Below are 56,272 nucleotides of genomic sequence, written 5' to 3'. Positions count from 1 at the left end.
TCGATCGGCGCCAGCTGCGGCCGAACCTGTTGCTGGCGGTGGTGATCGATCAGCAGATTGCGGGCGATGCGGTAGAGGAAGGCGCGCACGTTGCCGATCTCCTCGGCACGCCGTCCCTGCAGGCGCAGCCAGGTCTCCTGACGCAAGTCGGCAGCCAGCTCGCTGCAGCGGGTCTGGCGGACGAAGAAGCGCAGCAATTCACCGGAATGACGCCGGAACAACTCTTCCGAAGGTGATGGATCGCGAGGCGGGGACACGAAGAAGACTCGGCACCGAAAAGGCCGAGAAAATATTACACCTGAAAATGATTTTCAAATGTATCGCCAGCAATCCGACCGGAGGCCCAGTGCTTCAGCTTGGCGTGCCCAAACCCGCTGCACTCATGAACAAGCGCAACAACCAGGCCACCACACCCAGCGCGCTGACGCTGCAGGCCCAGATCAGCAGCAGCCAGCCCAGGCGCTGCCACAAGGGTTTCTTCTCTGCGGTTTCAGCCATACCAGTCTCCTCAGAACCTGAATCGAAGGCTCGCGCCAGAGCCAACTGTCAACGCAGCAGGCCCTGGCCAGGTTCTCAGTGATAACCATCGTCCACCGTCACCTTGCCGCGGAACACGTAGTAGCTCCAGGCGGTGTACATGAGGATGAAGGGAATGATGAACAGCGCGCCCACCAGCATGAAGCCCTGGCTCTGCGGCGGTGCAGCTGCCTGCCAGATGCTGATCGACGGCGGGATGACGTTCGGCCACAGGCTGATGCCCAGGCCGCTGTAGCCGAGAAAAATCAGCACCAGGGTGAGCACGAACGGCGAGTAGTGGGCATTTTCCGCAACCGACTTGAGTAGCGCCCAGGTGCACAGCAGAACCAGCACCGGTACCGGCATGAACCAGAACAGGTTGGGCAGGCTGAACCAGCGCTCGGCGATGGCCGGGTGAGCGAAGGGCGTCCACAGGCTGACGATGGCCGTCACGCCGAGCAGCACCAGCACCAACGGCCGCGCCATATCGTGCATCTGCTGCTGCAGGCGGCCATCGGTCTTCATGATCAGCCAGGTGCAGCCGAGCAGTGCATAGGCGCAGATCAACGCCAGTCCGCAGAACACCGAGAACGGCGTCAACCAGTCGAAGGCGCCGCCAGCGAAGGTTCGGTCGACCACTTCGAAACCGTCGATGTAGGCGCCCAGCGCCACGCCCTGGCAGAAGGTCGCAGTCAGCGAGCCGCCGATGAAGGCCTTGTCCCACAGATGACGCTTGGCAGCCTTGGCCTTGAAGCGAAACTCGAAGGCTACACCACGGAAGATCAGCCCCAGCAGCATCAGGATCAGCGGCAGGTACAGCGCATCCAGCACCACCGCATAAGCCAGCGGGAAAGCGCCGAACAGCGCGGCACCACCGAGCACCAGCCAGGTTTCGTTGCCGTCCCACACCGGCGCGACGGTGTTCATCATTACATCGCGCTCACCCTCGTCCCGCACGAAAGGAAAGAGGATGCCGATACCCAGATCGAAACCATCCATCACCACGTACATCATCACGCCAAAAGCGATGATCACTGCCCAGATCAGCGAAAGATCGATACCCATGTTCAGATCCTCTCCGGCAAAGTGTCGGTTTCGCCGTCTTCCAGCCCTTCTTCGGCAGCCGAAAGCGGACGCGCCGGGGTGCGGGGCTGCCCAGGGCCGCCGTCCGACGGTGCGTTACCCTCATCGATCTTCGGCCCTTTGCGCACCAAGCGCAGCATGTAACCGATGCCGGCGCCGAACAGGACGAAATACACGATGACGAACAACGCCAGCGTCACGCCAAGTTGCGTCGCACTGTGCCCGGACGAGGCATCGGCGGTGCGCATCAGGCCATGAATGATCCACGGCTGGCGGCCGATTTCGGTGGTGTACCAGCCGGCGAGAATCGCGATGATCCCCGAGGGCCCCATCCATACCGCCAGGTGCAGGAACGGACGCGACTGGAACAGGCGCCCGCCACGGCGCAGCCAGGTACCCCAGAGCCCGACCAGGATCATCAGCAGGCCCATGGAGACCATGATGCGGAAGGTCCAGAAGACGATGGTGGAGTTGGCCCTGTCTTCCGGCGCAAACTCCTTCAGGGCCGGCACCTGCTTGTCCAGGCTGTGGGTCAGGATCAGGCTGCCGAGTGCCGGAATTTCCACTTTGAAGCGGGTTTCCTCACGCTCCATATCGGGCCAGCCGAAGAGAATCAGCGGCGTCGGTTCGTCACCGACATTCTCCCAGTGCCCTTCGATCGCGGCGATCTTCGCCGGCTGGTACTTCAGCGTGTTAAGGCCGTGGAGATCACCGATGAAGGCCTGCACCGGCGCCACCAGCAGCGCCATCCACACCGCCATCGACAGCATCTTGCGGATCGCCGGATTGTCGCGCCCGCGCAGCAAGTGCCAGGCCGCCGAGGAACCGACGAAGAAGGCAGTAGCGAGGAAGGCCGCCGTGGCCATGTGCGCCAGGCGATAGGGGAACGACGGGTTGAATACCACGGCGAACCAGTCTACCGGGATCACCCGCCAGTCGACGATCTCGAAACCCTGCGGCGTGTGCATCCAGCTGTTGGAGGCGAGAATCCAGAAGGTCGAGATCAGCGTGCCGATGGCCACCATCACCGTGGAAAAGAAGTGCAACCCCGGCCCGACGCGGTGCCAGCCAAACAGCATGACGCCGAGGAAGCCCGCCTCAAGGAAGAATGCGGTGAGCACTTCGTAAGTCAGCAGCGGCCCGGTGACCGCGCCGGCAAAGTCGGAGAACGCACTCCAGTTGGTGCCGAACTGATAGGCCATGACCAGGCCGGAGACCACGCCCATACCGAAGTTGACCGCGAAGATCTTCGACCAGAAGTGGTAGAGATCACGATAAACCGTATTGCCGGTTTTCAGCCACAGGCCTTCGAGCACGGCCAGGTAGCTGGCCAGACCGATGGTGATGGCGGGAAAGATGATGTGGAAGGAGATGGTGAAGGCAAACTGGATTCGGGCGAGATCGAGCGCCTCTAGGCCGAACATGTTACGTCCTCATTCAGGGTTATCTCGGCCCCGGCACGCAAAGCCGAGCCATAGACTCCAGGTCTTGGAGTCGAACCAGCTGGAATTGTTCTTATGAAGTGGGCAACGGCCTTGAAAGCCGCCGAAGGTAGCGCGCGAAAACGCTGCATTGATCTGGATCAATGCGCAATGAAAGACTAGCTGCTAATCGCCCGACTTGCTCTGTGGTCGTTTGCCGCGCGACAGAGCACCACAGCGCTGAGCAGAAAAGCTTCGCCCCGGGGCGAGGCTCCCACGAAAGCGGCGGTGTCTGATCGTAGGAGCGGCGCCCCGCCGCGAACCCGCAAGCGAAAAAAAGGCGGCCACGCGCTGCGCGGGCCGCCCGAATCACGGAGTTGCTTACATCGCGTGACCACGATGACGAGTGGCCACGCCTATTGGATTACCGTTCGAGGATCGCGGTCACACCCTGACCGCCTGCGGCACAGATGGAGATCAGCCCGCGTCCTTCGCCAGCCGCCGCCAGCAACTTGGCCAGGTTGGCGACGATACGCCCGCCAGTCGCCGCGAACGGATGGCCGGCGGCGAGCGAACTGCCCTTGACGTTCATCTTGCTGCGCTCGATGGAACCCAGCGCCGCGTCCAGGCCCAGGCGTTCCTTGCAGTACTCGGTGTCTTCCCAGGCCTTGAGCGTACACAGCACCTGAGCGGCGAACGCCTCGTGAATCTCGTAGTAGTCAAAGTCCTGCAACGTCAGGCCGTTGCGCGCCAGCAGGCGCGGCACGGCGTAGACCGGCGCCATCAGCAGCCCTTCCTTGCCCTTGACGAAGTCCACAGCTGCCGCCTCGCCGTCGCGCAGGTAGGCCAGCACCGGCAGGCCACGGGCCTTGGCCCACTCCTCGCTAGCCAGCAGAACCACCGAGGCGCCATCGGTCAGCGGCGTGGAATTGGCCGGTGTCAGGGTGCCGCGCGGGCCACGTTCGAAGCAGGGTTTGAGCGTGGCAAGCTTCTCCGCGCTGATGTCCGGGCGCAGATTCTGGTCACGGGTCAGGCCCAGGAATGGTGTCATCAAATCATCCTGCCAGCCCTCGGCGTAAGCCGCCGCCAGCTTCTGATGGCTGGCCAGGGCCAGTTGATCCTGTTCGTCACGCGGGATAGCCCAGCGCTGCGCCATCAGCTCGCAGTGCTCGCCCATCGACAAGCCGGTACGCGGCTCGCCATTGCGCGGGATGTGCGGCGCCAGATGGCGCGGGCGAATCTTCAGCAAGCTCTTGACCTTGTCGCCGGTGCTCTTGCCACGATTGGCTTCCAGCAGGATCTGGCGCAGCCCCTCGTTGACGCCAATCGGTGCGTCCGAGGTGGTGTCGACACCACCGGCGATGCCGCAGTCAATCTGCCCGAGGGCGATCTTGTTGGCCACCAGGATCGCTGCTTCCAGACCAGTGCCGCAGGCCTGCTGCAAGTCATAGGCTGGGGTTTCCGGCGCTAGACGCGAGCCCAGCACGCACTCGCGGGTCAGGTTGAAATCACGCGAATGCTTGAGCACCGCACCGGCGACCACCTCGCCGAGACGCTCACCGTGCAGATTGAAACGCTCCACCAGTCCCTCGAGGGCACTGGTCAGCATCTCCTGGTTACTCGCCCGGGCGTAGACGGTGTTGGAACGGGCGAACGGAATACGGTTGCCGCCTACGATGGCGACCCGGCGCAACTGGACCATGAGGACTCCTTGCTGGTCGAGAGAGCGAAGAAACGATGACGAACTACTGTGCGTCATCCGACTCATAAGAGCCTGTTCACGATCTGCTGCGCGTCGGCTAAACGGCGTTGAAAGCGGCCTCAGAATGCTCATTTACAGCGCGTAAACTCCGCTTCTTCGGTCGTTTTCGCCACCGTTTATCTCTAGCTCGCAAGATCGTGAACAGGCTCTAAGAATGTCAGGTTTACACTGTAGCCTTCTGGCTGCACAGGCTAAACCTCGCGCCGACGCGAACATTGGCCGCCTTGCCGGCATATGAGGCAACAGAGTCAATTGCGCATTGCCGACCACCACGTACAGTGACAGCATTTCCGATTCGTCCGCAGGAGCCCTCCATGTCCGACCGTTACCTCGCCTTCGCCAACTCTTCCACTGGCCGTCGTCTGGTCGGCGCACTTGGCCTGCCGGCCCCGGTACGCCTGGAACGCTGGATGGGCGGCCGGGTCAGACCGGTAGACGGTGCCCTGCTGCTCGGAGGCGAAGGCGATCTGCTCAAGGCCGTGACGCCATTCGCCAACAAACTCACCGATCAGCTGTTCGCGGCACGCGAAGGCCAGCTGGAATTGCCGCGCTGGACCGCCGAGCATGGTCCCAGGCTCAAGGCCCTAGTGTTCGACGCCAGCCACCTGACCCGTTTCGAGCAACTGATCGAGCTGCGTGATTTCTTCCAGCCGACCTTCAAGGGCCTGGCCAACAGCCCACGCGTGGTGGTGCTGGGGCGCGCGCCGGAGTCGATCAAGGATCCCATCGCCGCCAGCGTGCAGCGCTCGCTGGAAGGCTTTACCCGTTCCCTGGGCAAGGAAATCCGCCGCGGAGGCAGCGTGCAGCTGCTGTATGTCGGTAAGGGTGGCGAGGCGCAACTGGAAGGCGCGCTGCGCTTTTTCCTGTCGCCGAAAAGCGCCTATGTATCCGGCCAGGTGCTGCGCCTTGGCGCCTGCGGTGAACAGGTCAAGGACTGGACGCGCCCACTGGCCGGCAAGAAGGCACTGGTCACCGGCGCCTCACGTGGTATCGGCGCCGCCATCGCCGAAGTGCTTGCCCGCGACGGTGCCGAGGTCGTGCTGCTCGACGTCCCGCAGGCGGCCGATGCCCTGCAGGCGCTGGCCGCACGCCTGGGTGGCCAGGCCGTGACCCTGGACATCTGCGCCGAGGACGCGCCACAGCGCCTGGTCGAGGCACTGCCTGATGGCCTGGATATCGTCGTGCACAACGCCGGCATCACCCGCGACAAGACCCTGGCGAAGATGAGCGATGCGTTCTGGAACTCGGTCATCGACGTCAACCTCAAGGCCCCGCAGGTGCTGACCCAGGCGCTGCTGGACGCCGACAAACTGCACGACAACGGCCGCGTGGTACTGATCGCCTCGATCAGCGGCATCGCCGGCAACATGGGCCAGACCAACTACGCAGTGAGCAAGGCCGGCGTAATTGGCCTCGCTCAGGCCTGGGCGCCAGCACTGGCCAAGAAAGGCATCAGCATCAATGCCGTAGCCCCCGGTTTCATCGAAACCCAGATGACCGCCGCCATTCCGCTGGGCATCCGCGAAGCCGGGCGACGCATGAATTCCATGAGCCAGGGCGGCCTGCCGCAGGATGTCGCCGAAGCCGTGGCCTGGTTCGCCCAGCCCGGTTCAGGCGCGGTCACCGCGCAGGTGCTGCGCGTGTGCGGACAAAGCCTGTTGGGGGCTTAAGACCGTAGGGTGCGCTGTGCGCACCGGGCTCATCACCTTTATCCGCTGTGCTGGCATCTCGCGATCTGTGCAAGGTGCTTGAGCGGCGACGGTCGCGGCTAAAGCCCCTCCCACAAGGTGGCATCAAGCCTTGCCGCGCTTACGGAACTCCACCGGTGTCTCCCCGACCCAGCGCTTGAATGCGCGGTAGAAGGTGCTCGGTTCGGAGAACCCGGTGCGCTCGACGATCACCTCGATACGTTCGTCGGTCTTGAGCAACAGGTCCTTGGCCAGACGGCAGCGGTAGTCCGTGATCAGGTCGTTGAAGCGCACCCCGGCCACCGCCAGGCGTTCACGCAAGCGCCGCGCCGGCATGTCGAGGCGGCCGGCCACCTGCTCCAGCGTGGCGCCACCGTCGACCAGCAACTCGGCGATCAGCTCACGTACCTGACGCACCAGATCCAGACGCTCCACCTCGGCCAATTGCCGCCGCGCCAGCGACTCATGCATGCGCAGCAGCTCGGGAGCGGCGTGACGCGATACCTTGTCCAGCACCGCTGCATCGAACACCAACGCACAATCCTCGGCACCCAGCTGCACCGGGCAACCGTAGACGGCGTGGTAGCGATCGGCCGGTGCGCCGTCGACGTGCATAAAACGCACTTCACGTGGGCGAAAGTCGTTCTCGGTCAATGCCGCGAACAGACGAATCACCGCCCCCGCGAGCATTTCCGGAAAATGTCGCGGCGTATCGGCCTCTACCCCGAGCATCAGCACGGCCGTATCGCCCTCGACTTCAAGGCGGGCATTGAGGGTATCGGAGAGCAGACGCACATAGCGCAGTGCATGGCGCAGACCTGCGCCGAAGGTTTCACTGGAGAGAAACAGGTATTCCAGCAGCAAGCCGTGGAAAGCCGGCAGGTGCTCGGCCAGGAACAACCCGACGTGCTCCTCACCGCATTCTTCACTGGCCGCTTTCCAGAACGCGGCCTGCGCGGCATGAGGGAAACGGTCAGCCGGTAGCCCGCCGGGAGGCAGGCCGACGCGCACCAGCACGCGGTCGGGATCAGTTCCACTGGCCCGCAGGGCATCGATTACCGGGCGCATCAGCGCCACATCGTCGGTCAGATCACGCATGATTTCTGCTGTTCTTTTTATTCATGAGCGGCGCCATCTTAGCAGGCAGTTGCAGAACTACCTATGCTGACCAGTCCTCGTCAGGAACGACTTCAGATCGCCGCTCTTCCGGGCGTTACGACGGCTTTCGAGGCCAACCTGGCCTTTTTCTCGCCACCCCCTGACCGCTTTATCGCCAGCATCCATGCGGCCAGCGGCGTTGCTCGAAAAGGCCTGCCAAAGGTCACGAGCTACCGCGCGCAAAGCGCACAAGCGACGAATTGACTGCCCTGCCTGCACCTCAGGCAGAACAGCCAATGCCAGCGGGGGTCTGAGGGTTAAGCTGCTGCCATCCATTGTCCAAGGAGTTCGCCAATGGCCATAGACTGGCTCGATCTCGATAACCCGCCGGCCCTGCCCGGTCTGTTCCTGCGTGCAGCCCTGAGGCGCAAGGTGACCGGCCGCCAGTTGCCCGCTCTCGGCCTGCGCTGCAGCGTAACAGTGGACCCGCAGCACCTGACGCGCTACCGCCGGATCTGTGGACTTGCCGACAGCGCCTACCTGCCGCCGGTTTATCCGCACATCCTTGCCTTCGCGCTGCAAATGCAACTGCTCACCGACCGCCGTTTTCCTTTCCCGCTGCTGGGCCTGGTGCATCTGGAAAATCGCATCCGTGTGTTGCGACCATTGGGCGGGCTCGGGCCGTTCCAGGTCAGCGTACAGGTGGTCGATCTGCAGCCACATGACAAAGGCGCCACCTTCAGCCTGATCACCCGCTTGGAGGACCAGCTCGGCCTGCTTTGGGAAGGCGATAGTCGTATTCTCTGTCGCGCCCTGCGCCTCGATGGCCAGTCACCGCCACACCCCGAGCACGAACCCTTGCCACTGCAGCCTCTGGCCGACTGGGCCGCACCTGCCGATACCGGGCGCCGCTACGCTCGCGTGGCCGGCGACTACAACCCGATTCACCTGTTCGCCGTGACGGCGAAGCTGTTCGGCTTCCCCCGCGCCATCGCCCATGGCCTGTGGAACAAGGCACGCAGCCTGGGCGCGCTGCAGGCGCACCTGCCGCTGGCCGGCTATGAGGTGCAGGTGCGCTTCCAGAAACCGGTATTGCTGCCTACCCACGTCGCCCTGCAAGCCAGCGAACCGGCCACCAGCGGTCAGTTCCGCCTGATCGGCGAGAACGATACGCCGCATATGGCCGGTAGCTGGCAGGTGTTAGGAGCTGAAGTGGAACCGTGAGGCTTGCACGACCGAACCCTCTCCCCCGCAAGCGGGAGAGGAGAAACAACCCGCGCTCCTGTAGCCCGGATGAAATCCGGGGCGCCCGTCGCCTGCTGGATGGACCGCAGCGGAATGACACATAGGCCCTGAGACCCGCACGATCTGCTCCCTCTCCCATTTATGGGAGAGGGCTGGGGAGAGGGCAACTCAATGCGTAGCCCGGATGCAATCCGGGGCTTTCGAAGTGCAAGCCCTGCCTTTCGCGCACCACACCTTGCAGCGCGTAGCGTTCGAGCCGAAGCTATGCGGCTCGAAAGGAGCCGCTACATGAATCTGTCCGAACTCACCGCGCGCATGCACGCCATTCGCGATCACAACGACTGGCGTCGCTACCAGAGCCCGAAGAATCTGGTCATGGCCGCCAGCGTGGAAATGGCCGAGCTGGTGGAAATCTTCCAGTGGCTGAGCGAAGAGCAATCGCGCCAGTTGCCCGCCGAACAACTGGCCCATGCCGGCCAGGAAGTGGCCGACGTGGTGCTCTATCTCCTGCAACTGTGCAGCGAACTAGGCCTCGACATGAACCAGGCGGTGCTCGACAAACTGGCCGACAACGAACGGCGTTTCCTCAAATGAGCGACCGCCACTTCGACGAACTCGCCACCCGCTTCGCCGAAAAGATCTACGGCGGCGCCAAGGGTGCCATCCGCCTCGCCGTGCTCCAGGCCGACCTCAGCGAAGCACTGCCGGAACGCCCGCTGCGTGTGCTCGACGTCGGCGCCGGCCTCGGCCATATGAGCCTGTGGCTGGCCCAGCGCGGCCATCAGGTCACCCTGGCCGAACCCGCCGAACCAATGCTCATCGGGGCCCGCCAGCGCTTCAGCGACGCCGGGCAAAGCGCCACCTTCATCCAGGCGCCCTGGCAGGACTTGCTCGGCCAACTGCAAGAACCCTATGACCTGGTGCTGTGCCACGCCGTGCTGGAATGGCTTGCAGAGCCAGCCGCCATCCTTCCTGTATTGCACCAGTTGACCGCCCGCGACGGCTGGCTGTCGCTGGCCTTCTACAACAAGGATGCGTTGATCTATCGCAACCTGCTCAAGGGCCATTTCCGCAAACTGCGCAAGGAGCGTTTCGCCGGTGAAGGTCAGAGCCTGACCCCACAGCGCCCGCTCGACCCACGTGAACTGGCGACGCAACTCGAAGGAGACTGGCAGGTCGAAAGCCGTAGTGGCGTGCGCGTGTTCCACGATTACATGCCACAGGAATTCCAGGCCAAGGCCGAGCTGGTCGACCTGCTGGAAATGGAGCTGGCGCATCGTCGCCATCCCAGTTTTGCCGGCCTGGGCCGCTACCTGCACTGGATCTGCCGACCACGCTGAGCACGCCGCTGAGAGGTTGGACGAAGCCTGCAGTCCGGCGTAGCCTGAGCCCATCGGGATGTCGCGCGCGACCACGGAGACGACTATGCGCACCGTCACAGCCTTACTCATCCTGCCGATACTGGTGGCCTGCCAGAGCCAGAACCCCTACCAGGCCGAGTCCCGGTCGATGCCACCAGCGCCACCCGCAGCCGCCAATACGTTCGACCACAGTGCGTATCCGGCGGCCCAGCGCGACTACGGCCGCTACCGCAGCTGGAGCTGGCTGGACGGCCGCGCTCCGGGCGGCGAGCAACTGGCCGAGAGCGTCAGCGCCGGCCTCGACCAGTACGGCCTGCGCCCGTCCTTGAACGGCCCCGGCGACCTGCTGGTCAGCGCCCGTATCAGCCAGGAAACCCGGCAACGCCAGTACTACGACGATGTCGGCGGCTATTACGGCGCCGGCAGTCACTGGGACCGCCGCTACGGCGCCTGGGGCAGCGTGCCCATCGTCCGCACCTATGAACAGAAGGTCGCCGTAGTGCGTATCGAACTGATCGACCCGCGCGACCGCCAGGTGGTCTGGTCCGGCAGCGGTGAAGCCGTCGCCGGCAAGGATCAGAGCGCCCAGGCCGAAGCCGTGCGCGTGGCCATCCGCGCGGCGTTGGACGGCTATCCTCCCTATTGATCAACTGCCCTGGAGCCCACCATGCGGACCCTGCCCTGCTTGTTTCTCGCCCTGCTGCTGAGCGGTTGCGCCAGCGTCAGCCTCGAGCGTGACTTCGACCCCAGCCGCGACTTCGCGGCCTACCGCAGTTGGAGCTGGATGGACGCCAAACTGCTCTACCAGCCAGACGACGCCCGCCTCAAAAGCGACCTCACCGAACAGCGCATCAGCCAGGCAGTGAATGAACAACTCGAACAACGCGGTCTGCGCCAGGCCAGCGATGGCCAGGGCGACCTCAAGGTACAGAGCGTGCTGATCGTCGACGATCGCCAGGACCAGATCACCACCCAGTACGGTGGCGGCTGGGGCGGTTATTGGGGAGGCTACTGGGGCGGCCCGGCCTTCACTGAAACCCGTCGTGTCGACTACAAGGTCGCTACGCTGCAGATCGACCTGTACGACGCCAAAGACGGCAAGCTGGTCTGGCGTGGCAGCGGCGAACAGATCATGCGCAGCCAGCCGCCAAGCCCGGCTGAACGCGAACGGGCGATCCGCGAAACCGTGACGCAGGTGCTCTCGCAATATCCGCCACGCTGAACGAGGCCCGCATCGTTTGAACGCGCCCCTGCAGCACCGCGCCGCCACGGCTGCCGACCTGAGCAGCGTGGTCGGCTTCCCGCAGAACGTCGATGAACTGTTCTTCTGCTACCCCAAAGCCATTTGGCCACTGGACGTCGGCCAACTCGCCGCCGCCATCGCCGAACGCCGCGACAGCACCGTGGTGGAACTCGATGACAAGGTCGCCGGCTTCGCCAACTTCTACCAGTGGCAGCACGGCGAATTCTGCGCCCTGGGCAACCTCATGGTGGCGCCCTGGGCGCGCAGCCGCGGCGTAGCGCAGTACCTGGTACAGGTAATGGAGACGCTCGCCCGCGAGCGCTACAAAGTGCCGCTGATGAAAGTCTCCTGCTTCAACGCCAACGCCGGTGGCCTGCTGCTCTACAGCCGCCTGGGCTACCGCACCGTCGGTATCGTCGAGCGCTGTGCACCGGACGGCAGCCGCGTCGCCCTGGTGCAACTGGAGAAAACCTTGTGAGCGGCGTACGGCGCGTGCTGATCATCGTCAGCAGCGGGCCGAGCACCCCGGCGCGCTGCGCCGCGCCCTTTCACACCGCCACCCTGCTGGCCTGCATGGACGCCGAAGTCACCCTGTTTCTCAGCGGCGAGGCGGCGCAACTCGCGCAGCAGTCGGTCGCCGACAGCCTGCGCGCCACGGCTCAGGGTGAGCCGATTCGCCACTTCATCCAACAGGCCAAACTGGCCGGCGCGCGCCTGTTGATGTGTCGCGCGCCGGGCATCGTCATCGATGAAAGCGCGCTGATCCCGGAACTGGACGAAATCGCCAGCGGCGGTGAACTGGCGCAGATGATCCTCGAATTCGACCGCGTGCTGACCCTCTGAGAGGCGCCATGAACCTCTACGGCTTGCCCTTCCCCGATGAGCTGCTCTACGCCCCCGAGCACAACCTGTGGCTACGCGAAGAAGCGGACGGCAGCCTCACCCTCGGCCTTACCGCGTACGGCTGCGCGCTGTACGGGCAGATATTTGCCTTCACCCCCAAACGCGACGGCCAGCGCATCGAACAGGAGCGTAGCTTCGGCGTGGTCGAATTCGCCAAGGCCGCCGCCTCAGCGCGCAGCCCACTGAGCGGCGTGCTGCACAGCAGCAACGGCGACGTGGTCCGCCGCCCGGCCTTGATCAACCAGGACTGCTACGGCATAGGCTGGCTGGTGCGGCTGCTGCCGGATGATCTGGAGCAGGCGAAACGCCAACTGCTGACAGGGGCCGCAGCGCTGACGGCATTTACCGCACGCATGCAGCGGGAAGGGTTTGATCCGCAGGCTGATGGCGTACAGGTGCTTGGGGATTAGGGGCGGTGGTTGAAATGGCGGAAGGCAGTGAGAGTCGAACCCGTTTGAACCGCTGCCCGTTACTGCCCTTCCCTGCCCAACGCTAGCAAAGTCGGGGCTTTCGTCCCTCCCCTCCTGCCCACTGCGGCACTCTGTCTCCCGTTGATTTCGACACTTTTTCGACACGCCAGCTAGACAGGTCCGGCGGCTATGGCTAGCTTCTGGCCATCACGCCCATATTCTGAAGGTCTTCTGTGTCGCTTTTCCAACCTAAGAGTGTCGCGTTTCTCACCTTTGATACGTGATAAATCAAAGGCTTGCGCCGAGTTATGGTTGATTATCAGACATTACTGGGGATGTTATGCGACAGCAATGTCGCCTAATTTATAGTTATGCATACTTAAAATGAAAAAAATCATAGCATTCTCAAAATACGCAGCAGTATTTGCTCTTGGATTTATCACAAACTTCAGCGGAGCACTAAACAACATAGCGAGCATCCCAAGCTCTTACAAAGAACTGAAAAGGGTTTATTTTTACAACGGAAATTCAATATCGGGAAAATGGTCAAATAATACCGAGTACCTTTTAGGTGCTGGGGAGCTTGGGCTCGCACATGACCAACCAAAAATAATAATGCAAGTAGTCGCGAATGAGCACGATGAAATAAGCGGAGAAATACTTAGTGCAGATCTGTGCGAAGCGCTTCCAATAACATGGGTGGTTTCAATTGAAAGCCCAGAGCCCGGAATTTTCAGCTTATTCTCAAATAGAAAACTTTATATAAAACAGCTTAGAAACGACCTTATGGAAACTGTAGCCATCATGGAGATAACATCTCTAGATGATAGAAAAGGAACTATCAGCCTACAAAGAGTAGCAGACCCTCTCGAAATTCTTCCTGAAAAAGTAAGCCTTGCTAAAGACCTGCCTGCATTTGATGACGACTTTAAAGAGATCTCTGAGTTCTGCGCAGACTCCCCCAAAAGATTCAGAGAAAAACTAAAATCCATGAAACTTGGTAAAGATGCATAACAACTGGTTCAAACCGTTCGCTTCGCTCACTGGGACGAGCTAAAACCCGCCCCTTAACAAAACGTTAGAAATCATGCCATCCAACGCAAACACAAAACTAAAAAAACGACTCCAAGAGATTGATGAAGTGATCTCTGCCCGCAACGCCATATGTCCAGCTGGCGCGGGAAAGCCCGCCCAGAGGAAAGGCGCAGCAGTTATCAAAGCCGGAACAACACTCCTCGCTGCTGTATTTGAGGGCTTTGTTGAGGAATTGTACGAGAAAACACTAGATCTTTTGCACCCAACGTTAACAGTGCAAGTAAAGGAGCTAAAAAAGCATACAAGCGAGAAAAACCACAATGCCAACAACCACCAAGTTAACAACCTATTCTTTTATGCCGGCATACCATGGGTAATGCACTCAAACAAAATTCGCTGGCAAAAATTTTCAAATGCACAAGTAAGAAAAACTCTTGGCGCATTGTCTAACGCTCGCAACAGAATTGCACACGGCGGCAGCCACACTGTAACAAAAATCCAACTTGTATCTTGGCGAAATTTTATAGAGCGTTTATCCGACAAGCTTGATCTAGTCGTTGCTGATCATATCGAGACTCAAACAGGAACTCGCCCGTGGTAAATTTCTAACAACCGGTTCAAGTCGTTCGCTTCGCTCACTCGGGACCGGCTAAAGCTGGCCCCTTAACCAAACCTTGTGCCCATGAAAAAATCCCGATGATTGGGAAAAGGGGGCGGGAAAAGGTGGCAGATTTATTTATGGTGCAGAGACCGCTGGTCTAAAAATAAATCTGCCCCCCTTTTTTCTAGCTAAACCGGGGCTTATGCATTGTGCCCATTGCGGCACTCTGTCGCCCGTTGTTTTCGACATTAATTCGGTGCATCTTCGCTATTTTATGTTGCGTGTATTTAGGTCTGCCCTCATTCTGCAGTTTCGGCGTTCTATGCTTCCTTTAGGCCAGGGGCAATAGTCTTTTAGGCGTTTTTGCTCGCCTACTACCACGATTTCTTGTGGCTGCTTTCTTGTTTCTTTCGCTGGCACGTACTCGCCCCATTCTCTCGCGTCGACAAGGTTTATCGCGCCCTTCGGGGTGTAGTTCAGATCATTGAATACGGTTTGCTTGGGCACTGGAGTCGTTAGGCCAGTCTCTGGTTCTGGTTGTTGCTGCCGAGACATTGCGTCTCGCCTTGCCTGCTCTTCCACGATCTTGTCCCAGTCGTTCCTGGGCGTTGGCTCTGATCGGGTGATTTCTGCAACCGGTTTAGGCTTCGTCTGCTGACTGTTCGCAGCCAGGTTCTTTACGGTGTTCTTCATGAACGCCTGGCCGCCCAGTGTGAGCGCCCCAAGGGTGACGACCATGCCTATCACCCCTGCTATTACTGCGCCCATGTTGCCGCTTTTACGCGGTTTGCTGGTCAGCCATTCCGGTGCGTCGTCTCTGTCAGCCTTCATCCTTGAATCTCCCTTCCTTGCGGGCATACCAGCGCTTGGCTACTTCCTGGGTGATCGCTATCCCGCGTCTTGATCGATCAAGTTTCGGTTGGCCTCGTCGTAATCGGGGCTTCTGTGGCCACCCTCTGGCTCAACTCTGCCGCTGACAAGCCAAAGCGCGTACTCCGGAAAGGCTTCCGCCAGGATGCCTATTTCCTCTGTACCGATACGAATCTTCTCGCTGCTGATGTTCCGCCAGCGGTCGTAATTCTTCCCGCCCTTCTCGCTTAGGCGTTTTGGCCCTACGGCCTTAATCAATTGAAGCGCTCTATCTCGAACGGAGTCCATATAGACACAAATCATTATGCGTAACCTTTACGCAGCATGAGTTGCCGTGTAACTTTTACGCGAGAGTAAATTTTACGCAAAGCAGCGCTTTGCCAACAAAGACCAACATAGTGCAACAAAGGCCACTCCGATGGAAGGAATCCCCCTGACGCTGAAAGACCTTGTGAGCCCGCCCCCGCTGATGCCGTGGCGCGAGTTCGCAAACTGGATTCGCATGAGTGAAGACCACGACACCGTTCGCGGCTGGATGCGCAACGGCTACCTGCCGCACCTCAAGGTAGGCCGCCACGTCATGGTCAATGTCGCCCTGCTGACCAAGAAGCTTATGGAAGAGGAGTGGGTTGAATGATGGACTACCAAAACTTCCTCTGGCGTCTTCTCGGTGCGCTCACTGCGGTTCGTCTCTCCAATGACCCGCGTGGCACAGACGGTGACTCGCTGACGGAAGCCTCCTCGCTGATCAATCGCGGGCTGACCGAAGGCTACATTTCTGCACCTGAGTTTCTTCGACTAAATCGTCTTCTTGGAAGTGCGGCGCGGTACTCTTCGAACCTGGGCTTTCCTGATGTTCGCAACGCTGGCCCTTATATGCCGACCTCGGTGTGGTTCAAGCGCCACAATGCTGAAGCTGGGGCGATTGTCGTAAAGCTCGGTGCGCGGGACTCGGCCAATGAAAAGCCTGAGCCAGTACCTGCGCCAACCACACCCCGCGAACTGCGACTGCTCTGTGTGCTGGTCCCGTCGCGCAATGGCTCAACCCGCACCCTGCCCGTCCACACCCTGCACCGAGTGCCGCCCCGTGTCGGTCCAAAAGGTCGATGGTCGCTGGAGGCTGACGCCTGCCTTCATCTGCGCGAAACACACCCCCAGCGACCGACCGCCCAAGTACTGGCACGTTGTGCACGACACCGGCAAACCCACGCCCTTCGTGCCGCTGCGCGAACCGTTCGAACTGGTGGGGTGAGCGTATGACCTCTTTCGAAGCGCTCCTCTTCTTCGGCTGGTTGTTCACTCTCTGCTCTCTATTCCTGCTTGATGTCTATCGCATCTTCGGTGCCGGCCAGAAGCCTTTAGAGCAATCGCCTCCGGCGTCCGTGACTGGCCACCCCGGTCTCCCTGATCGAACTGCGCAATCTCCGCCAGTCGCGGGCGACGGTGGCGAAACGGGATGACAAGGGCGCGGCCCTTGGTGTTAACGAACTAACAAGCTGCACAAGCGACAACTGAAACCCCGGCAAGTTGAGAACCCCACTCTCGGGCAAAAACGAAAGTTTACCCGCGTGGACTCGCTCGGCCTGCTGAAAGGTAAATCCGCGCAATAAGGCGCAACTAAGCGAGGTAACACAACATGGCACGCACCACTATGGAACTGGCATTTATCAGCGCTGAGCGCGTCCAGTTTGATGACGTAAAGCTGGTCAAATTGTTCGTCGGTGACGAACCCGACGGCGAAAAGGACCTCGGCATTTCCCTTATGTCGATGGGTGTGTCCGAAGACGCCCTGGATGAAGTGTGGGAAGCCTGCAAAGGCTTCGATGTCCTTGAACCCCTCCGCGTAACTGTGGAAATCGAACGCGGCTCCAAGAACGCAGGCAAGTTCATCGTCCTGCACGTCGAGTCGGCCAAGCCTGCCCAGGCTGGCAAACCTGCCCCGCAAGCCGCCCAACAACAGCCCAAGGCTTAACCCAGGCCACCGCCATGCTGATTAACGGCCGCGTCCTCTGTGACCTGTGCTTGGCCTACATGGGCCACGTCTACGGCCAGCCCGCTGACTCCAGCGGCTGGGCGGCTGAGTTCCGCATGGCTCCCGACTACGCCGTCTGCCCTGACTGCAAGGCCCTGGCTGAGCAAGAAGAAGACGGCGCAGCGCTCACGGACACAACGCAATAGGTGCCGGTATGGGATCGCTCGAAAGCTACCTCGCCAACGTCACCCTGGGTGATCTGTGGGCCCTGCAATTCCTTCAAGGGCTGGTCTATCTGGCCGCTCTTGGCCTCATTCACGGGCACCAGAGGTAACGGGCAATGGCATTCACCTGGGGGCAATACCTCGTTATCGCTGGGCTCTTTATCGGCTCTCTCGGGATCGGCGTCGCCTGGGGTGCTTTCCGGCTCGGCTGGAAAGAAATCATTGACGCATCAACCAACTGAGGAAACTCACCATGAAACAAACCCAACTCGCTGTGGCCATCGGCCACGCTCACTCCAGCGAAGACACCCGTGTCGGTAAAGCACGGGGCGCCAAGCTGGGCGCAATGTTCACCGTTGCCGCTGCGGGCATGACTGCCGGTGCTGCCAATGCGGCCATCACCGTTCCGCCTGAAATTCTCGAGGTCTTCACCGACCTGGCCACCGCCTTTGGCACCCTGATGGCTGCCGGTGCCGTGCTGTTCGGCGTCATCCGTGGTGGCGTTGCCCTGTTCAAGCTGGCAGGTCGTCTGTTCAGCGCTGCGGGCGCCTAAACCGATGGCGGCCAGGATTCGCGGCCTTGGTCGCCTATTGGTTGCCCTCACTCTTATGGGGTGGGGGCATTTGGCGTTTGCTGAGGATTACTACTGGTCGTTTAGCGGTGTTTCAGGATGGCGCGGGTCATCTCCATCTGCTGTTTGCTCTCAATACGCGTCACAAACATCTAAGCCTGCTAGTCACTATAGCTTTGAGTCATCTCGCGGTTATTTCCATACTGCGACTCAGTACAACTGCATTGTTAAGTGGTCTTATACCTCTGATCAGGGCCAGTATGGTTTCGCTGAAAGAACCTATCATATCCTTCGCTCTGGTTCCGGCTGTACCTTGCCTGCTGTTCTCAATCCTGTAACTGGGGCATGTGAAACCCCTAAAGACTGCGCCTCCACATCCGGCAAGCAGATCACCAAAGCGCAAACCTGCACTTACAACGCCAGTCTCAAAACCTACATCTGTGAAGACCAAGTTGAGTTCGAAGGCTGCCTCTACACAGGCGGCGGTGGTCGCAAATGTGTAGCCAATCTCTCCACCGGCCAGGGTGTTTGCACGGGCGATTTCTACGGTTCCGGCCAACCTGCAGGCGAAGGCCCTGAATCCTGTACCGAAGAATCCTGCACCCCGCCTCGTGACCCGAATGTGCCGCCTGCCGAAGAGCAATGCATCACCAACGGCGATCTGACCATTTGCCACGCCCCCCAGGATGAAGGGTGCGGCACCGTCAACGGTCAAGAAGGCTGTTTTCAGGAGGAACCGGGCTGCGGTTACTTCAACGGCACCTATCAATGCGTCGATGCCGACAAGCCCAAGAAAAACTGCGGCTACTTCAACGGCAAACTCACCTGCATGGACCCGGATGATCCCACCAAGGTCATTGATGAAAACTCGCCTGATCATCCAAACAACGGCGGTAATGCCGATGGCAATCCCAACAACGACCCCAAAGCACCGGGCGACACCAGCGACAGCCCTCAAGGCTCTGACGAAGGCGCCACCAATGAAGCCATTGGCAAACTGGGCGACGAACTCGGTGACAAGATTGGAGAAGGCAACGACCTGCTTGGCGCTATCAAGGGCGTGCTTGAAGGCATTGCCGATGGGATCGAAGAGCTAACCGAAGGCCTGTTAGGCGACGAATACGACGGCTCCGGCGATGGTGACGGCGATAGCCTCGAAGGGATCGGCTCCGGTCTCGGCGAAGACTTGGCCGGTATGCTCGGTGAACAGCTCGGCGATGCACAAGAAGAACAACTAGCCGCCGATGAACTTAGCCTTGATCAGATCGTTGATGAAGTCGACGGCGATGAATGGTTCGGTGACAACTCTCAAATTGCCGGCTTGCTGGATTTCGCCAAGGACCTGCTACCTGCTGCCACCAGCTGCAGCGATGTGGCGGTGACCTTCAACCTCGATCACTACAGCACCCGCCTTATTTTGCCTGTCTGCGATCTGGCGCCACTCAAGCCGCTGCTGGAGTGGGTCATCTATGTCGTGACCGCTATCGGCCTGTGGAATATCACCTATTCCACCCTGCGCATGGAAAACGCCAAAGCGTCTAAGGGAGGCTTCTGATGGGCTGGCTCCTGGGCTTTTTCAAGAAGTTCTTCCCTAACCTGTTCAGTGGGCTGGCCAAGTTCATCCTGGGCTTTCTCGGCCCGCTGATTGGCCCCTTCATCCAGTTCTTCACCAGTTTTCTGCGCAAGGTTGGACTGTTCTTCCTCGTGCTGGCCGCCATCTCTACGGCCATCTTCGTATTCGCCACCATCATGGAAGCCTTGGTGGGCGAAGTCGTCCGGGCAACTGCGCCCGAGTGGATCGACATTGGCCGCATGCTCCTGCCAACCAACCTCAGCTACTGCCTGAGCTTGCTGATCTTCGCTCGCCTCAAGTCGCTGGTGTTCATGTGGGTGACCCGGCTCTCTGAAAAATTCCTGCACACCTGAGTCGCAGCCATGGCCGTCTATATCGTCACCGGCAAGCTCGGTTCCGGCAAAACCCTACTGCTGGTCATGCGCATTCTCGACTACCTAAAGAAGAAGCGCCGGGTAGCCGTGAACATCGATGTCAAAATGGACAAGCTGTGCAAGCGCGATAACCAATACTCGCGCCTTGTCCGTCTCCCTGACCTGCCCAGCGCCGATGACCTGATCGGCCTCGGCATGGGCTGCGAAACCTACGATGAAGAACAGTTCGGCGGCATCTTCCTGGATGAAGCTGGGGTGTGGCTCAACTCCCGCGACTGGAACCAAGGTGGCCGCTCCGACCTGCTCAAGTTCTTCCTGTTTCTGCGCAAACGCCGTTGGGACCTCTGGCTGTGCGTCCAGAACGTCAACGTCATCGACAAGCAAGTCCGCGAATCCATCGCTGAGCATGTCGTTTACATCAACCGCTGGGACCGCATAAAGCTGCCCTTCCCGGTCGGCCCGCTGCTGCGTATCGCCTCGCTCGGCCTCTTCAAAGGGCGCCTGCCAAAGATGCATCAGGCCATCGTCAAATACGGGGCCAAATTCAACTCGCCCAAGGTCGATGACTGGTTCTACCGCGGCGAAGAGTTCTACGACTACTACGACACCACCCAGGAATACGACAAGGGCTACGACAAAGGCTCGTACTCCATGTTGCCGCCCGGTTACTGGCGTCGTCCGCTTCCACCAGCCCAGCGCAACGCGGGGTTCTTCATGCGTACCACCAAGATCTTCTTCCGCCGTACCCGCGTGCTCAACGCCTTTGCCCTGGGTGCTCTCTGCGCCCTGGTTATCAGCGTGCCCGTGTTTGCCGGTATCGCCTACAGCCGTCTGCCTGCCGCTCAGGTAACCGTCGCCCCGAAACCCATGGCGCAAGCCGAAAGCGCCTTGGCCGACGACTTCCGCGACTACCGCATTGCCACTTACGGCCTGTTGGCCGGCCAGACCTTCTACGTCTTCACCAGCCCCAACGGCGACCGTATCAGCTCAGCTGACCTGATGGCCCGCGATGTAGTGGTGAAAGACCGAGGCCCCCGCGAAGCCTTGCTTGTTCGCGGCGATGACTACATTTCCCTTTACAGGTGACCCCATGAGCTCACGTGAACAAACCGCCTTTCAGATTTACTGCATGACCCTGCTCGCGGGCTTTCTGCTGATTTCCTCGTTCTTCTCAACCGAGGCCAAATGCGCAGAGCGAATCGAGCTCTATGACGCCACCCTGCAGGATTTCGTTGAATGGTCATCGCAGATGCTCAACAAGTCCGTGGTGGTCGGCTCCGATATCCGCAATGCCCCTATCAGCATCTTCGCCACCTACAGCGACAACGCCGAACTCGAAACCCTGATCGGCAACGCCGTTGCATCCTCCGGCTTTCACCTCACCGCACGCGGCAACACGCTGCTTATCAGCGCACAGCCCATCCCTGAACCGCTCGACCTCAAAACCCGCGTGTTTCAGCTCCAGCACCTGCAGGCCGACTTCGCCTATCAATCCATTCTCGACGTACTCCGTGCACGCACCGAACGCAGCGATGAAGGCATGCCGTCACTGATGGCCACCCCGTCGCCCACTTCAAACGCCGTCATCGTCACCGCCACACAGCAGCAGCTCGATACCGTGCAAAGCCTGCTCGGGGAAATCGACAAACCACGCCGCCAAGTCGTCATCACCGCCGTGGTGGCCGAACTGGCCGACAACGACTTCGAAGCCCTCGGCCTCAACATTGGAGCCAGCAACGAGCGAACCGACCTGGGTGGTATCAGCCTTCGCAGCTCCGACAAATCCGATCTCGGATTCAGCCTCACCTTCAACGGGCCAACCCTCTCGGCCTTCCTTCAGGCGGTCAAAGTCACCGGCAACAACCGCATTCTCTCAACGCCCCAGCTGCTCACCCTCAACCGAGAATCGGCGTCCATCGTCGTCGGCCAGAACGTCCCCTTCATCACCGGGCAAACCACCAGCGGATCAACGCCAGCGGCTGACCCCTTCCAAACCATCGTTCGCCAGGATGTCGGCGTCTCACTGGAGGTAACGCCCTTCATTACGCCATCCGGGGCCATCGAACTGAGCGTCAACCAATCCGCCTCTACCGTCTCCGATGACCGAAGTGCTGCCGACATCATCACCAATACCCGGCGCATCACCACCAAGGTTCAGCTACCCGATGGCGGGGGCGTGCTGCTGGGTGGCCTTCGATCTGAGCAAACGGACGAATCTGTCTCTCGTGTGCCCTTCCTCTCCGATATCCCGCTGATTGGTCCCGTCTTCCGCTCGACCTCTGTGCGTACCCGTGGAACCAACCTAGTTGTTCTGCTCACTGCTGCCATCCACACAGAAGACAGAGGGATAGCTGTACCCGATGCAGTAAGTCCGCTGGTTCCGCAGGCGGTCGAGCAGGCGCGCGGGCACTTCGGCGCAGCCGGTGGGACCGCGCGCCTAGCCGACCGCTAGGCGCGCTGACGTCCCTGTAGCACGTCAGATAAAACCATTTCGAAATGGCAAGTAATGGCCAGTAAGGAAACCCAAACATGAAAGTTAAAGACTTTGCCCGGCTCGACCTGAACGGTGAGCACAACCCATTGGGCCGAATCTTCGTCGATCCGGGTACCGCTGAAATCGTTGATCTGTCGAAGGCCAAGACTCTGGCCTGCAGCGTCGATACTGTCCGCCAGTTGTATCGTGGCCTGATCCGCCCGGAAATCATGTGCCTGTTCGACAAGCCCGGCACCATCGTCGATTTCGCTGGCCAGCGCTGGCACTCGGGTCGCGTCAGCAAGGATTCTGGCTACCAGTACAAGCTCCAGAATGCCGACCTCGGGTTCATCCTGCTGGTGAAGAACTTCAACGCCAAAATCGAGAACATCGGGCCACACCTGAAAATCGAAGTGTCGCCCCATGCCATCGACACCTTTTCACCCGAGCGCCTGCAAGAGCGCCTGGACTACTACGCCAGCCACGTCCTGACTAACATCGAGCGCAATCAATGCGCCGTCCACCTCGCGCTAGACCTGCAGGGCTGGCAACCGCCTGCTGATCTGGTCGCGCGTATGCACTGTCGCGCACGCGCTGCCCGTGATATCTCCGGCATCAAGGAAATCCAATGGACGCTGGAGTCAGCCACCTACGGCAAGGGGCAGTCTTACCTGTTCGGCTCCGCTGGTGGCGTCCAGCTCGGGATCTACAACAAGACCGAACAGGCCCGCTCCATCGACAAGCTCGACTATTGGGAAGGCGTCTGGAAACGTCGCGATAGCTTCGACGAAGCCGACCCGGATAACTACAACCCGGAACAAGACGTGTGGCGTGTCGAGCTGCGTTATCACCACTCCATCATCCAGCAATTCGCCTCTGGCTCGTTCGACCTGCACAGCGGCGAAACCATCGAAACCAATAGCTACGCAGCATTTGCCCCACACCTGGACGGCCTGTGGCGCTATGGCCTGCGCCAGTTCAAGTTGCTGGCTCGCCCTGGCTACTTCGAACCGATTTGGACCCTGATCCGCGAAGACGTTCGCGTCGATCTGCCGGTCGATTCCCTGGTCGATGAAACCGAGTACAAGCGCCAATACAAGACGTCTCGGGGCTTCTCCGGGAAGAACGTCGAGCTATTCCTGGGAAACTTCGTCAGCCTCCTGGCTAGGGAGCGTGTCCCTCCAAAAAAGGCTTTCGACCGGCTGCGAGAGTGGGAGTGCTGGCCGGTTATACGGGACCATTACGCCGCAAAAGACATGTCAGAGCGCGATATCTATAAACACATCAAGGCGCTTGTAGAGGAACGCCACGTTAGGTGGGGTCGGGCTGTCTGATGGCTATCGAGCAACTGCCTGACGGGCGCTGGAAAGTCGATATAGAGCCCATCAAGGGCAAGCGCTTCCGCAAGACGTTCAAGACCAAGGGCGAAGCTCAACGCTTCGAAGCAACCTGCCGCACCAAGCTGATACAGACGCCGCATTGGTCTCCCAAGCCCAAGGACAAACGTCGCCTGCTGGAGCTGATCGAACGCTGGCGTTTACTGCACGGCCACACCCTGGTTGATGTAGAACGGACCGATCTGGTCCTACGCCGCATGGCCGAAGCGATGGGCAACCCGATAGCCGCTCAAATGACCGGGGCCACCTATACCGCCTATCGGGCGTCTCGGCTCGCTGCTGGCATCAGTGGCAAGACGGTTAACACCCAGTTCGGGCACCTCTGCTCAGTGTTCAACGCCCTGCTCCGCCTGCAGGAAATCGACTATGAAAATCCGCTGGCCTCGGTGAAGCCGCTCAAGCTCCAGGAACGCGAACTGTCGTACCTGAGCAACCCGCAAATAGACCAACTGTTTGACGCCATCCGCACCTACTGCAAGACGCCGCACACCTACATGGTCTCCACCATCTGCCTTGCCACTGGTTGCCGCTGGGGAGAAGCCCAAGCCCTGACACCTGAGCGAGTTCGGGACGGCCAAGTGTTGTTCGTGAACACCAAGGGCAAGCGTCGTCGATCGGTGCCGATTGATCAGGCGTTACATGACCGAATCCATGCCCACTTTCGCCAGCACGGCCTGTTCAGCAACTGCCGCGATAGCTTTGACTTCGCTGTGAAAATGTCCGGCCTCAAGTTACCGGCTGGCCAGAAATCCCATGTACTGCGGCACACCTTCGCCTCTCACTTCATGATGAACGGCGGGAATATCCTCACCCTGCAAAAGGTGCTCGGCCATGCCTCCCTGGTAATGACTATGCGCTATGCCCACTTGGCGCCGGACTACCTCAAGGAAGCCATGGTGCTCGGACCTATCAGGGGTTTTCGACACTTATTCGACACTGACGCCGAAAGCGAAAAAGAGGAACGCTAGAACCCGCGTCATTCGGGGCTTCTAGAGGGGTGATTGGCGGAAGGCAGTGAGAGTCGAACTCACCCAGGAACGGATGCCGTCCCCCACCGGGTTTGAAGCCCGGCCACGCCACCGGGCGTGATTGCCTTCCTTTTCGTTGCTGCTCTTGCGCAGGGTAGCCCATGGCTGCCATGGCGCGTCAATCGATGCGGGCGGTTGTGCGGCCCTCCTCTGCTGGATGGCTCGCCAGTTGAATGGCCAGTGCCGAGTCGCTGCGGATGCGCCGCTCGCTGGCCAGGCGGCGGGTGAAGCCGATGCGGTCGAAGTATTCCAGCAACTGGATGCTGCGTTTGCGGCCGATGGCGATGCAGTCGCGCCAGTCGGTCACGCGCAGGCAGCCCTGTTGCTGCACCAGTGCCAGGGCATGCCGCGCCAGGCTGTGCAGGGTCGGTTCGGGGTAGAACAGGTCTTTCACGACTTGATGCAGCAGGCCCAGGCGCGCCAGTTTGCGCAGCAGCAGGCGCACGCTGGCTTCGTCCTGCTGCACCGCACCGGCCAAGTCGCGCACCCAGGGTGGGTCGAAGCCGCCAGCGAGCAGCAACGGCCAGAGCCGTTCACGTAGCGCTTCGTCCTCCGCGCCCAGTTGCACGCGGTGATCCGGCAAGTGCAGCCAGGGCCCGCTGCTGGCGATGCGGCCATCGCCCAGCGCTTCGTCCAGCAGGGCGATGAATACCGGGCGCTCCAGCTCGCTCAAGGCATAGCGGCGCAGACGGTCGCGGTCGGGGCCGAGTTCGTCTGGCGACTCAGCATGAAAGCGTCGCAGTCCTTCGACCAACGCCTCACGCAGCGCCTGCAGTTGCGCCGCGTCGAACAACCGCGTGCCCTGACGCGTGCTCAGTTTGCAAAGGCCTGTGGGTAACTGCCAGCTGCCAGGCTGACGGTTGAACTGGCGCGCCAGCAGGCCGGGATCGAGGCCGTTGCCGGCGCTTTGCAGTAGTGCCGGCAGCGCCTGTTCCAGGCTGGCATTACGCAGCGCCTGCAGTTGCGCCAGACGCTGTTCGGCGCGGCGGCCACGGGCCGGGGCAAAGGGATCGAGCACGCTGCCGCCGCCCAGGGTGCGCTGCGCCGATTGATCGCGCAGCACCAGGCGGTCGCCATGCACGGCATGCGCCGGGGCGTTGAGCACGAGTTGCGCCAGGCAGCTTTGCCCGGGCGCCAGGCTGAACGTATCGAGCAGGGCAACGCGGCCGCTGACATCCTGCGCGGCCAGGTGCACGTGCACGGGCGTCCAGTGCGCCAGCGCGCGCGTTTCCGTGGTCAGCAGGTGCAGTTCGATATCCACACGGGTACTCGGCGCCAGCAACTCCGGGGCCAGCAGCCAGTCGCCGCGATGCAGTTGCTCGACGGTCAAACGCTCGCCGGCCAGGTTCAGCGCCACTCGCTGGCCGGCGACGGCACGTTCGGCCTGGCGGTTCTGCGCATGCAGGCCGCGCACGCGCACACGGCGCCCGGAGGGGCTGAGCAGCAATTCGTCGGCCAGCGCCACTTGCCCGGCGAAGGCGGTGCCGGTGACCACCACGCCGGCGCCGTCGACACTGAAGGCACGGTCGATGGGCAGGCGGAAATAACCCTGCGCGCTACGCGCCGCCTGCGCAGCCGCCAATCCCTGCAGACGCTGGCGCAGGGTGTCGATGCCCTGGCCGCTGAGGCTGTCCACGGCCAGTATTGGCGCGCCAGCCAGCGGGCCGGGGGCGAGCAAGGCGCGCACCTGCTCGCTCACTTGCTGCACGCGCGCGGCCGCCACGCGGTCGATCTTGCTCAGCACCACCAGCGCCTGGCCAATGCCCAGCAGTTCGGCGATGGCCAAGTGTTCGCGGGTCTGCGGCATCACCCCGTCGTCGGCGGCGACCACCAGCAACAGCAGGTCGATGCCGCTGGCGCCGGCGAGCATGTTGTGGACGAAGCGTTCGTGGCCGGGCACGTCGATAAAGCCGGTGAGCTGGCCGTCGCCGAGGTCGGCATAGAGGTAGCCGAGGTCGATGGTGATGCCGCGCGCACGCTCGGCCGGGCGGCGGTCGCCCTGCTGGCCGGTGAGCGACTGCAGCAGCGCAGTCTTGCCATGGTCGATGTGGCCGGCGGTACCGACGATCACACCAATGCCTCGCGCAGCGTGGCGAGTTGCGCGACGAAGACGGCTTCGTCGTCGAGCTGGCGCAGGTCGAGCCACAGGGCGTCATCATCGACCCGACCGATCACCGGGATCGGCAGTTCGCGCAGTTGCCCTTCCAGCTCGCGCAGCGCCCGTCCGCGCAGGCGCTTGGAGGTTTGCGGACGGATGCACAGGGCAGCGCTGGGCAGGCGCGCCACCGGCTGGGCGCCGCTGCCGATCATGCCCAGGGCGTCGACCACGGCGACCTGCCAGGCCTCGCCAAGGCTGCTCGCTAGCGCCGGGGCGACGCGCTCGGCCTGGGCGCGAATGTCCATCTGCGGGCGACTGAGCAGACGCAGGCTGGTCAAGCGTTCGCCCAGGCGGTCGGGGTCGCGATACAGGCCGAGCACCGCCTCCAGCGCGGCCAGGGTCAGTTTGTCCACGCGCAGGGCGCGCTTGAGCGGATTTTTCTTGATTCGCCCGATCAGCGCCTGGCTGCCGAGAATGATCCCGGCCTGCGGGCCGCCGAGCAGTTTGTCGCCGCTGAAGGTGACGATATCGGCGCCGTCGCGCAGCGCTTCCTGCACGGTCGGCTCCTTGGGCAGGCCCCAGCGCGTGAGGTCGATCAGGCTGCCGCTACCAAGGTCTTCCAGCAGCGGCAGGCCATGGCTGTGGGCGATGGCGGCCAGGTCACGGGTGGCGACGCTGGCGGTAAAGCCCTGCACGCTGTAGTTGCTGGTGTGCACGCGCATGAGCAGGCCCGAACGCGGGCCGATGGCGGCCTCGTAGTCCTTGGCGTGGGTGCGGTTGGTGGTGCCGACTTCCACCAGCTTCACCCCGGCGCGCGCCATGATGTCGGGGATGCGAAAGGCGCCGCCGATCTCGATCAGCTCGCCACGGGAGATGATGCCTTCCTTTCGCGCGCCCAGGCTGTTGAGTGCCAGCAGCACGGCGGCGGCGTTGTTGTTGACCACGGTGACGGCCTCGGCGCCGGTCAGCTCGCGGATCAGGCCGATGATCAGGTCGTCGCGGTCGCCACGCTTGCCGCTGGCCAGGTCGAACTCCAGGTTGAGCGGGTAGCGTGCGGCCAGGGTGATGGCGTCGATGGCTTCTTCGGGCAACAGGGCACGGCCAAGGTTGGTGTGCAGCACGGTGCCGGTGAGGTTGAACACGCGGCGCACGCGGCTGGCATGCCGCGCGGCCAGGCGCTCACCGGCGCGGCCGGCGAGCACGGCCTCGCTCAGTTCAACGGCGGTGAGCTGGCCGGCGCGTGCCGGCTCGCGCAGTTCGTCGAGCAGGTCACGCAGGGTGGCTAGCAGGGCATCGCGACCATAGCGGCGCTGCAGCGGGGCGACGCTGTCGCAGCGCAGCAGGCGGTCGATGGACGGCAGGCGAGCGGCGTTCATGCGCAGGCCTCGTCAGTCGGCATTGCCGGGGGCCAGCAGCAGGTTCGGAGCGCGGCGCAGATGGCCGTCCTCACTCAGGCGCATGTCCAGGTCGAGGCTGGCCAGATCATCGGCGACGGCGTCGGCCTGGTCGTCGAATTCCAGGTAGTACTGCTTGAGATAGCCCTGGCAACTCGGGCAGACCTCGGCGCGAATCGCCGCCCGTTCGGCGGCCACGCCCTCGCGTTGCAAGGACAGATAGCCGAGGTGTTTGGACGACTCGCAGTGGCTGCATTTGACCCGCACGAAGTGCCACTCGCAGGCGCACAGCGAACAGCTCAGGTAGCGCAGCCCGCCGTACTTGCCACGATGGCGCAGCATGCCGGCCACCGGCGGCGAGCCGCACGCCGGGCACAGCGTCTGACTGCTGGCCTCATGCAGGCGCTCGCTGGGTAGCGCCAGCAGCCAGTGACTGAAGGCGACCTGCAGCGCGGCGCCGAGAAAGGGCGCCAGCGCGGCGGGCAGCAAATCGAACTGGCCACCGAGCAAGGCGATAGCCCAGGCCTTGCGCTGGCCGCTGTCGGCCTCACGCAGGGCGGCCAGAGCCGCACTGACGGAGGGGTTACCGGGAATGTGCAAGGTGCTCAGCAGCGCATCGAGTGCCGCCTGCCAGGCATCGCCACGCACCAGGGTATCGAAGCCCAGCGGCGGCATCTGGTGTTGCAGACAGTGGTTCACTGCGTCCACCGAGGGGCCGGGCAATGCGGGCGGCGCATCCAGCACGCGCTGCTGGGCGTCGCACAATTCGGCCATCAGCAGCAGGTAGGCGGCCAGCGGATGGCCCATGGCGAGATGGCGCAAGCGCTCGGCGCGACGGCGGAACAGATCGGGCTCGGGCAGGTGGAGAAAGGGCGGGATATTGGCCGCGGCTTCGATCTGCCCCGGCTCGAGAATCTGGCCTGTCACGCAGGACTCCTTGGGGACTGCTCCCGTGGAATTGGCTGTGATCAGCCTAGACCAGGCTGGTGGGGTTTGCTGGTTGGAGGGTGGTGTTTGACCGGGCGTGCCCCCGGATTTCGTCCGGGCTACGGACGTGATTGTGGTGATGTGGGAGGCGCTTTAGCGGCGTGCTTTTATCGCGGCTAAAGCCGCTCCTACAGGTTCAGCGCATCCCGTAGGAGCGGCTTTAGCCGCGATACAGCCTCTATCGAAAAATATTCAGTGGCGCTTGTGGTGGTCTTTGCTGACTTCCTCGTACCAGGCGCCGTGGTGTTTGCGCGCCCAGCCTTTGCTGACCCAGCCGCTGACCATCGCACCAATCGAGCCCTTGACCCAGATGCCGGCGTAGACGTGGACGATGATGCAGATGATCAGCCCCCAGGCCGCTGCCGCGTGCAGCAGCGAGGCGAGGCGAATCAGGTCGATGCCGAACAGGTGGCTGAAGTACTGCCGCCACATGACGATGCCGGTGGCCAGCAGCACCAGCATGCACAGCAGCAGCACCCAGAACAGCAGCTTCTGCCCGGCGTTGTAGCGCCCCACTGGCGGCAGGTTTTCCTCACGGTTGGCGACCACATCGCGCCACTGCGCCAGCCATTGACGATCACGTGCCTCCATGCGGTTGTGCCCGGCGAAGCGCATCACCAGCCAGAGAAAGAACAGGAACATGGCGACGCCGAGGAAGGGATGCAGGATGCGCGTCCACACGCCGCCGCCGAACAGGTTGCTGAGCCAGAACAGCGCCGGGTGGAACAGCGCCAGGCCGGACAGGCCGGCGAGGACGAAGAGGATCGCCACCACCCAGTGGTTGCTGCGTTCGCCGGCCGTGTAGCGTTGGATATCGTGTTTCATGCTGGTCTCCTACGGCCGCTGGTTCGGATCATAGGTGTGCACGGCCGGGTCGACCTGATGCACGGCAGAGTCGCCGGTGACGGGCTCGTCTTCCTCCACGCGGTTGCGTCCGACGCGAATGTAGTGGAAGAACCCAAGCAGCGCCGTGGCGCCCATGGCCAGCAGGCCGAGCGGTTTGCTCACGCCCTTCCACAGCGCCACCATCGGGCTGATGGCCGGATCGTCCGGCAGCCCGGCGTACAGCGACGGTTTGTCGGCGTGGTGCAGCACGTACATCACGTGGGTGCCGCCCACCCCAGGCGGATCGTAGAGGCCGGCATTGTCGTAGCCGCGCGACTTGAGGTCTGCGATGCGCCCGTCGGCGTGCTCCTTCATGGCGTCCTTGGTGCCGAAGACGATGGCGCCGGTCGGGCAGGTTTTCACGCAGGCCGGCTCCATGCCGACGGACACACGGTCGGAACACAGGCTGCACTTGTAGGCCTTGTGGTCCTTCTGCGAGATGCGCGGGATGTTGAACGGGCATCCGGTGATGCAGTAGCCACAACCGATGCATTTGTCCTGGTTGAAGTCGACGATGCCGTTGGCGTACTGGATGATCGCCCCCGGGCTCGGGCAGGCCGCCAGGCAGCCCGGCTCGGCGCAGTGCATGCAGCCGTCCTTGCGGATCAGCCACTCCAGCTTGCCGCTTTCCTCCTCGTGCTCGGTGAAACGCATCAGCGTCCAGGATCTGGCCGTGAGATCGGCCGGGTTGTCGTAGGTGCCGTGGTTGTGGCCGACCTCGTCACGCAGGTCGTTCCACTCCGAGCACGCCACCTGGCAGGCCTTGCAACCGATGCACTTGGAAACGTCGATGAGTTTGGCCACCTCGCCGAGCTCGCGCACGGAGGGCATCGGCGTGGTGGTGGCGGAGCGGGCAATGATGTCTTGTGAGGCCATGGCGCTGCTCCTATGCCTTTTCCACGTTGACCAGGAACGACTTGAATTCCGGGGTCTGCGTGTTGCCGTCACCGACGAAAGGCGTGAGGGTGTTGGTCAGGTAACCGTTGCGCGCCACGCCGGCGAAGCCCCAGTGCAGGGGTATGCCGATCTGGTGCACGGTCTTGCCGTCCACGGTGAGCGGTTTGATGCGCTTGGTCACCACCGCCAGCGCCTTGATGTAGCCACGGTTGGACGACACCTTGACTCGCTCGCCGGCGACGATGCCAAGCTCCCTGGCCAGCGCCTCGCCGATCTCGACGAACTGCTCGGGCTGGGTAATGGCGTTGAGGCGGCAGTGCTTGGTCCAGAAGTGGAAGTGCTCGGTGAGACGGTAGGTGGTCGCCGCATAGGGGAACTCGTCCGCCTTGCCGAACAGTTCCATGTCGCCCTGGAACACCCGCGCCGCCGGGTTGCTGATGGCCACCGGGTTGTCCGGGTGCATCGGGTTGCGCCCGATGGGCGTCTCGAACGGCTCGTAGTGCTCGGGGAACGGCCCTTCGGCCATCTTATCCACGGCGAACAGGCGCGCCACCCCTTCGGGGTTCATGATGAAGGGGTTCATGCCGGCATCCGGCGGCGAGTCGGGCTTGAAGTCGGGCACATCGGTGCCGCCCCAGGCTTTGCCGTTCCACCACACCAGGCGCTTCTTCTCGACGTCCCAAGGCTTGCCGCTGACATCGGCCGAGGCACGGTTGTAGAGAATCCGCCGGTTGGCCGGCCACGACCAGGCCCAGCCGAGGGTCTGGCCCATGCCGTAAGGGTCGGCGTTGTCGCGCCGCGCCATCTGGTTGCCCTGCGGCGTCCACGAACCGCAGAACAGCCAGCAGCCACTGGCGGTGCTGCCGTCGGCGCGCAGCTGAGCGAAGCCGGACAACTGCTCACCGCCCTTGACCAGCAGCGCGCCGCTGGCCGGGTCGGTCAGGTCGCTCAGGGCCTTGCCGTTGAACTCGCGGGCCAGCTCGTCCGGGCCGGGCTCGTCGGGTTTCAGGTAGGACCAGTCAAGATTGAGGATGGGCGCGGGGAAGGCACCACCCTCCTTGGCGTAGAGCCCGCGCAGGCGATGATAGAGGCCGGCCATGATGGCGATGTCGGTGCGCGCCTGGCCAGGTGGTTCGGCGCCCTTCCAGTGCCACTGCAGCCAGCGCCCGCTGTTGACCAGCGAGCCGTCCTCCTCGGCGAAGCAGGTGGTGGGCAGGCGGAACACCTCGGTCTGGATGCTGGCGCTGTCGACATCGTTGAACTCGTCGACGTGCTTCCAGAACTCCGAGGTCTCGGTGGCCAGCGGATCCATGATCACCAGGTACTTGAGCTTGCCCAGCGCCGCGCCGACCTTGGCCTTGTTGGGAAACGAGGCGATCGGGTTGAAGCCCTGGCAGAAGTAACCGTTGACCTTGCCCTGGTACATCATGTCGAAGACCTTGAGCACGTCGTAGCCGGGAATATCCAGCTTCGGCAACCAGTCGTAGCCCCAGTTGTTCTCGGCCGTGGCGTTCTTGCCGTACCAAGCCTTCATCAGGCTGACGTGGAATTTCTCGTAGTTCTGCCAGTAGGACAGTTGCCCAGGCCGCAGCGGCTTGGGCGCACGCTTGGCAATGTACGCGGCGTAGCCCTGCTCGGCATCGAGCGGCAGGCTGAGGTAGCCTGGCAACAGGTTGGAGAGCAGCCCCAGGTCGGTCAGACCCTGAATATTGGAGTGGCCGCGCAGGGCGTTCATGCCGCCACCGGGCATGCCGATGTTGCCCAACAGCAGTTGCAGCATGGCGCCGGTGCGGATCATCTGCGAGCCCACCGAGTGCTGCGTCCAGCCCAGGGCGTACATGATGGTCATGACCTTGCCCGGCGCCGAGCACTCGGCAATGGTTTCCCAAACCTGCAGCATCTGCGCCTTGGGTGTGCCGCAGATGCTGCTGACCAGGTCCTGGGTGTAACGGCTGTAGTGCTTCTTCAGCAGGTTGAACACGCAGCGCGGGTGGCTCAGGGTCGGGTCGACCACGGCATAGCCGTCCTCACCGATCTCGTAGCCCCAGCTGGCCTTGTCATAGCGCCGCTTCTCGGCGTCGTAGCCGCTGAACATGCCATCGTCGAAGGCGAAGTCTTCACGCACCACGAAGCTGACGTCGGTGTAGTTACGCACGTACTCGTGCTGGATCTTGTCGTTTTCCAGCAGGTAATTGATCAACCCGCCGAGGAAGGCGATATCGGTACCGGTGCGGATGGGCGCATACAGGTCGGCCACCGAGGCCGAACGGGTGAAGCGCGGATCGACCACCACCAACTTGGCCTGATTGTGCGCCTTGGCCTCGGTCACCCACTTGAAGCCACAAGGGTGGGCCTCGGCGGCATTGCCGCCCATGATCAGTACCAGATCGGCATTCTTGATGTCGACCCAGTGGTTGGTCATGGCGCCACGGCCAAACGTCGGGGCAAGACTTGCCACCGTCGGGCCGTGTCAGACACGTGCTTGGTTATCGAACCCCAGTATGCCGAGAGAGCGCACCACCTTGTGGGTGATGTAGCCGGCCTCGTTGCTCGACGCAGAGGCAGCCAGGAAGCCCGTGCTGAGCCAGCGGTTGACCGTCTGCCCCTGCTCGTTCTTCTCGATGAAATTGGCGTCGCGGTCGGCCTTCATGTGCCGGGCGATGCGGTCCAGCGCCTGGTCCCAGTCGAGGCGCTTCCACTCGCTGGAGCCGGCCTCGCGCACTTGCGGGTACTTGAGGCGGTTGGGGCTGTGGACGAAGTCCAGCAGGCCGGCGCCTTTCGGGCAGAGGGTGCCGCGGTTGACCGGATGGTCGGCGTCGCCTTCGATGTGGATGATGTTCTGCGCCACGTTCTTTGCCGCGTCGCCCTGGCTGTACATGATCAGGCCACAGCCGACCGAGCAGTAGGGGCAGGTGTTGCGGGTTTCGGTGGTGCTGGTCAGTTTGAAATGCCGCACCTGGTCGGCGAAAGCATCCGGGGGCGCGACCCCCAGAGCCGCCAGGCTCGATGCTCCAAGGCCTACGCCGCAGACCTTGAAGAACTGTCGACGGTTCATGTCCATCGTGGGTTCTCCGAATCAGGCAGACGCCCGGTACATTGCCGGACGCATCGACAACAAGCCTAGATCATCGCCCCACCTTGGCCAGGCGCTTCGTCGGATCACCAGGGCAGCGCATAATGGCGGGCTTTTTCTGCCTTGGAGTCCCCCCATGAACCACATCAGCGGATGGCTGCTCGCCCTGCCCTTTCTCGCCGGTGCCGTGCTGCCGCTGCAGGCCGGCATCAACGGCCAGCTCGCCCGTCACCTGTCCAGCGTGCTCGCCGCCGCGCTGGTCTCCTTCGCCGTCGGCAGCCTGGCGCTGCTGCTGATGACCCTGAGCCAGCGCGAGCTGCCCGGCTTTGCCACGCTCAAGGAGCTGACCTGGTGGCACTGGAGCGGCGGCCTGCTCGGCGCCTTCTTCATTGCCACCGCTGCCTTCGCCGGGCCACGTGTCGGCGCCCTGCTGTTCATGGTACTGGTGATCGCCGGGCAGCTGGCCATGGCCATGACCCTCGATCACTTCGGCTGGGCCGGCTTTCGCGAGTCGCCGATCACGGCCGGCAAGGTCGCCGGTTTGCTGTTGATCGTCGCCGGCATCTGGCTGATCCGGCGCGGCTGAGTCAGCGCCGTTGCAGGCGATAGAACAGGTTCGGTTCGCTGGCTATGTACAGGTTGCCCTGGCCATCGAAGGTCACGCCTTCGGCCTGCGGCACGCTATTTTGCAACCCGGCGAAACCACCCAATAGCGAGCGGTAGCTGATCAGACGGCCATCGCGGCCGAGCTCGATCAGCGACTGCGACTCGTCGCTGAGCAGCACCAGGTGGCCGGTGCGCTCATCGAAGTGCACCGATGACAGGTCGCTGGCCAGAATCTTCTGCTCGATCCAGTCCTGGCGGTCGATCACTTCCAGGTTGAAATCCCCTTGCAGGCTGCTTTTCAGCCCACGGATTTCATACAGCTTGCGCGGCGAATGCTCCTTGACCACGAACAGGCGGTCGCCGGCGCGGTCGTAGCCGAGCCCCTCGAAGCCCTGATTGCCAGCGAGATCGATGCCCAGCGTCAGCGCCCGGTGCTGCTCGCGGCGAATCGCCCCGGCGTGTTTCGGCACGGCCACGGCGACCAACGCGTGCTTGCGCTCCTCGGCCAGCAGCAACAGGTCGTCACCCAGGTAGGTGACGCCCTCCACGTCCTGAAAACCCTCCAGCGAATAACGCTCGATCAACTCGCCGTCCGGGGTCAGGCGCAGCAGTTGTTCCGGGTTGTTGAGCACCGCCCAGATCTGCTGGCGGTCATCGTCGTAGCTGAGCCCGGAGAAGTTGTTGCTGACCCCGGCGACCGGCTTGGCGTCGATCGTCACGCGATACTCGGGCAACCACAGGCTGCGATGCTCCCAGGAGTCTTCATGCCCGGCAGTCTTGACCCAGAAATACAGCCGCTCATCCAGATGCAGCAGTTGTATGGAGTAGGCCGCCAGCAGCACGGCCAGCAGCAGCGCCCATTTCCATGGGCTGAGTACAGGAAGCTTTCCAAGCATCCCCTTGGTCGCGGACAGCATCGCAGAGCGCTCGCATGAAGGTGGATGAACGACAGTGTCCGAGGGTTTTGTTGCAATCGTGCGCGGGTATCGAACGGAGGCTCTGACCACAGCGGGGAAACGCGGGTTCTTTGCCGCTGAGCAGGCAAAGGTAACAGGACATTTGCGCAGCCGACCTGGAAGCGACGGGCAGGATCAAGTAGTGGCAATTAGACACTAATCTTAAAGACAAAAAGCGCTATGCTCAGGTGAAATGGCTTCTGTGATCACAAAAACATCCCGAGAGGCGGTGCCATCGCCTCGCGCGGAGCCAGAGCAAAGAAATGACCGACGCCGAAGTACCGCGCCAGCCCAACACCTTCGCCCTGTGGCGTGAAGTGGACGACACCCGCATCCGTACCCGCCTGGGTGGCTTCTTCTATCTGCTCGCCTGGCTGCTGACCTGGATTTTCAGTTCATCGCCAATGGATATCCTCGTCAGCGGCGTACTGGGATGCTGCATCTTCGCTGCGCTGCTGGCCGCACGGCTGCTGCACCGCCCCGATGAAGTCGATAACCCACAACGCCTGCAGCGATGGCTCGACCGTCATTGGGGCCTGATTCTGCTGACTGCGCTCTGTTGGGGGCAGGCGCATGCGCTGGTGCTCTACAGCCCGGCTTATGACGGCTCGGAGCTGATCGCCACGCTGTCCACGATGGCTTTCAGCACCGCGATGACCTTCAACTTCGCCATGCGCCGCGGCCGTTCGCTGCTGGGGCTGGTGCTGCTGTACCTGCCAGGGCTGGTCGTGATGGCGATGAACTGGCAGGCGCAGCACGCCATGTTGATCACGCTGACGTTCTACCTGGGCTACCTGGTGCTGGTGCTAGGCCGCAATCATCGCGAGTACCGCGCCACGCTGGCACTGGAGCTGAAGTTGCTGGAGCAGCAAAGCCAGCTCGACCTGCTCAGCCGTACCGACAGCCTGACCCAGCTAGGCAATCGCTATCAATTCAACAACCTCTTCCCCGCCCTGGTGGCCAATGCCATCCGCCAGGGCGAACCATTGTCGCTGGTGCTGATGGATATCGACTTCTTCAAGAAGGTCAACGACGAGCACGGTCATGCCGGTGGCGATGCCTGCCTGAGCGCCTTTGCCGAGCGCATGCGCCGAGTGTTCCGCCGTGACGCCGATGCGTTGTTGCGCCTGGGAGGCGAAGAATTCGGCGTCCTGCTGCCCGGCACTACCCTGGCACAGGCCTGGGACCTGGCGGAGCTGTTTCGCCGAGAGCTGGAAGCGGAAGGTCTGGAGATGTCCGGGCAAAACCTGTTACTGACCACCAGCCTCGGCGTCGGCTGCTTCAGCAGCCGCCATGACGGTGACGCCGATGCCTTCTTCCGTCGCGTCGACAGCGCGTTGTATCGGGCCAAGCGCGAAGGCCGCAACCGTCTGGTCTCGGCCGATCACTGAGGCTCCGCTGACTCGAGATCGCGTGCGGGGCTTGGGTAGGGCGCGCTACGCGCACCAGCAAATCTGCGGCGACAAGCTGTGCTCACGGCGCGCCCTACCAAGACAGCATCCCGACTAGAGACGGAACTTGCCCATCTGCCCCGCCAGGTCATCGGCCAGACGGCTGAGGGTCTGACAATTCTCGCGGCATGCATGAACTTCACCGGCGGTGTCATGCGCCAGGTCGGCGATGCCCTGCACGTTGCGGTTGATCTCCTCAGTCACCGAGCTCTGCTCCTCAGTCGCGGCCGCTACCTGGGTGTTCATGTCGCTGATGCGCTCGACCTGCTCGGTGATCGCCCCCAGTGACTGCCCGGTACGCTGGCTGGACTCGACACCGGTGCCGGTCGCCGACTGCCCGGCATGCATGGAGCTGACTGCCGTCTCTGCGCCCTGCTTGAGGCGCTGGATCATCTGCTGGATTTCATCGGTCGAGGCCTGGGTACGGCTGGCCAGGGTACGCACCTCATCGGCGACCACAGCGAAGCCACGTCCCATCTCGCCAGCCCGTGCGGCCTCGATGGCGGCGTTGAGCGCGAGCAGGTTGGTCTGCTCGGAAATCCCGCGAATCACCGCCAGCACCTGATCGATGGAGGCCACCTGGTCAGCCAGTTCGGTAACCGCCTCGGCAGCGCTGCCGATGTCCGCCGACATCCGCTCGATATGGGCAATGGACTGCCCGACCACCTGACGGGCCGTTTGCGCTTCATCACGCGCCGTATGCGAGGACTGCGCGGCGTTGCTGGCATTGCGGGCGATCTCCTGCACGGTCAGCCCCATTTCGTGCACGGCCGTGGCCACCATGTCGGTCATTTCCTGCTGCTGGCCGGCGCGGCCGGCGGTGTTCTCCACCACGCGCGCCACCTGACCGACCGCCGTGCGCAGGCGCTCGCTGGTTGCCAGCACGTCACCAATCAACTCTCGCTGGCTGGCAAGAAAACGGTTGAAGCCCCGCGCCAGATCACCCAGTTCATCGGCTCTGGATTCATCGAGACGACGGGTCAGATCGCCTCCTCCGCCGCCGATTTCCACCAGAGCCTGAGTCACCTGCCGAATCGGTCGCACCAGCCCACGTGCCAGCAGTACGACCAGAACGAGGAACAGCAGCGCCACCGCGACGCCGATCAGGCTGGTCATCAACAGCGCCTGACGAGCCTCGGCGTAGATTTCAGCCTCAGGTACCTCACTGACCAGCAGCCAATCTAGGCTGGCGAATTTCTGCGCCACGACGAGAAACGTCTCGCCGTCACGCTGGAAACGTACGGCATGACTGCCACCGGCCAGAACCTGGCGGGCGGCGTCGGCACCGAAGAGCTCACTCAGCTTGCCGCTGCCGCTGAGCTCCGAGCGCGGATGCACTTTGACGTTGCCCTGGCTGTCGACCAGAAACACCTGGCCGCGCTCGCCGAAGCGAAACTCGCTGATCATCTTCGACATATCGGCCAGGTCATAGCCCAGCCCCGAAACGCCAAGGGTCTTGCCGTCACGCCTGATTCGCTGATTGATGAAAAGCGTGGGCAGGCGCGTGGTCTTGTCGATGTCGATTTCCAGCACACGGTCGCGGTCGCTGTCGACCAGGCGATAGAACCACTGGTTCTCCGTCTGACTGCGGTCGAGGGTGCGCATCAGCCCTTCACCGGTTGTGTAGTTGCCACTGGCCAGCGAGACGATGGACGTGGTCATGGCGTTCTGCTGGGCGCGCACGCCTTCCAGGTAACGGGCGAACTCGTCGCGTCGCGCCCCATCTTCACCGGCGGCCAGCCAGTCTTGCACCAGGCTGTTCTCGGCGATCGAGGCATTGGCGGTAATCGGTGCGGTCAGCACCCGCTCCAAATCATTGCGTATCGCCAGTACACGCGCAGGCAGCGCTTCTTCGATCAGGTAGCGCTCGGTGAGGCGATCGACCACTGCCGAGTAGATGCCGACGACAATCAGAATGCTGGCCAACAGGGCGGCGCCCATGCTGAGGATCAACTGCCACTGAATACTACGTTGCCAGAGGCGCATGGGGTTCTCCCGGAGGTGGTTCAAAGCTGGACCCGGCAATTGGATACAAAAATGTACACAAATTGCAAATTGGTTACCGACAGGTTTCCTATCGGCGGTTCCGGCTTGGACTTTACGCAGCTCATCCGGGAAGTCAGGCGGGGCGCCTGCGCAGAGCGGTCGGCAGCGCAGAGTGCGACGCCGGCAAGATTCAGGGAGCGACGCTGAACTCCAGACGAGCGGTCTGGCCGCCCTCGTCGAGCACGCTGAGCTGATGCCGACCGCTGTCGAATATCTGACTGAAGGTTGCGTCCATCGCGCTGTCGCCAAGCGGCTGGCCATCGAGGAACCACCAGCGCCGACCGCTGCCGCCGAGTGCCGAAAGGCTCAGGCGCAGCGGTTCGTGATGACCCTGCGGCCTGCTCAGCCGATCACCATCGCGCACACCGACGATGGTCAGCGGCGCCGCCTGGTTGCTTGGCGGTGGCGGGCAGTTCGGGTCGATGTCGGGCAGCCGTGCAGCGCGCTGCTCGCGCCGCGGCAGCCAAGGCTCAAGCGGCGCCGGCCACAGATCCAGCTCCCGCCCCTCGGCGCCGGCACAACCGGGGCCAACACGCTTGCCCTGAGCGTTGACCCAGTAACGTTCGCGCAGGCCGCTGCCCAGCGGCTGATCCGCCGCCAGCAGAGTTGGCGGCGTGGTGCCCTCCAGTGTCCAGGCGAAACGCAGGCGGCGGCAGTTGGGTTCCTCCTTGCTCATCTGCTGGCCCAGCGGCCAGCAGATGGCGGCCACACCCACTTCCGCCGGTTGCGGATCGGCAGGTGCGGCGATGCCACGCTGACTGTCACGGTTGACCAGCAGATCATGCACCTGCAGCAGCAGCGGCGCGGCCGAGGCCAGGCCGAACTGGCCGGGCACCGGCGTGCCGTCGGGACGGCCGATCCACACCCCGATCAGATGCCGTGGGCCGACACCGATGGCCCAGGCATCGCGAAAACCGTAACTGGTGCCAGTCTTCCAGGCCAGCGTCGGGCGCTGCGCCAGGTAGGCGCGCGGGTCGCGGTCGGGGCGCGCCTGACCGCTGAGAATACGGCGGATGATCCAGGCCGAGCCCGGTGACAGCAGGCGTCGCTCGCGCAACACAGCGTCAGGCTGCAAACGCGGCTTGGCGGCCATGCCCTGCCTGGCGAAAGCACTGTAGCCGGCCACCAGCGACTCCAGCCGCGCCCCGCCGCCACCGAGGATCAGCGCCAGGTTGGGCTCGGCCAATGCCGGCAAGCGGATCGGCACGCCAGCGCCACGCAACTCGCCGGCAAAACGCTTCGGCCCATAGGCTTCGAGCAATTGCACGGCCGGCAGATTGAGCGAAGTGGCCAGCGCCTCGCTGGCCGACACCGGGCCGATAAAGCCGGCGGCGAAGTTGCCGGGGCGGTAGTCGCCGTAATGGCGCGGCACATCCTGCAGCAGCGACTCGGAATGGATCAGCCCGGCATCCAGGGTCATGCCGTAGAGGAAGGGCTTGAGCGTCGATCCCGGCGAGCGTAGCGCGCGGACCATGTCGACATGGCCGAAGCGCGCGCTGTCGCCGATATCCACCGACCCGAGATAGGCACGCACCGCCATGCTTTCGTGCTCGACCACCAGAATCGCTGCCGAGGTACGCTGCGGCAAACGCGCGCGCCAGCCCAGCAGCAGGTCTTCCAGGCGCAGCTGCAAGCTGGCGTCGAGGGTGGTGCGAATCAACGGAGGGCTACCGGCGCGGTTCAGCCGCCGCGCCAGCAAGGGGGCCAGGCTCGGCTCGCGACGCGGGGCGAGAAACACCGGCTCCTCCAGCGCTTCGTCGACCTGCTGCTGTGGCCACACCTGGAACTCACCGAGGCGGCGCAGCACCTTGTCGCGCGCGGCCTGAGCGCGCTCGGGGTGACGATCCGGACGCAGGCGGCTGGGCGCCTGCGGCAGCACCGCAAGCAAGGCCGCCTCGGCGCGCGTCATTTGGCTCGGCGGTTTGCCCAGGTAACTCCAACTGGCTGCTGCCACGCCCTGCAAGGTCCCGCCGAACGGCGCGCGGTTCAGATAGAGGGTGAGGATTTCGTCCTTGGACAGGTGCCATTCGAGCTGTGCGGTACGCCACAACTGCTTCAGCTTGCCGGGCAGGTCGCGACTGTGCGGGTCGAGCAGGCGCGCCACCTGCATCGACAGCGTGCTGCCGCCGGACACCACGCGCCCTCCGCTGAAGTTCTGCCAAGCCGCCCGCGCCAGCGCCAGCGGGTTCACTCCTGGGTGCTGGCGAAACCAGCGGTCCTCATAGGTCAGCAGAGCCTCAAGGTAATAGGGCGAAACCTCGTCCACCGCCACCGGGTAGCGCCACACACCATCATGATCGGCGAAGCGCCACAGCGGCGTCCCATCCTCGGCCAACACCACACGGGCCAGATCATCGTCGGGCAGGGGCAGCGGGAAGAGCTGGTCAGCGAGCCAGAGCAGGGCTAGGGGGAGTAGAAGGATGAGGAGCGCTCGCGGCCCTCTCCCCCAGCCCCCAACGGAGCCGCACCTATTCGTCAGGACGAGCAACTTGGCGAATCTGTTCAAGTACAGCCTCCGTTTCAGTCAATACCTGATGATTCCAGAAGCGCAGCACACGATAGCCTCGACTCTCCAGATAATGCTCACGTTGCTGGTCGTATTCCGTCTGCTGCTGGTGTTGGCCACCGTCCAGTTCGATGACCAGCCAACATTCGGTGCAGATGAAGTCGACGATATAGGGACCAATGGGTTTCTGCCGTTTGAATTTGAGGCTGAGGAAACGATGGCCGCGCAGGTAGTGCCAAAGCCGCTGTTCAGCGTCGGTCATCTCGCGGCGCAGGCGTTTGGCGTTGTCGAGCAAGGCCATGGTTCCTCCTTGAACCGTTTGCCCTCTCCCCCAGCCCCTCTCCCGCAAGCGGGAGAGGGGAGCGATATGAGGTACGCCTGATATTGAGTACGTCCTACCTTAGAAGCGGTGCGACGCGTATCTGACAGCTGGCACGATCAGCCCCCTCTCCCATTTATGGGAGAGGGTTGGGGAGAGGGCCGCTTCTAGCGCTCCCTCACCACCAGCGACGACGGCGCACTACCCAGCGCCTGCCAGCTCGGCCGGTACATCGACTCCACCTGAGGCGGTGGCACGCGGTAGCTGCCGGGGGTCACGGCGCGGGCCAGATAGAGCAGATGGGTGGTGCCGTAGCCATCGATATCCACGGCGGCCACGTAGCGGTCGCCGCGGTATTCCTGGTGCTTGATCCGCGCGTTCTGCATCGAGTTGCGCCATTCCTTGACGTTGCTGCCGGCGTCGTCGAGGCTCGCGGCGCTTTGTGCCAGGTTCTGGTTCTCCAGCTCCAGGCCGGCGGGCAGCAGGTCGACCACCAGCGCATCGGGCACGCGCTCCTTGGCGCGCACGGCCAGATGCACCAGCACCAGCTCGCCACTGTCCAGGCGCTGCAGGTCAAGCGGGCGGCCGTCCATGCCGAGGTATTCGCGCTCGATGCTGAGGTTCTCGCCGCCTGCACGCGGCGCCTGGGTCGGGTAGCCGGACAGGGTCAGTTGCTGGTACAGCGTGGCGCTGCCGGCGTTGCTGACGCTCAGCGGCTCGGCCAGTTCGGCGCGTTCGAGCTTGATGCCCGGCTGCTGGTCGCTCAGTTCGAACTGGAAGGCGCCGCTGGCGAGCGCGGCGCGCCAGCTCTGCTCCGGCTTGCTGAGGATGCCGCGGCCGGCGAGGAACAGCGAGTTGCGCTCCTGAGTCGACAGCCAGCGCTTGCCGGCCAGCTCATCGGCCAGGTCGAACAGGCGCTGCTCGCTGTGCTCTGCGGCCAGGTCGTTTTCCTCGAGTACCGCGAGGATCAGCGCCTGGTCACGCAGCGGGCTGCCGTAGTCGGCCATCCAGCGCTCGCCATCACGCTTGCGACCCAGGCCAGTCGCCAAGGCCTGGCCGGCGCGCGGGCCGTCGCCCATCAGTTTCAGCGCCGCCGCCAGTTGCACCAGCGGCAGGCCAGAACGGGCGTCGTTACGGCGGTCGAACAGGCTGCGCAGCGCGCCCAGCGGCGCCTGCTGGCTGCGCGCCAACACGTAACCGGCATAGGCCTGCACGGCGAAGCGGGTGTGAGCGAAATCCTGGCTGTAGCTGGCCTCGATCAGGCTGCTCTGTTGCAGGTAGCGCAGCAGGCGGTCGCTGGCCTTCTTCAGCGCCTCGGCCGGTACGCCGAAGCCCTGCTCACGGGCGCGCAGGAGGAAGTCGGTGACGTAGGCAGTCAGCCAGTACTCCTCCTCGCTCTCGGCGCTCCACAGGCCGAAGCCGCCGTTATGACGCTGCATGCCGAGCAGGCGCTCGATGCCCAGCTCGATGCTCTTGCGTCGCTGCTCGTCCGGCTCGCCTTCCAGGCCGAGGCGCTTGAGGCTGGCGGCATCGGCGTACAACGAGGGGTACAGGCCGCTGGTTGTCTGTTCCAGGCAACCATAGGGATAGGCCTTGAGCGCGCGGATCTGCTCGCCGAGGTTCAGCGGCGGCCGGCTCGACAGCGCCAGCACCGCCTCCAGCCCGGCCGGCTCGAACTGATTGAGCGTGCCAGCCGGCATGCTCCACGGCTCGCCCTCGCCCAGTACGGCGCGGAAGTGTTGCAGCTGCGCCGGATAGGCCGGACGAATGCCCAGCGTCCACTCACGGGTGAAATCACCCGATGCCTCGCCCGGCAGGGTAAGCCCCTGCACCTCGACATGGATGCGCCCCTGACCCAGGCCACCTTCGGCGCGCACCGGGATGCGTAGCGTGGTGCGTTCGCCATCCTTGAGGGTGATCGGCGACTCGCCCTTGCCGAGCAGACGCAGCTGGCCCTCCACGTCCAGCTGCACGTCGAGCTTCTGCTCGCTGCCGGAGAGGTTGGTCAAATCCAGCGCCAGGGTGGTTTCGTCACCGCCGGCGAGGAAGCGCGGCATCGACAGTTCGGCAACCAGCGGCGCCGCCACCACTGTCTTGGCCTCGGCCATGCCGAAGCGCTCGTCGGTCCAGGCCTGCGCCATCAGGCGCAGCTCACCGTTGAAGTCGGGGATGTCCAGGCTGACTTCGCCTTCGCCCTTGTCGTTCAACTTCAGTGCATCGCTCTGCAGGGCGACGATCAGCACACTGGTGTCCGGGCGCTTGCCGCCGGCGGCGAGGCCGGCGTCACCACCGAAGGCCAGGCTGGCGACGCGACCTTGCGCTTCGATCAGTTGCCCGTAGATATCCAGCTGGTCGGCGCCATAGGCCTTGCGCCCGAAGAAGTTGGCGAAGGGGTCGGGCGTGGCGTAGCTGGTGATGTTGAGGATGCCGACATCCACCGCGGCCACCAGCACATGCACCTGCTCGGGGATGCTGCCATCGGCGTTGCGCGCGCTGACCTTGACCTTCAGTGGCTGCTTGGGCCGCATCTTCTCCGGCGCGTCCAGGCTCACCGCCAGTTTGCGCGGCGCACGCTCCAGCGGCAGGTGCAGCAGGCCCACGGCCCGCTTCGGCGTGACCTGCGCCTTGCGCTCGCCGGGGCGCACCACCAGGGCACTCAGGTACAGGTCATGCCGCGCCCATTGTTCGTCGATCGGCAATTCGAAGGTCTTGCCTTCGGCCGGCACGCTGATTTCCTGCCACCACAGCGGGCCCTCGCTGGACTCGACCAGCAGATAGCCGTTGCCGGCGGCCGGCGGGGTGACGGTGATCTTGGCCACGTCACCGGCGGCGTAGGCTGGTTTGTCCAGCGCCAGCTTGACCTGGTCCGGGCGCACCGCACCGCCGTCAGCGTTGTCCTGCCAGCGATAGCCGGCCCAGAAGCGCAGGTTGCTGACCAGACCGGTCTGGTTGTCCACCACCTCGACCCGATACGGGCCCCACTCCACCGGGAAGCTGACCTTGGCGGTGCCGCCGGCGGCGATCTTCAGCGGCTCGTCGCTGAGGGTGAGGAATTTCTCGTTGTAGTTGTGGCGCCAGCCCTCACCGTCGGAGAAGCTCCAGAAGTAGTCACGACGCTCGCGCACCAGGCGCACGTTGAGGTTGTCGGCGGCCAGCTTGTTACCGGCGGCATCAGCGACGAGGATTTCGAACTCGGCGAGGCTGTCGGCATCGACCTCTTCACCATCGAACAGGCCGCGCACGCCCGGCAGGCGCTCGGCCGGCCATACCGGCTGCACCAGGCGCCGGGTGATCGGGCGACCACCGGACTCCTGCAAGCTGGCCTGGAGGATCAAACGCAGCGGCGACTTGGCGTCGCTCCAGCGATTTTCCGGACGCAGCACGCCGCGCCCTTCATCGTCGAGGTTCTGCTCGTCGAGCTCCTGATCCTGGCTCAGATCGGCTTCGGTGATATCGCCGAACTGATAACCCGGCAGGCTCGCCACCGCTTCACGCAGCGGGCGCACGTAGAGCTGGCCGCTGAGGCGATTGCCAGCGGCCGGCGCGCCGTAGAGGTAACGACCGGTGACGGCGAACTCGGCGCTGTCGCTCGGTGCGTACGGTTGCTCCTGGCCCTCGAGTTCCAGCGCCATGCGCTCGGGCAGGAAGTCTTCGACGAGAAATTCATACAGCTGCGGGCTGCCGTCACCCAGGTCGAGCAGCAGTTGCCAGCGCCCGGTCGGCGCCTCTTCGGCCAGTGCCAGCTGATACTGATAGAGGCCGTTGTCGCCGGCATTCCAGACGAACTTGCGGCTGACCTGCTCATCCGGGCGACGCACCTCGACGCTGATCGGCTGGGCCTTGACCGGGCTGCCGTCGGCGTCGCGCAGCAAGCCGTTGAGCAGCACGGTTTCGCCTGGGCGATAAAGGTCGCGTGGGCCGAACACGAAGAACTGCAGGGCATGCGCCTTGGGGCCGGTGATGTCGAACTCGGCGAGGTCCAGCGCCGGCGTGTTCAGACGCAGCAGGCTGGTCTGTTCGTCCTGCTTGGCCAGCAGCACCTGGGCCTTGGCCGGCAGCGGCAGTTGCGCGTGGCCGGCGGAATCGGTCTCACCTTCGGCGAGCAGCGCGCCTTCACCATCGAGCAGCTCCAGCTGCACGCCGGACTGCGCCGCGCCACCCTCCAGGGCCTGGGTGAAGACATCCAGGCGATCACGGTAGCGATGTGCCGACAGGCCGATATCGCTGAGGCTGAACAGGGTGGCCGGTTGCGAATAGCTGTAGCTGCCCGCTTCGCGCATCACCGCCAGGTACACACCGGGCTGCTTGAACGGCTCCAGGCCGGCAATCGGCAGAAGCAGGGTTTCGCGGGTGTTGCGCGCCGGGTTGAGGTCGAAGCGCCCGCCATACACCAGGTCGGCCATGGGCAGCAGCTCGCGCGCTTCCCAGGTGTCCAGGTTGCTGGCGCGGCCCCAGCGCGAGAGGAAGTTGGGCAGCGCTTCTGGCTTGATGCGGAAGAACTCGACGTTGACCTTGTCGACGTTCAGCGCGATCACTGGCAGGCCTTCGGCGAGACGGGTCGGCAGCAGCGAACCACGGCTGGCGAAGCCGACACTGGCCTGCAGGTCGCGGGTTTCGAAGCGGCTGACGTACTCGCTGGCGAGCTTGCCGCCGGTGATCGACTTGAGCCCGGCATCGACGGTCAGCACCAGTTTGCGCTTGGGCTCCAGATGGCGCAGACGCAGCTCGCTGAGGTTGTCGGTCAGCTCCCAGGCGCCGTCGACCTTGCCGCTGGTGCTGTCGACCAGATGCAGGCGTTCGGCGAACGGCTGATCCGGGTCCAGGGGAATGGAAAAGGTCACCGACAGGGTGCTGGCGCCATCGAGCTGCACCTCGGAAACATCGACCACCTCCAGCTCCCGGCCAGCGTAACGCGTGGCCAGCGCCTCACGGTCCACCGCAGGCTGCGGCGCCTGCGGCTGCTGCGCAGCAGGTGCGGCGGGTGTCACCGTGGCGGGCGGTTCAGAAGAATCACAGGCGCTGAGCAGGCTCAGTACCAAGGCCAGAAGCAGTCCTTTGTTCGGCATTGCGGGCTCCAGATCAGGGGGCGCAGAAGCCGACAACTATAGCCGAGCGGCCTTGTCGACGACGAGTCATGCCGACGAATTCGCCAAGCTCCGCACACTCCGTCATCGCATGCGGCGACACTGGCGCTGTGCCTATAATCGCCGCTTTGCCGGAGCCGTTCATGTCCGCCCTGTTCGACGCCTGGCGCCACACCCCGACCCAACGCAAGGTCTGGGCGCTGGCCGCGCCGATGATTCTGTCCAACCTCTCGGTACCGCTGGTAGCGTTGGTGGATACTGCGGTGGTGGGCCACCTGCCGCATGCGCATCAACTGGCGGCGGTGGCGGTCGGCGGCAGCCTGTATACCCTGCTGACCTGGGCCATGGGTTTTCTGCGCATGGGCAGCACCGGCTTCGCTGCCCAGGCTGCCGGCCGTGATGACGGCGGCGCGCTGCGTCAGGTGCTGCTACAAGGACTGGGGCTAGGTGTGCTGCTGGCCTTGCTGCTGAGCCTGCTGGCCATTCCCTTCAGCAGCGCGGCGCTGAGCCTGATGCAGCCCTCGGCCGAGCTGGACCAGCTGGCGCGCCAGTACTTCCAGGTCCGCCTGTTCGGCCTGCCCGCCAGCCTGGCCACCTATGCGCTGATCGGCTGGCTGCTGGGGACCCAGAGCGCGCGCGGGCCGCTGGCCATTCTGCTCACCGCCAACCTGCTCAATGTGACGCTGGACCTGCTCTTCGTGCTCGGCCTGGAATGGGGCGTAAGCGGCGCCGCCTGGGCCTCGGTAATCGCCGAATGGAGTGGCGCCTTGCTCGGCCTGTGGCTGACGCGCGGCGCACTGGCACGCTACCCCGGCCAACTCGACGCTAGCGCGCTGAAACACTGGAGCAGTTGGCGCCCGCTGCTGGCGGTGAACCGCGATATCTTCATCCGCACCCTGGCGCTGCAACTGGTGTTCTTCCTCATTACCGTGCAGGGCACGCGCCTGGGTGACGCCACCGTGGCAGCCAACGCCTTGCTGCTCAACGGCCTGACCCTGACCGCCTACGCCCTCGACGGCCTGGCCCATGCAGTCGAAGCCCTGTGCGGTCACGCCCTCGGCGCACGCGACCGCCATGCGCTGCGCCGCGCCCTGCTGGTGGCCGGAGCCTGGTCGCTGCTGGCCAGTGCCGGCTTCGCGTTGTTCTTTCTGCTGGGCGGCCACTGGTTCGTCAGCCTGCTCACCGATATTGCCGAGGTGCGCGAACTGGCCATGAACTTCCTGCCCTACCTGGCGCTGCTGCCTCTACTGGCGGTATGGAGCTACCTGCTCGACGGCCTGTTCATCGGCGCCACGCGGGCGAGGGAGATGCGCGACGCCATGCTTATCGCCCTGGCCCTGGCTCTACCGTTGGCCTGGTGGCTGCAGAGCCTGGGCAACCACGGGCTGTGGTTGGCATTTCTGGCATTCATGGGGATGCGAAGCCTGGTTCTGGGCGGCTATGCTTGGAGCATGACTCGTCGCAACCTGTGGTTCCCCCCCGGAGAAATCGCCGATGCTCAGTGCGCCGCTACCCGAGAATGAGGCTGAACGCCAGCAGGCACTGGAGAGCCTGGAAATACTCGATACACCAGCTGACCCCTACCTGGATGCACTCACCCGCCTGGCCCGTGACCTGTTCGGGGTCAAGACGGCGCTGATCAGCCTGATCGACAACGAGCGCCAGTGGTTCAAGAGTCGGCAGGGTCTGGATGTCGCCGAAACGCCGCGCTCGGTGTCGTTTTGTGGCCACGCGATCTTGCAGAGCGAGCCACTGGTGGTCGAAGACAGTCACCGCGACAGCCGGTTCTGCGACAACCCAATCGTACAGAACACCCCTTACGTGCGCTTTTATGCCGGTCATCCACTGTTCGATGCCCAGCACCAGGCGCTCGGCACGCTATGCCTGCTCGATCCGGCACCACGTCGCCTCAAGCGCCAGGAGGCGATGCGACTCAAGGACCTGGCCTATCTGGTGCAAGGCTACCTGCAGCTGCGCCACCGCGCTAACCAGGCCGACCAGCTAAGCGATGCGCTCGATCGCGAACAGCGCAAGGGCATGCTCGACCCGCTGACGCAGCTGTGGAACCGTGCCGGGCTGCTGCATTTTCTCCCCCTCGAGCAGGCGGTAGCCGCGCGCAGCGGCTTGCAGGTCGGCCTGATCTACTGCGATCTGGACCACTTCAAGCGGGTCAATGACGCACATGGCCACGATGCCGGCGATCATGTGCTGTGGGAAAGCGCGAGGCGTATGAGTACGGCGGTAAGACCGCAGGATGTAGTCACACGTAACGGCGGCGAAGAGTTCGTGATCCTGGCGCTGGTTCACGACGAAAAGGGGCTGCTGCAGATCGCCGAGCGCATTCGTCTGGCCATCGCCGACCAGCCAATGATGGTCGACGATATCCAGCTGCAGCAGACCGCCAGCCTCGGCTGTACCTTGCTGGCGCCTGGCGAGAACAGCGCCGCCGCGCTCAAGCGAGCCGATCAGGCGCTCTATCGCGCCAAGCACGAGGGCCGCAACCGCAGCCTGCTCGCACCCTGACCCCGAGAGGACGCCCGCATGGCTGCCGCAACCGGCGCGTACCTGCATTACCTGTCGATCTTCGCCCTGTTCGCCCTGCTCAGCATCGAGCACGTGTTGTTCAAGGCGCCGCTGGACCTGTCACGGGCGCGCAGCCTGATGATCACCGACATCGCCTACGGCATCTGCGCCGGACTGGTGCTGGTGACCGGCGTTGCCCGCGTGCTGTGGTTTGGCAAGGGCACTACCTATTACCTGGGTAATGGCTTGTTCCATGCCAAGGTCGGGCTGTTCATCCTCGTTGGCCTGCTGTCGATCCTGCCCACCTATGTGTTCTTCAACTGGCGCAACGCGGTGCAGGCGGGTCAGGCACCAGAACCGAGCCCCAGGCAGGTGCGCCTGGTGATCTGGAGCATTCGCCTGGAGCTGCTGTTGCTGTTGCTGATCCCCTTGTTGGCGACCTTGATGGCGCGCGGCTATGGTGTGATCGCGACGCCGTGATCATCAAAGACGCATGCCGATGGCGAGACGATTGAGTCCGTTCATCAGGGCCACCGCGATGGTCAGATCGGAGATTTCCCTGGCCTCGAAATGCGTCGCCAGCGGCTGATAATCCACATCAGCAGCATGACTGCTGGTGATGTCGCTCAGGGACTCGGCCCAAGCCAGCGCCGCTCTCTCCCGAGCATCGAAATGACGACTCACGCGCCAGCCAGCAAGACTGTCCAGCTTGATCTGAGGCACGCCACTCTCGCGCAGAGACGCACTGTGCGTTTCCAGGCAGTAGGCACAGCCATTGATCTGCGAAACGCGTAAATAGAGCAGTTCGATCAGCACCTTGCCCAGTGGACCACGCTCCAGTGCGGATTTGCTGCTCAGCAGGCCCTGCATCGCCTCGGCAGAAAGCTCGTAATAAGGCTGGCGTAAACCGCTCATGCGATTGCTCCTGAAATGTTGCAAAAAGAGAGATGGGGATTGAAATCAAGCTGCCCGCGCGCCTGCGCCATCATCAGCTCGATGTGCTCCGGGCCACGCACCAGCCCCTGCAGATGGATGAACTCCAGGTCATGAATACCCAGCGTGCTCAGCACATGGCGCAGATAGGGGCTGAGGAAGTCCGGCTGACGCGCCCGCTCGCCCCGGTAGATGCCACCCGCACTGATCACCACGAAGGTTGGACGATCCTCGAGCAGGCCCAACTTGCCCGCTTCGGTCGCCGTGAAGCTGCGGCCTATGCGCAGCACGTAGTCGATCCACAGCTTGAGCGTCGCCGGCACCGTGAAGTTATGCATCGGCGTGGCAATCACCAGGCAATCGCTGGCCTCCAGTTCAGCGATCAGTCGTTCGGACACAGCCAGCGCCGGGTCATCGCCTGAGGCTTGCAGCAAAACAGCATCGGCATAGCTCGCATCGAGCGGCGGCAAAACCTCGCGGGACAAATCACGCTCGATCACTCGCGCCCCGGGATAACGGCGGCACAAGCGGCCGACCATTTCCCGAGCCAGGCGACTGCCATGGCTTTGCTGGCCATAGGGGCTGCACTCGAGTAGCAGTACTCGCCGCATCTCAAAGCCCCTCGCGAAAGTGCATACCCATCGCCAGCAAGCCCTGACGGTAGTAGAAACGCTGGCCACGCGCGTTGCTCAAGGCCGTGTCCAGTACCAGGTTGGCACAACCCAGGCGCCGCGCCTGCGCACGCACCTCCGCCAGCAAGCGCTCGCCTATGCCCTGGCTGCGCACATCCTCGCGTGTCACCAGGTCATCAACATAGAAAAATCGCCCGTGCAGCAGATTCTCCTGCAGCCGGCACCCCGCCAGCCCCACCACCTCGTCACCGACGCGCGCCGCCAGCAAGCTGTAGCCCTGCTCTGCCTGACGCTGCAGGCGCTGGATGAAATCATCGGCGTCAGTCAGATGTGGGCGCAACACGCGCATCAGCGTAAAGCAGGCGCGCTGGTCATGCGCGTCGCTCAGCCATTCGTAGCGGCAATCGGTAGTAGCGGACATGGCAGTTCTCCATTGACGATGGCGCTACTCTAGGCAGAGCATGGCATAGCCAATAGATCCAAGATATGACGAACTGACTAGGACATAGGTATGCACGGCATTCGCCTGGCCCCTGAGCGCGACCAGTCCACACCTATCTATCTGCAGCTGTATCAGCGTCTGCGCGAGGCCATAAGCGACGGACGTCTGCAGCCAGGTGAACGGGTACCGTCGGTAAGGGCGCTGGCCAGCGAACTGAACCTGGCCCGAGGCACCGTCGAAACAGCCTATCAACTGCTTGTCGGTGAGGGTTATCTACTGGCTCGCGGGCCAGCGGGAACCGTGGTTTCACCGCAGTTGGCGCACGTATCGACACCTGCCGTCCAGCCATCGGCATCCCCGCAGACACTTCACCCCATCTCTGCATCGACTCACGACGCCTTGCCCTTGCAGCTCGGTCTACCGGCGCTGGACGCCTTTCCGCGCAAGCTCTGGAGCCGTCTTGGCAGCCGCCATTTACGCCAGATGAGTCCCGCCGATCTCGGCTACCCTGCCGCAGCAGGCCTACCCGCACTGCGCCGCAGCATCGTGCGATATCTGGGAGTATCACGTGGTATCGCCTGTGAGCCGGAGCAGGTCTTCATCACCGCCGGCTTTCGCAACACGCTGCTACTGATCCGTCAGGCCTTGTTGCACGCGGGCGACAGTTGCTGGTTCGAAGACCCCGGTTACTTCAAGGCGCGCCAAACGCTCGAGGGCGCCGACGTGAGACTCGTCCCCGTCCCCGTGGACGCGCAAGGCCTTCGCATCGAGCATGCACTGGCAACAGCAGAGGACGCTCGCTGCGCCCTGATCACGCCATCCCATCAAAGCCCTCTGGGGGTTTCGCTGAGCCTGCCGCGACGCCTGGCGCTGCTCGACTGGGCAACGGCCAGGAACGCCTGGATCATCGAGGATGACTACGACAGCGAATACCGCTACATCGGGCGCCCACTACCAGCCCTGAAAAGCCTCGATCACGCAGGCCGCGTGCTTTACTGCGGCACCTTCAGCAAGGTGTTGTTTCCCGGCTTGCGCCTGGCCTATCTGGTGGTACCTCGCGAACAAGTGGCACGCTTCGAGGCCTGCGCGCGCGACTTCGACCATGCCTGCCCGGCACTGCCCCAGGCGGTCACCGCGGACTTTCTCGACCAGGGTCATTTCGCCCGCCACCTCAAGCGCATGCGCACGCTCTATGCCGAACGCCGCGATCATCTGGCCAAGGCACTGGAGACGGTACTCGGTGCACGCCTGCGCGTGGAGCTGCAAGCCGGCGGCATTCACCTGCTGGCCCGGCTAGATGCAGCGCAAGACGACCGCGCCCTGGCAACCCGCGCACAAGCAGAGGGGCTGGCGGTAATGGCGTTGTCGCAATGGTCACAGCAGCATCCCTGCGGCAGCGGACTGCTGCTGGGCTTCACCAATGTCGCCAGCGCCGAGCAGGCATTGCACCTGGCTCGACGCTTGGCAGAGGCGATCAGCTGAACATCAGGACGCCAGGTACGACGAACGGGTCAGGCCCAGACGCAGCGCATCAAGGAACTGGGTACGCTCGCGGGCGCTGATCTTGGCGCTGGCCACCTTGTCACGGTAATGGGTCATCAGCTCTTCGGGCGACAGGTGCACGTAACGCAGCATGTCCTCGATGGTGTCGTGGGTTTCGATGCCCGCGTGCACCGGGCTGCCGTCGGCGGCCTGGTAGATGTTCACCGAGTCGGTGTCACCGAACAGGTTGTGCATGTCGCCGAGGATTTCCTGGTAGGCACCGACCAGGAAGATGCCCAGCACATAGTCCTCGCCCTCCTTGATCTCGTGCACCGGCAGGCTGGTCTCGATCGACTGCTCGTCGACGTACTGGCGGATCTTGCCGTCGGAGTCGCAGGTCAGGTCCTGCAGCACGGCGCGGCGCAGCGGCTCCTCATCCAGGCGCGTCAGCGGCAGGATCGGCAGGATCTGGCCGATGGCCCAGGTGTCCGGCAGGCTCTGGAACACCGAGAAGTTGCAGATGTACTTGTCGGCCAGCTTGTCGTTGAGTTCGTCGAGTACCGCACGGTGCGAGCGCTGACGCGCCTTGAGCTGGTTGTACAGTCGGCGGCAGATGGCGAAATAGCACTGCTCGGCCAGCGCCTTCTGCGCCAGCCCCAGCTTGCCGGCCGAATACTGCGCGGCCACTTCCTCGATGTAGTGGGTGGCGCGCCAGTAGGTCTCGGCGACCATCTCCGGGTCGCTGTCGTCGAGCAGCTCGATCAGCACCTGCAGCACTTCCGGTTGTTCCACGTCCGGGTCGATCTCCGGCACCTTGTCGTTGTGCCGCTCGACATCGGTGACCTGCACCAGCAGCACGGCGTGGTGCGCAGTCATCGCCCGGCCGCTCTCGGAGAAGATGTGCGGATGGGGGATTTCCTGACGGTCGCAGAACTCCTTGAGCATGTCGACCACGGCATCGGCGTAGTCCTGCATGTCGTAGTTGATCGAGCTGGCGTTACGCGAATGAGTGCCGTCGTAGTCCACACCAAGGCCGCCGCCGACGTCGATGTGATCGACCGGCAGGCCCATGGCACGCAGCTCACCGTAGTAACGGATGGCCTCACGGAAGCCCTTGCGATAGTCGGCGATGTTGGCGATCTGCGACCCCATATGGAAGTGCAGCAGGCGGATGCCCTGGTCCAGCCCGGCGTCGCGGAAGCGCTCGACCACCGAGAGGATCTGCGCGGCAGAGAGACCGAACTTGGACTTCTCGCCACCGGTGTCGGCCCACTTGGAGGACGCCAGCGAGGACAGACGTACGCGCAGACCGATTTGCGGCGCGACCTTGAGCTCGGCCGCCTCCTCGATCACCAGGCGCACTTCCGACTCTTTCTCGATGACGATGAATACGTTGTGGCCGAGCTTCTGGCCCATCAGCGCCAGGCGGATGAACTCGCGGTCCTTGTAGCCGTTGCAGACGATGGTGCCACCCTTGGGCGCCAGCGCCAGCACTGCCAGCAGCTCGGGCTTGGAGCCGGCTTCAAGACCGATGGAGACGTTCTGCGTGGCGATGATGTTCTCCACCACCGCCTCCTGCTGGTTGACCTTGATCGGGTACAGCGCGGTGTAGCGGCTCTGGTACTCCAGGCGCTCGATACTGGCGTCGAACGCGCCCGTCAGGCGACGCACGCGGTCCTGCAGGATGTCCGGGAAGCGCACCAGCAATGGCAGCGAAAGGCCGCTCTGGCGCAATTCTTCGACCTGCTGGGTAAGGTCGATCGGCGTGCTTTCCGGACCGTTGGGACGCACCTCGACGCGACCGGCATCGTTGATCGAGAAATAACCGGCGCCCCAATGGCGAATGCCGTAGACACTGCGACTATCGGCTACGGTCCATTGGCTGCCGTCGTCTTTGCGGGTGCGTCGTGCGGACATCTAAGTCTCCCTGAAAATGGGTTTGCGCAACCTCGGGTCGCGTCAGAAATTAAAGGCGATAGATGACGGTTGCTCGGCGATCGACCACCGAACCCCGTGGAAAGTTTAGAAAAAGCTGGCTCAGCCGCCGGACTTCTTCGCGGTAAAACCGCGTTTGCCCAGTTCGGCCAACAGCAGATCGACGTGATCACCCTGAATCTCGATCACGCCATCCTTGAGTGCGCCGCCGGTGCCACAGCGCTTTTTCAGCGCACTGGCCAGTTCCTTGAGCGGCTCTTCGGCCAGCGGAACGCCACTGACAGTGGTGACGGTCTTGCCGCCACGGCCCTTGGTTTCTCGGCGCACACGAGCGATGCCGTCGCCTTCGGGAATGCGCGTCTGTTTGCAGATGCAGGCATCCACAGGCTGGTTACAGTCCGGACAATGGCGACCGCCATCGGTGGAATAGACGAGACCGCTCAGGGCGGAAAATGAAGAGGCTTTCTTGACCACCGGCTTGTCCTCGTAGGGGTCAGGATAGCGACTGGCCGATAGAAATCGACCGCGAAGCCCCACTCAGGCAGGGGCAGCGCAGACGGACAGGCGTCCGCCAAAAGGCCGCGCAGTGTAACGGCAAAGGCAGCACTTGCTAAGTATGAATTTGCGTCATTGTGCGGCACTCTGGCGACGCTGTTCGTCATCGTGCACGGAGCGCTCGGAATGCCTTACGCCGTAGGGTGCGCCGTACGCACCGAAGGCTTCAGCGGCGACAAGGCGGTGGGCACAGCGCACCCTACGCGCAGGAACTAACACAACCACCCTCTCCCGCCCTTCGGGCACCCTCTCCCGCAGCGGGAGAGGGTCATCAGCCGGCCGCAAGCGGCCTTTTTATGTAGCGCTCCAGTGCCGCCAGCGAGTCTGGGCAATAGGGCAGATGCCGGGTTTCCTCCAGCGCCTGCTCGACGCTGATGAAACGTGCTTCGAGCACCTCCTCCGGCTGCAACACCAGCGGAGCATCGGACACTGCGGAGTAGGCCATGCACCACAGGCGGCTTTCCGGCGCGTCATAGAAAAAGTGCGCGTGCTCGACCAACTCGGCGTCGGCGATACCCAACTCCTCGGCCAACTCACGCTGGGCCGACAGCAGATAGTCCTCGCCCTCAAGCACCATGCCGCCTGCCGCTACATCCCAGTAGCCTGGGTACAGCGCCTTG

At 63.2% G+C, this 56,272-nt stretch carries 53 protein-coding genes, 1 tRNA gene and 1 pseudogene (2 of these 55 running past the window's edge); 29 read left to right on the top strand and 26 right to left on the bottom strand.

The window, feature by feature from the left end:
- The 5 genes from ACJRW5_RS02300 to ACJRW5_RS02280 form a co-directional block, all read right to left on the bottom strand.
- A protein-coding gene (locus ACJRW5_RS02300; protein WP_484568912.1) for an RNA polymerase sigma factor crosses the window boundary here: on the bottom strand, positions 1-257 show its 5' portion. 247 nt of this gene lie to the left of the window's left edge; 257 of the gene's 504 nt are visible here — the first part of the coding sequence; its start codon is at positions 255-257; its stop codon lies off the left edge, out of view.
- 94 nt (positions 258-351) lie between these two features.
- Positions 352-498, bottom strand: coding sequence for a DUF2474 domain-containing protein (locus ACJRW5_RS02295; protein WP_484568911.1), 147 nt, complete (start codon positions 496-498; stop codon positions 352-354).
- A gap of 75 nt (positions 499-573) precedes the next feature.
- On the bottom strand, positions 574-1,581 hold the full coding sequence (gene cydB / locus ACJRW5_RS02290; protein ID WP_484568910.1) for a cytochrome d ubiquinol oxidase subunit II: 1,008 nt from the start codon (positions 1,579-1,581) through the stop codon (positions 574-576).
- A 2-nt stretch (positions 1,582-1,583) separates the two neighbouring features.
- Positions 1,584-3,023, bottom strand: a complete 1,440-nt coding sequence (locus ACJRW5_RS02285; protein ID WP_484568909.1) for a cytochrome ubiquinol oxidase subunit I — start codon at positions 3,021-3,023, stop codon at positions 1,584-1,586.
- Positions 3,024-3,444: 421 nt separating this feature from the next.
- The gene (locus ACJRW5_RS02280; RefSeq protein WP_484568908.1) at positions 3,445-4,722 is read right to left on the bottom strand and encodes an acetyl-CoA C-acetyltransferase; all 1,278 of its coding nucleotides are present in this window, start codon (positions 4,720-4,722) and stop codon (positions 3,445-3,447) included.
- Positions 4,723-5,096: 374 nt separating this feature from the next.
- Here ACJRW5_RS02280 and ACJRW5_RS02275 point away from each other — a divergent pair, with 374 nt between their 5' ends.
- Positions 5,097-6,452 carry a 3-oxoacyl-ACP reductase gene (locus ACJRW5_RS02275; protein WP_484568907.1) on the top strand — a complete coding sequence of 452 codons (1,356 nt, stop codon included), beginning with the start codon at positions 5,097-5,099 and terminating at the stop codon, positions 6,450-6,452.
- A 123-nt stretch (positions 6,453-6,575) separates the two neighbouring features.
- Here the strand turns inward: ACJRW5_RS02275 and ACJRW5_RS02270 are convergent, their stop codons facing one another.
- Positions 6,576-7,568, bottom strand: a complete 993-nt coding sequence (locus ACJRW5_RS02270; protein WP_484568906.1) for an AraC family transcriptional regulator — start codon at positions 7,566-7,568, stop codon at positions 6,576-6,578.
- A gap of 63 nt (positions 7,569-7,631) precedes the next feature.
- Here ACJRW5_RS02270 and ACJRW5_RS02265 point away from each other — a divergent pair, with 63 nt between their 5' ends.
- The 11 genes from ACJRW5_RS02265 (at position 7,632) to ACJRW5_RS02215 (ending at position 14,366) form a co-directional block, all read left to right on the top strand.
- Complete coding sequence (locus ACJRW5_RS02265; protein WP_484568905.1) at positions 7,632-7,832, top strand: hypothetical protein; 201 nt, start codon at positions 7,632-7,634, stop codon at positions 7,830-7,832.
- 90 nt (positions 7,833-7,922) lie between these two features.
- On the top strand, positions 7,923-8,792 hold the full coding sequence (locus ACJRW5_RS02260; RefSeq protein ID WP_484568904.1) for a MaoC family dehydratase: 870 nt from the start codon (positions 7,923-7,925) through the stop codon (positions 8,790-8,792).
- A gap of 309 nt (positions 8,793-9,101) precedes the next feature.
- The gene (locus ACJRW5_RS02255) at positions 9,102-9,407 is read left to right on the top strand and encodes a nucleotide pyrophosphohydrolase (RefSeq protein ID WP_484568903.1); all 306 of its coding nucleotides are present in this window, start codon (positions 9,102-9,104) and stop codon (positions 9,405-9,407) included.
- A complete protein-coding gene (locus ACJRW5_RS02250) occupies positions 9,404-10,153 on the top strand; it encodes a methyltransferase domain-containing protein (RefSeq protein WP_484568902.1) in 750 nt (249 codons plus the stop codon). Before ACJRW5_RS02255 ends, ACJRW5_RS02250 begins: the two co-directional genes overlap by 4 nt.
- Before the next feature lie 85 nt (positions 10,154-10,238).
- Complete coding sequence (locus ACJRW5_RS02245) at positions 10,239-10,820, top strand: DUF4136 domain-containing protein (RefSeq protein WP_484568901.1); 582 nt, start codon at positions 10,239-10,241, stop codon at positions 10,818-10,820.
- A gap of 21 nt (positions 10,821-10,841) precedes the next feature.
- A complete protein-coding gene (locus ACJRW5_RS02240) occupies positions 10,842-11,396 on the top strand; it encodes a DUF4136 domain-containing protein (protein ID WP_484568900.1) in 555 nt (184 codons plus the stop codon).
- Between the two features lie 16 nt (positions 11,397-11,412).
- Positions 11,413-11,895 (top strand): N-acetyltransferase family protein, encoded by a 483-nt coding sequence (locus ACJRW5_RS02235; RefSeq protein ID WP_484568899.1) that lies wholly within the window; start codon positions 11,413-11,415, stop codon positions 11,893-11,895.
- On the top strand, positions 11,892-12,260 hold the full coding sequence (locus ACJRW5_RS02230) for a DsrE family protein (RefSeq protein ID WP_484568898.1): 369 nt from the start codon (positions 11,892-11,894) through the stop codon (positions 12,258-12,260). Before ACJRW5_RS02235 ends, ACJRW5_RS02230 begins: the two co-directional genes overlap by 4 nt.
- A gap of 8 nt (positions 12,261-12,268) precedes the next feature.
- Positions 12,269-12,730, top strand: a complete 462-nt coding sequence (locus tag ACJRW5_RS02225; RefSeq protein ID WP_484568897.1) for a glycine cleavage system protein H — start codon at positions 12,269-12,271, stop codon at positions 12,728-12,730.
- Between the two features lie 384 nt (positions 12,731-13,114).
- Positions 13,115-13,744, top strand: coding sequence for a hypothetical protein (locus tag ACJRW5_RS02220; RefSeq protein WP_484568896.1), 630 nt, complete (start codon positions 13,115-13,117; stop codon positions 13,742-13,744).
- Positions 13,745-13,817: 73 nt separating this feature from the next.
- Positions 13,818-14,366, top strand: coding sequence for a HEPN domain-containing protein (locus tag ACJRW5_RS02215; RefSeq protein WP_484568895.1), 549 nt, complete (start codon positions 13,818-13,820; stop codon positions 14,364-14,366).
- Positions 14,367-14,633: 267 nt separating this feature from the next.
- Here the strand turns inward: ACJRW5_RS02215 and ACJRW5_RS02210 are convergent, their stop codons facing one another.
- Entirely contained in the window at positions 14,634-15,197 is a 564-nt protein-coding gene (locus ACJRW5_RS02210) for a hypothetical protein (protein ID WP_484568894.1), read from the bottom strand.
- A gap of 457 nt (positions 15,198-15,654) precedes the next feature.
- Here ACJRW5_RS02210 and ACJRW5_RS02205 point away from each other — a divergent pair, with 457 nt between their 5' ends.
- The 11 genes from ACJRW5_RS02205 to ACJRW5_RS02155 all read left to right on the top strand — a co-directional run bounded on the left by ACJRW5_RS02205 (position 15,655) and on the right by ACJRW5_RS02155 (position 24,788).
- Positions 15,655-15,873: a MerR family transcriptional regulator gene (locus ACJRW5_RS02205; protein WP_047589676.1), complete on the top strand. Its 219-nt coding sequence runs from the start codon at positions 15,655-15,657 to the stop codon at positions 15,871-15,873.
- 321 nt (positions 15,874-16,194) lie between these two features.
- Positions 16,195-16,488: a DUF5447 family protein gene (locus tag ACJRW5_RS02200; RefSeq protein WP_484568893.1), complete on the top strand. Its 294-nt coding sequence runs from the start codon at positions 16,195-16,197 to the stop codon at positions 16,486-16,488.
- 384 nt (positions 16,489-16,872) lie between these two features.
- The gene (locus tag ACJRW5_RS02195) at positions 16,873-17,208 is read left to right on the top strand and encodes a hypothetical protein (protein ID WP_484568892.1); all 336 of its coding nucleotides are present in this window, start codon (positions 16,873-16,875) and stop codon (positions 17,206-17,208) included.
- Between the two features lie 340 nt (positions 17,209-17,548).
- Positions 17,549-17,674 (top strand): hypothetical protein, encoded by a 126-nt coding sequence (locus ACJRW5_RS02190; protein ID WP_256667125.1) that lies wholly within the window; start codon positions 17,549-17,551, stop codon positions 17,672-17,674.
- A gap of 11 nt (positions 17,675-17,685) precedes the next feature.
- The gene (locus ACJRW5_RS02185; RefSeq protein ID WP_484568891.1) at positions 17,686-17,985 is read left to right on the top strand and encodes a hypothetical protein; all 300 of its coding nucleotides are present in this window, start codon (positions 17,686-17,688) and stop codon (positions 17,983-17,985) included.
- A gap of 331 nt (positions 17,986-18,316) precedes the next feature.
- Positions 18,317-19,558, top strand: a complete 1,242-nt coding sequence (locus ACJRW5_RS02180) for a hypothetical protein (protein ID WP_484568890.1) — start codon at positions 18,317-18,319, stop codon at positions 19,556-19,558.
- Positions 19,558-19,929: a hypothetical protein gene (locus ACJRW5_RS02175; RefSeq protein ID WP_484568889.1), complete on the top strand. Its 372-nt coding sequence runs from the start codon at positions 19,558-19,560 to the stop codon at positions 19,927-19,929. The genes ACJRW5_RS02180 and ACJRW5_RS02175 overlap by 1 nt, the downstream gene beginning before the upstream one ends.
- Before the next feature lie 9 nt (positions 19,930-19,938).
- Positions 19,939-21,036, top strand: coding sequence for a zonular occludens toxin domain-containing protein (locus ACJRW5_RS02170; protein ID WP_484568888.1), 1,098 nt, complete (start codon positions 19,939-19,941; stop codon positions 21,034-21,036).
- Positions 21,037-21,040: 4 nt separating this feature from the next.
- Positions 21,041-22,402, top strand: a complete 1,362-nt coding sequence (locus ACJRW5_RS02165; RefSeq protein ID WP_484568887.1) for a secretin N-terminal domain-containing protein — start codon at positions 21,041-21,043, stop codon at positions 22,400-22,402.
- 77 nt (positions 22,403-22,479) lie between these two features.
- Positions 22,480-23,757: a hypothetical protein gene (locus tag ACJRW5_RS02160; protein WP_484568886.1), complete on the top strand. Its 1,278-nt coding sequence runs from the start codon at positions 22,480-22,482 to the stop codon at positions 23,755-23,757.
- A complete protein-coding gene (locus ACJRW5_RS02155; RefSeq protein ID WP_484568885.1) occupies positions 23,757-24,788 on the top strand; it encodes a phage integrase in 1,032 nt (343 codons plus the stop codon). The genes ACJRW5_RS02160 and ACJRW5_RS02155 overlap by 1 nt, the downstream gene beginning before the upstream one ends.
- 34 nt (positions 24,789-24,822) lie before the next feature.
- Here the strand turns inward: ACJRW5_RS02155 and ACJRW5_RS02150 are convergent.
- From ACJRW5_RS02150 to fdnG, 7 genes are all read right to left on the bottom strand, one after another.
- Positions 24,823-24,918, bottom strand: a tRNA-Sec gene (locus ACJRW5_RS02150).
- Positions 24,919-24,966: 48 nt separating this feature from the next.
- Complete coding sequence (gene selB / locus ACJRW5_RS02145; RefSeq protein ID WP_484568884.1) at positions 24,967-26,919, bottom strand: selenocysteine-specific translation elongation factor; 1,953 nt, start codon at positions 26,917-26,919, stop codon at positions 24,967-24,969.
- On the bottom strand, positions 26,916-28,322 hold the full coding sequence (gene selA, locus ACJRW5_RS02140) for an L-seryl-tRNA(Sec) selenium transferase (RefSeq protein ID WP_484568883.1): 1,407 nt from the start codon (positions 28,320-28,322) through the stop codon (positions 26,916-26,918). Before selA ends, selB begins: the two co-directional genes overlap by 4 nt.
- Positions 28,323-28,334: 12 nt before the next feature.
- The gene (fdhE, locus tag ACJRW5_RS02135) at positions 28,335-29,267 is read right to left on the bottom strand and encodes a formate dehydrogenase accessory protein FdhE (RefSeq protein ID WP_484568882.1); all 933 of its coding nucleotides are present in this window, start codon (positions 29,265-29,267) and stop codon (positions 28,335-28,337) included.
- A gap of 252 nt (positions 29,268-29,519) precedes the next feature.
- Positions 29,520-30,152, bottom strand: coding sequence for a formate dehydrogenase subunit gamma (locus tag ACJRW5_RS02130; RefSeq protein ID WP_484568881.1), 633 nt, complete (start codon positions 30,150-30,152; stop codon positions 29,520-29,522).
- Between the two features lie 9 nt (positions 30,153-30,161).
- Positions 30,162-31,088 (bottom strand): formate dehydrogenase subunit beta, encoded by a 927-nt coding sequence (gene fdxH / locus ACJRW5_RS02125; RefSeq protein ID WP_484568880.1) that lies wholly within the window; start codon positions 31,086-31,088, stop codon positions 30,162-30,164.
- 10 nt (positions 31,089-31,098) lie between these two features.
- Positions 31,099-34,170, bottom strand: coding sequence for a formate dehydrogenase-N subunit alpha (fdnG, locus tag ACJRW5_RS02120; protein ID WP_484568879.1), 3,072 nt, complete (start codon positions 34,168-34,170; stop codon positions 31,099-31,101).
- Between the two features lie 148 nt (positions 34,171-34,318).
- On the opposite strand from fdnG, the gene ACJRW5_RS02115 reads away from it, so the two are divergent.
- A complete protein-coding gene (locus ACJRW5_RS02115) occupies positions 34,319-34,768 on the top strand; it encodes a DMT family transporter (protein WP_484568878.1) in 450 nt (149 codons plus the stop codon).
- 1 nt (position 34,769) lies between these two features.
- Here ACJRW5_RS02115 and ACJRW5_RS02110 read toward each other — a convergent pair whose 3' ends face one another.
- Positions 34,770-35,705 (bottom strand): SdiA-regulated domain-containing protein, encoded by a 936-nt coding sequence (locus ACJRW5_RS02110; protein WP_484568877.1) that lies wholly within the window; start codon positions 35,703-35,705, stop codon positions 34,770-34,772.
- A gap of 302 nt (positions 35,706-36,007) precedes the next feature.
- Between ACJRW5_RS02110 and ACJRW5_RS02105 the strand changes: the two genes are divergently transcribed.
- Positions 36,008-37,135, top strand: coding sequence for a GGDEF domain-containing protein (locus ACJRW5_RS02105; protein ID WP_484568876.1), 1,128 nt, complete (start codon positions 36,008-36,010; stop codon positions 37,133-37,135).
- Positions 37,136-37,249: 114 nt separating this feature from the next.
- Here the strand turns inward: ACJRW5_RS02105 and ACJRW5_RS02100 are convergent, their stop codons facing one another.
- The 5 genes and pseudogenes from ACJRW5_RS02100 to ACJRW5_RS02080 form a co-directional block, all read right to left on the bottom strand.
- Positions 37,250-37,978, bottom strand: a complete 729-nt coding sequence (locus tag ACJRW5_RS02100) for a methyl-accepting chemotaxis protein (protein ID WP_484569140.1) — start codon at positions 37,976-37,978, stop codon at positions 37,250-37,252.
- A gap of 135 nt (positions 37,979-38,113) precedes the next feature.
- Positions 38,114-39,136 (bottom strand): annotated as a pseudogene (locus ACJRW5_RS02095) (HAMP domain-containing protein); the annotation flags it as partial.
- A gap of 235 nt (positions 39,137-39,371) precedes the next feature.
- Positions 39,372-41,663 (bottom strand): peptidoglycan glycosyltransferase PbpC, encoded by a 2,292-nt coding sequence (gene pbpC / locus ACJRW5_RS02090; protein ID WP_484569139.1) that lies wholly within the window; start codon positions 41,661-41,663, stop codon positions 39,372-39,374.
- A 46-nt stretch (positions 41,664-41,709) separates the two neighbouring features.
- Positions 41,710-42,048 (bottom strand): endonuclease domain-containing protein, encoded by a 339-nt coding sequence (locus tag ACJRW5_RS02085; protein WP_484568875.1) that lies wholly within the window; start codon positions 42,046-42,048, stop codon positions 41,710-41,712.
- A gap of 185 nt (positions 42,049-42,233) precedes the next feature.
- Positions 42,234-47,132 (bottom strand): alpha-2-macroglobulin family protein, encoded by a 4,899-nt coding sequence (locus tag ACJRW5_RS02080; RefSeq protein ID WP_484568874.1) that lies wholly within the window; start codon positions 47,130-47,132, stop codon positions 42,234-42,236.
- Between the two features lie 161 nt (positions 47,133-47,293).
- On the opposite strand from ACJRW5_RS02080, the gene ACJRW5_RS02075 reads away from it, so the two are divergent.
- Genes ACJRW5_RS02075 through ACJRW5_RS02065 form a run of 3 tightly spaced genes read left to right on the top strand, consistent with a single transcriptional unit; the run spans position 47,294 to position 50,153 of the window.
- Entirely contained in the window at positions 47,294-48,673 is a 1,380-nt protein-coding gene (locus ACJRW5_RS02075) for an MATE family efflux transporter (RefSeq protein ID WP_484568873.1), read from the top strand.
- Positions 48,645-49,673, top strand: a complete 1,029-nt coding sequence (locus tag ACJRW5_RS02070; RefSeq protein ID WP_484568872.1) for a sensor domain-containing diguanylate cyclase — start codon at positions 48,645-48,647, stop codon at positions 49,671-49,673. Before ACJRW5_RS02075 ends, ACJRW5_RS02070 begins: the two co-directional genes overlap by 29 nt.
- A gap of 18 nt (positions 49,674-49,691) precedes the next feature.
- On the top strand, positions 49,692-50,153 hold the full coding sequence (locus ACJRW5_RS02065; protein WP_484568871.1) for a DUF2214 family protein: 462 nt from the start codon (positions 49,692-49,694) through the stop codon (positions 50,151-50,153).
- A gap of 3 nt (positions 50,154-50,156) precedes the next feature.
- Here ACJRW5_RS02065 and ACJRW5_RS02060 read toward each other — a convergent pair whose 3' ends face one another.
- The 3 genes from ACJRW5_RS02060 to ACJRW5_RS02050 are packed head-to-tail and all read right to left on the bottom strand — an operon-like array spanning position 50,157 to position 51,659.
- On the bottom strand, positions 50,157-50,588 hold the full coding sequence (locus ACJRW5_RS02060) for a carboxymuconolactone decarboxylase family protein (RefSeq protein ID WP_484568870.1): 432 nt from the start codon (positions 50,586-50,588) through the stop codon (positions 50,157-50,159).
- The gene (locus tag ACJRW5_RS02055; protein ID WP_484568869.1) at positions 50,585-51,217 is read right to left on the bottom strand and encodes an FMN-dependent NADH-azoreductase; all 633 of its coding nucleotides are present in this window, start codon (positions 51,215-51,217) and stop codon (positions 50,585-50,587) included. The genes ACJRW5_RS02060 and ACJRW5_RS02055 overlap by 4 nt, the downstream gene beginning before the upstream one ends.
- A 1-nt stretch (position 51,218) precedes the next feature.
- On the bottom strand, positions 51,219-51,659 hold the full coding sequence (locus ACJRW5_RS02050; RefSeq protein ID WP_484568868.1) for an N-acetyltransferase family protein: 441 nt from the start codon (positions 51,657-51,659) through the stop codon (positions 51,219-51,221).
- A 90-nt stretch (positions 51,660-51,749) separates the two neighbouring features.
- Between ACJRW5_RS02050 and pdxR the strand changes: the two genes are divergently transcribed.
- Positions 51,750-53,162, top strand: a complete 1,413-nt coding sequence (gene pdxR / locus ACJRW5_RS02045; protein ID WP_484568867.1) for a MocR-like pyridoxine biosynthesis transcription factor PdxR — start codon at positions 51,750-51,752, stop codon at positions 53,160-53,162.
- A gap of 3 nt (positions 53,163-53,165) precedes the next feature.
- On the opposite strand, the gene speA is transcribed toward pdxR, so the two are convergent.
- From speA to ACJRW5_RS02030, 3 genes are all read right to left on the bottom strand, one after another.
- A complete protein-coding gene (gene speA / locus ACJRW5_RS02040) occupies positions 53,166-55,079 on the bottom strand; it encodes an arginine decarboxylase (RefSeq protein WP_484568866.1) in 1,914 nt (637 codons plus the stop codon).
- Positions 55,080-55,199: 120 nt separating this feature from the next.
- Positions 55,200-55,571 carry a translation initiation factor Sui1 gene (locus tag ACJRW5_RS02035; protein ID WP_484568865.1) on the bottom strand — a complete coding sequence of 124 codons (372 nt, stop codon included), beginning with the start codon at positions 55,569-55,571 and terminating at the stop codon, positions 55,200-55,202.
- A 352-nt stretch (positions 55,572-55,923) separates the two neighbouring features.
- Positions 55,924-56,272, bottom strand: partial view of an NUDIX hydrolase gene (locus ACJRW5_RS02030; RefSeq protein WP_484568864.1) — the 3' portion only. Its footprint extends 200 nt past the window's final position; the window shows 349 of its 549 coding nt (coding positions 201-549); its start codon lies off the right edge, out of view; the stop codon is at positions 55,924-55,926.

It is taken from the genome of Pseudomonas pichavaramensis, from assembly GCF_050473265.1.
Lineage (GTDB): Bacteria > Pseudomonadota > Gammaproteobacteria > Pseudomonadales > Pseudomonadaceae > Aquipseudomonas.
This window is presented reverse-complemented; position numbering and strand designations above follow the sequence as displayed.

Bases quoted from the DNA above. Each gene is read 5' to 3' on its own strand.
- selA (WP_484568883.1), bottom strand. From the start codon at position 28,322: ATGAACGCCGCTCGCCTGCCGTCCATCGACCGCCTGCTGCGCTGCGAC.
- pdxR (WP_484568867.1), top strand. From the start codon at position 51,750: ATGCACGGCATTCGCCTGGCCCCTGAGCGCGACCAGTCCACACCTATC.
- ACJRW5_RS02240 (WP_484568900.1), top strand. From the start codon at position 10,842: ATGCGGACCCTGCCCTGCTTGTTTCTCGCCCTGCTGCTGAGCGGTTGC.
- ACJRW5_RS02065 (WP_484568871.1), top strand. From the start codon at position 49,692: ATGGCTGCCGCAACCGGCGCGTACCTGCATTACCTGTCGATCTTCGCC.
- ACJRW5_RS02250 (WP_484568902.1), top strand. From the start codon at position 9,404: ATGAGCGACCGCCACTTCGACGAACTCGCCACCCGCTTCGCCGAAAAG.
- ACJRW5_RS02115 (WP_484568878.1), top strand. From the start codon at position 34,319: ATGAACCACATCAGCGGATGGCTGCTCGCCCTGCCCTTTCTCGCCGGT.
- ACJRW5_RS02060 (WP_484568870.1), bottom strand. From the start codon at position 50,588: ATGAGCGGTTTACGCCAGCCTTATTACGAGCTTTCTGCCGAGGCGATG.
- ACJRW5_RS02255 (WP_484568903.1), top strand. From the start codon at position 9,102: ATGAATCTGTCCGAACTCACCGCGCGCATGCACGCCATTCGCGATCAC.
- ACJRW5_RS02225 (WP_484568897.1), top strand. From the start codon at position 12,269: ATGAACCTCTACGGCTTGCCCTTCCCCGATGAGCTGCTCTACGCCCCC.
- ACJRW5_RS02205 (WP_047589676.1), top strand. From the start codon at position 15,655: ATGGAAGGAATCCCCCTGACGCTGAAAGACCTTGTGAGCCCGCCCCCG.
- ACJRW5_RS02280 (WP_484568908.1), bottom strand. From the start codon at position 4,722: ATGGTCCAGTTGCGCCGGGTCGCCATCGTAGGCGGCAACCGTATTCCG.
- ACJRW5_RS02055 (WP_484568869.1), bottom strand. From the start codon at position 51,217: ATGCGGCGAGTACTGCTACTCGAGTGCAGCCCCTATGGCCAGCAAAGC.
- ACJRW5_RS02070 (WP_484568872.1), top strand. From the start codon at position 48,645: ATGCTCAGTGCGCCGCTACCCGAGAATGAGGCTGAACGCCAGCAGGCA.
- ACJRW5_RS02275 (WP_484568907.1), top strand. From the start codon at position 5,097: ATGTCCGACCGTTACCTCGCCTTCGCCAACTCTTCCACTGGCCGTCGT.
- ACJRW5_RS02110 (WP_484568877.1), bottom strand. From the start codon at position 35,705: ATGCTGTCCGCGACCAAGGGGATGCTTGGAAAGCTTCCTGTACTCAGC.
- ACJRW5_RS02165 (WP_484568887.1), top strand. From the start codon at position 21,041: ATGAGCTCACGTGAACAAACCGCCTTTCAGATTTACTGCATGACCCTG.
- ACJRW5_RS02265 (WP_484568905.1), top strand. From the start codon at position 7,632: ATGCTGACCAGTCCTCGTCAGGAACGACTTCAGATCGCCGCTCTTCCG.
- ACJRW5_RS02295 (WP_484568911.1), bottom strand. From the start codon at position 498: ATGGCTGAAACCGCAGAGAAGAAACCCTTGTGGCAGCGCCTGGGCTGG.
- ACJRW5_RS02220 (WP_484568896.1), top strand. From the start codon at position 13,115: ATGAAAAAAATCATAGCATTCTCAAAATACGCAGCAGTATTTGCTCTT.
- cydB (WP_484568910.1), bottom strand. From the start codon at position 1,581: ATGGGTATCGATCTTTCGCTGATCTGGGCAGTGATCATCGCTTTTGGC.
- ACJRW5_RS02185 (WP_484568891.1), top strand. From the start codon at position 17,686: ATGAAACAAACCCAACTCGCTGTGGCCATCGGCCACGCTCACTCCAGC.
- ACJRW5_RS02270 (WP_484568906.1), bottom strand. From the start codon at position 7,568: ATGCGTGATCTGACCGACGATGTGGCGCTGATGCGCCCGGTAATCGAT.
- ACJRW5_RS02075 (WP_484568873.1), top strand. From the start codon at position 47,294: ATGTCCGCCCTGTTCGACGCCTGGCGCCACACCCCGACCCAACGCAAG.
- ACJRW5_RS02215 (WP_484568895.1), top strand. From the start codon at position 13,818: ATGCCATCCAACGCAAACACAAAACTAAAAAAACGACTCCAAGAGATT.
- ACJRW5_RS02100 (WP_484569140.1), bottom strand. From the start codon at position 37,978: ATGGTGGCCACGGCCGTGCACGAAATGGGGCTGACCGTGCAGGAGATC.
- ACJRW5_RS02190 (WP_256667125.1), top strand. From the start codon at position 17,549: ATGGCATTCACCTGGGGGCAATACCTCGTTATCGCTGGGCTCTTTATC.
- ACJRW5_RS02155 (WP_484568885.1), top strand. From the start codon at position 23,757: ATGGCTATCGAGCAACTGCCTGACGGGCGCTGGAAAGTCGATATAGAG.
- speA (WP_484568866.1), bottom strand. From the start codon at position 55,079: ATGTCCGCACGACGCACCCGCAAAGACGACGGCAGCCAATGGACCGTA.
- ACJRW5_RS02160 (WP_484568886.1), top strand. From the start codon at position 22,480: ATGAAAGTTAAAGACTTTGCCCGGCTCGACCTGAACGGTGAGCACAAC.
- ACJRW5_RS02210 (WP_484568894.1), bottom strand. From the start codon at position 15,197: ATGAAGGCTGACAGAGACGACGCACCGGAATGGCTGACCAGCAAACCG.
- ACJRW5_RS02080 (WP_484568874.1), bottom strand. From the start codon at position 47,132: ATGCCGAACAAAGGACTGCTTCTGGCCTTGGTACTGAGCCTGCTCAGC.
- ACJRW5_RS02105 (WP_484568876.1), top strand. From the start codon at position 36,008: ATGACCGACGCCGAAGTACCGCGCCAGCCCAACACCTTCGCCCTGTGG.
- ACJRW5_RS02195 (WP_484568892.1), top strand. From the start codon at position 16,873: ATGGCACGCACCACTATGGAACTGGCATTTATCAGCGCTGAGCGCGTC.
- ACJRW5_RS02175 (WP_484568889.1), top strand. From the start codon at position 19,558: ATGGGCTGGCTCCTGGGCTTTTTCAAGAAGTTCTTCCCTAACCTGTTC.
- ACJRW5_RS02170 (WP_484568888.1), top strand. From the start codon at position 19,939: ATGGCCGTCTATATCGTCACCGGCAAGCTCGGTTCCGGCAAAACCCTA.
- ACJRW5_RS02085 (WP_484568875.1), bottom strand. From the start codon at position 42,048: ATGGCCTTGCTCGACAACGCCAAACGCCTGCGCCGCGAGATGACCGAC.
- fdxH (WP_484568880.1), bottom strand. From the start codon at position 31,088: ATGGCCTCACAAGACATCATTGCCCGCTCCGCCACCACCACGCCGATG.
- ACJRW5_RS02285 (WP_484568909.1), bottom strand. From the start codon at position 3,023: ATGTTCGGCCTAGAGGCGCTCGATCTCGCCCGAATCCAGTTTGCCTTC.
- ACJRW5_RS02260 (WP_484568904.1), top strand. From the start codon at position 7,923: ATGGCCATAGACTGGCTCGATCTCGATAACCCGCCGGCCCTGCCCGGT.
- ACJRW5_RS02200 (WP_484568893.1), top strand. From the start codon at position 16,195: ATGAAAAGCCTGAGCCAGTACCTGCGCCAACCACACCCCGCGAACTGC.
- ACJRW5_RS02245 (WP_484568901.1), top strand. From the start codon at position 10,239: ATGCGCACCGTCACAGCCTTACTCATCCTGCCGATACTGGTGGCCTGC.
- ACJRW5_RS02050 (WP_484568868.1), bottom strand. From the start codon at position 51,659: ATGTCCGCTACTACCGATTGCCGCTACGAATGGCTGAGCGACGCGCAT.
- ACJRW5_RS02130 (WP_484568881.1), bottom strand. From the start codon at position 30,152: ATGAAACACGATATCCAACGCTACACGGCCGGCGAACGCAGCAACCAC.